This is a genomic window from Nocardia otitidiscaviarum NBRC 14405, assembly GCF_000308635.1.
GTDB lineage: Bacteria > Actinomycetota > Actinomycetes > Mycobacteriales > Mycobacteriaceae > Nocardia > Nocardia otitidiscaviarum.
The window spans coordinates 1-48,431 of record NZ_BAGD01000038.1 but is presented as its reverse complement, the minus strand read 5'-3'; the positions used below and the strand labels follow the sequence as shown (position 1 = coordinate 48,431).

Sequence of the window (48,431 nt, the reverse complement as noted above, 5' to 3'; positions counted from 1 at the left end):
TGCCCATCGCAGCGCGCAAATCGGCGGCGGTATCACCGTCCTGACTTTCCCCCTCCGGAATCATGCATTCATTCTACCGCGAATTCTCTTGCCGCAGAACAGTAATAGTCATGTGATATCAGAATCTTCAGATGCTTACTCCTATCTTCGAAGCGGCAAGCACAAGGGATTTCGGCGATCCTCAGCTGCCATTCCGGCACATGAGGGATGATTCCGACGTCGGCGACGATGTCGAAACGTGCCGCAGGATCCCGAATTTCGCAAACTGCCAACCCGAACAGATTCACGTTCGGTCCCGCAGGAGAATTCGGCGTAGACGGCGATAGGTGGGTGCCATTGCACGCAAGCATCGAAGGGTTGATCGACGAACCTCCGTTGAGCACCTTCGAACCCGTGACCGAGATTCGCGGCCTGGCCGACACCTGGTGGCGAGGATCGGACTCGCTTATCGCGATCTATACCGGAGTGGGACGCCTGGCAGCGGCTCGCCGAACTCGCCGTCGGCTACGACGACCTCACCGACGAGGCCGCCCACCGGGCACCCACGCAACCCAGCCGTCAAGTAACGCCGCAGGTGGGAGGCCGATAGATCGGTACACGGCCGGAATCCACCACGGCTCTCCCTCGCTCGTGGGGGGCACGATGTCATATCCCCGAGAACATCCGCCGCCGCGACCAGCACGGCACGGCGCGGTGCCGACTGTGGTCGTCGTCGTGGTCGGTATCGCCGCGGCGGTGTGGGTGGTCGTGTTCGGTGCGACGCTTGCCGTCCTGCTCGATGGCGTCGACCGGTACGAGTCCACGACGCCTCGGTACACGGAGTACTCGCAGGTGATTCCTACCGCGTCGAGCGGGCCGGACTCGGAGCGTTCACCGGTGGCAGCGCCGCCAGTGGTCGCCGCGCCGCCGTCCGCGACCGCACCACCCGCCACCCCGACCCGGCCACCGACCACCGCCGAGACGCCACCGATCGCGCCAGCTGCACCGGTGCCGCAGGCCGTTCCGCCGGAACCTCAAACCGCACCGCCCGCAGCGGGTTCCGGCTGTCACCCCTCCTACGACCCCTGCCTGCCGATCGTCAGCGATGTGGACTGCGCCGGTGGGAGCGGCAACGGGCCGGTGTACACACCGGGACCCGTGCGGGTCATCGGGCCGGACGAGTACGGGCTCGATCGCGACCGCGACGGGGTGGGCTGCGAATAGCACGGAGGGGTAGACGAGCCGCCGCTCGACGAGTCGCGTTCAGGACCAGACGTCGAGCGGGATATGTCCCACCGCGATGCCGCTGCGGGGGTCGAGCAGCCGGCCCATGCGTTTGAGGGCGCTGAGGGTGTAGGAGCGTTCGGTGATGCGCAGGGTCGGAAAGTGGTGCAGGAGGCGGGATTCCAAAGCGATCGGCTCCTGGGGGGTGCGTAGCCAGGCGATCAGCAGAACATTGCTGTCGTCGTCGGCGGTCACCACGCAGAGCCGGATCTCCGGCCACTCGGGTAACGCCGCACCGAGGGCGTCCAGGTCGGTGGCCGGGATGCGCGCGCGGAGATTGGTGTTCACCCGCCAGCCCGCGGCCTGCTGGGCGAAATCGCAGCGGAAGATCAGGCGGCCGGAGCGGCTCATCTCCGAAATGCGGCGGCGCACCGTTGCGTCGCTGAGACCCGTGTCGGCGGCCAGTTCGACCGCGCTGCGGCGGGCGTCGGCGCCTAGGGCGAGCACCAGTTCCCGATCGCCACGGCGGCGGCGCGGCGCTCCCGGGGCGCGCTCGTCGCCCTCGGTCAGCAGCGCCTCCTGCGTCGGGTCCAGGGCGCGGGGACGCCAGTGGCTGCCGTCGGAGTACTGGTGCACGGCAACGGCCAGGCGGGCCTCCTCGATGCCGGGGTGCTCGGCCAGCCAGCGGACCCGGAAGTCGTCCAGGGCGGCGGGTGATTCGGCCGCGACCGACAGTTGCAGGTCGTAGCGCCCGCTGGTCCGGTCGACCGCGAACACGCAGCCGTACGTGCTGGACCGGGCGGAGACCTCGGCGACCGTATCGGGGCGACATCGCAGGCGCACGTAGCCGACCGTGGCGAACTCCGGCGCATACGCGGTCGTCCAGGCCAGGCCGGCATCGGTGAGGTGCTGCCAGCGGCGGGCCGCCGTGGTGGCGTCGATGCCGAGGGACGCGCCGATCAGGGACCAGGGTGCCCGCGGGCTGATCTGCAGCGCGTTCACCAGGTCCAAGTCGCGCTCGCCGAACTCGACTGCGGCGTCGAAACCCTGCGCGGGGGTGTTACCGATGTCGGATTCCGGCGTTTCCGATGTGCTGTAGAACACATGACCCATTGTGACAGCACCGCCACGCCAAGAGGAGGAACCACGGGTTTGCTGCGTACCACTCGAATCACGGTGTTGCTGTTGTCGGCAGCTTGGATCGCCGACTACATCGACCGCATCGTCATCAACTTCGCGCTGCCCGCGATCGGCGACGACCTGAACCTCGACCACACCCAGCTGGGCATGGTGGTGTCGGTGTTCTTCCTCGCCTACGCGGGCATGCAGATTCCCGCCGGGTTGCTGGCCGACCGTTACGGCGCGCTCACGATGGGCACCATCGGCCTGCTCGCCTGGTCGGTCTTCACCGGACTGACCGCGGTGGCCTGGTCGTTCTCCACACTGCTCGCCATGCGTTTCCTGTTCGGGCTGGTGCAGGGCGTCTTTCCCCCGGCGGCGCTGAAGGCCCTGTCGGAACGCAGCCTGCCCGAGCAGCGCACCACCGCCAGCGGCTGGACCAATGCCTCCAACGCGGTCGGCACCCTGCTGGCCGCCCTGGTGGCCGCGATCCTGCTGCCCACCGTGGGCTGGCGCATCATGTTCGCCCTCATCTCGCTGTTGGGCGTCGCGGTACTGCTGGCGTGGCGACGCTGGATGCCCGACCCGCTGCCGGAGGCGGTGGCCGCACCCGATGCCCGACCCGTGCGCGACTACCGGTTGCGACGGCTGGTCATGCGCTCACCGGCGCTGCTGGGCTTCGCGGTGATCTTCTTCGGCTACGACGCGATCGTGTGGGGGCTGAGTGCGTGGATGCCCACCTATCTGCACGACGAGTACGGCGTCTCGACCAGCACGGCCGCGTTGATCGGACTGCCCGCCACGGTTTTCGCGGCGGTGGGAACGGTGGCGGGCGCGCGGCTGTCGGACCGCATCGACGGGCGGCCCCGGCACATAGTGGTACCGGCCATGATCGTCACCGCCGCGCTGGCCGTGGCCCTGCCGTACGCCGGATCGGTACTCGTCTTCGTGATCGCGGCGACGGTGCTGGGCACGGTGGCGTCGCTGTGCTACATGCCCGCCTTCGCGGTCCCGCTGCGGGCACTGCCCACCGAACTGCTGGGCTCGGCCACGGCGGTGATCATCTTCGGCGGCCAGCTCGCCGGAGTCGTCACTCCCCTGCTGTTCGGCGCGGTCACCGACCACGTCTCGTACACCGCGGCCTTCGCCACGCTGACCCTCGGACCGGTGCTGGCCATCGCGGCGGCGGCCGTCGTGCCGCAGACCGCCGATGCCTTCCGCGCCCTGCTGCCGCAACCACCCGCTCCCGAGCCGAAGGAGACCCTCGCATGACCATCACCCCGGACCAATTGCCGCACAACGGTTTCCCCATGCCGGACGGGACGGTCGATCCGCACTGGCAGCAGGTGTACCGGCACCTGCACGCACATCCGGAACTGTCCGGGGTGGAATTCGACACCGCCCGGCTGGTCGCCGACGAGCTGCGTGCCCTGCCCGGCTGGGAGGTGAGCGAGGGCATCGGCGGCACCGGCGTGGTCGGCGTGCTGCACGGCGGACCCGGCCCGGTGATCTGGCTGCGCGCCGATATGGACGCGCTACCCGTACAGGAGGACACCGGACTGGACTACATGTCCCGGAACCCCGGTGTGATGCACGCCTGCGGGCACGACATGCACGTCACCGCCCTGCTCGCCGCCTGCGCACGGCTCGCCGCCGAACCCTTCGCCGGCACCGTGGTGGCCATCTTCCAGCCCGCCGAGGAGACCGGCGGCGGGGCGCGCGCCATGCTCGACGACGGCCTGCTGGAGCGGGTGCCGCGACCGCGAATCTGCTTGGGCCAGCACGTGAGTCCGCTGCCCGCGGGGCTCATCGCCAGCAAGGGCGGCCCCATCATGGCCGCCTCGGATTCGGTGCGCATCGTGCTCAGCGGCAAGGGCGGTCACGGGTCCACACCGCACCTGGCCGTGGACCCGGTGTCCATGGCGGCGTCGCTGGTGCTGCGCCTGCAATCGTTGACCGCGCGACAGACGGCCCGGCCGTCGTCGCCGGTGCTCACGGTGGGCGCGCTGCACGCGGGAACCCGGCCCAACATCATTCCCGAGACCGCCGAAATGCTGTTGACGCTACGCACTTTCAGCGACAGCGCCCGGCAGCTGATGCTGGACGGGATCGAGCGGCTCGCCCGGGCCGAGGTGGAGGCCGCCGGTGCGCCGGAAGCGCCGCGGATCGAGTGCTACGACCGCTTCCCGGTCACGGTCAACACCCCCGCCGACACCGATCGCGTGCTCGCCGCGTTCACCGCCGCCGGGCTCCCCGCGCTCACGCTGCCGCACCCGCAGACCGGCAGCGAGGACTTCGGCGTACTCGGTACCGCAGCCGAATGCCCCTCGGTGTTCTGGCATATCGGCGGATACCCCCTGGACCGATTCTCCGAGGAGGACCGGGCGGTCATGCTCGCCGACCACACCCTGCCCGCGAACATCCCCGCCAATCACTCGCCGCACTTCGCGCCCGATCCGGAACAGACCCTGCCCGCGGCCACCGCCGCGATGGTCACCGCCGCGCGCACCGAACTCGCCGTCAAGGCGTAACCCCCGGCCGTCCCTGCCGGACGGCATGCACCACCCATGATGAGGAACAACAGATGAGTATTCGTCGAGCAGCCCTGACCACGGCCCTCCTGGCCGCGAGCGTCGTCACCGGCACCGCGACCGCCACGGCGGCACCGGAGCCCGCCGCCGAACCGGTTTCCTTCCGCGCCAACCTGATCGGCGACACCGTGGTCACCACCCTCGACCACGGGTCCTTCGCCCTGGCCGCGGATACCCGGTCGGTCACGATCAGCGATACCGCCGGACGCCCGCTCCAGGTGGTCCCGCTGTCGTTCACCCTCGACGGCCAACGGCTGCCGCTGCGGCAGCAGATCACCGCCGACGGCCGCACCCTGCGGCTGACCCCGGAACTCGACGGCCTCGACCGGACGGCGCTGCGACCGGTGGCCTCACCGCTGGAAAACCAGCTCGCCATGAACGATCTCATCAACGCCGTCAGCCTGGGCACCTCGGTCGGCAGCCTGATCGGCACCGCGATCGGCGCGGTCGCGGGCGTCGGCGTGGGCATCGCGCTGGCCGGTGCCTCCTGCCTGGTGTTGAGCCTGGGCTGTGTGGTGGCGGTGCTGCCCATCGTCAGCATGGTCGCCGCGGCCGGCGGGATCGCCGGTCTCATCCTCGGCGGCGGTCCCAGCGCGGCGGCGGCGGCCTTCGACTACTGGACCACGCTCAACGCGGCTCCGGGCGAGAGCAGGTACGCCCCGCACCTGCCGGGCGTCCAGGCACCCGCGAACTGAGTGGACGGAGACCGATGATGCGCATTCGCACAACAGCTTTCGCCGCGATCGTGACCGCCGGGGCGGTGGGCGCGGCGGCCACACCCGCCGCCGCCGACCCACCGACGGCGCACTACAGCTCCGTCGTCGCCGACGGCTCCGTCACCACCACCCTGGACGGCGCGACGTTCGCGCTCACCGCGGACGGGCGGACGGTGCTCGCCCACGACCCGACGGGACACGAGGTCCTGCGCCTGCCACTGGCGTTCGAACTCGACGGTGCAGTGCACCCGATCCGGCACCGCATCGACGATGCGGGACGCACGCTGGTGCTCACCCCGGACCGCGGACCGCGCCCGATCGCCTCACCCATGGAAAACCAACTGGCACTGGGTGAATGGGCCGGAAACATGACCAAGGGCGCACTGGTCGGCACCCTCGGCGGGTTCGTGCTGGGCGCGCTGGTGGGCGCCGCGCTCGGCCTCGGCTCATGCCTGGTGGTCGGTCCGGGCTGCCTGGCGACCACACCGGCGGCGATCATGGCCTTCGCCGCCGGCGGCGGCCTGCTCGGCACCCTGGCGGTGGGCGGCGTGGCCCTGGCCGACGGTCTGTGGAAATACATCACCACCCTCCAGGCCGCACCGGGTGAGAGCGCGTACGCCGATGACGACGGCCTGCTCGACCCCAACGGCACCGGCGTCCCCGACGCCAACCTGCGCCTGCCGCCGCTGCCGTTCAAGGCGTTGATGAGCGGTTCCGCGGGGCGCTGACAGGGCCGGACGCGGCCTGCCCCGGCTTCTTCGGGCTGTTGTTCGATCAGCCCGTGTGTTGCACTGGAAGGAACTCGACGGGAGGCGGAGTCATGGACTCAATCCTGTACTGGAATTCCATTGCGCTGGAAGCTAATCGAGTAAGTCACAGTAATGGGGCCGGGGAACAGACCGGGCCGCCGCTCAGCGCACGCGCGTTGGCGATGGTGCATCTGGCCATGCACGACGGGTACATCGGCGCACTGGGTGCGGGCACGAAATATTGCCCGTACCTGCCGGATTCGGCACCGGCCCCACCGGGCGCGGCCGCGGACGCGGCGGTGGCCGGAGCGGCGCATCGAACGCTGACATCCTTGTACCCGAGCCAGACACGAGCGTTCGACGAGGCGCTGGCGTACCCGGGGCTCAGCGGTCCCGGCGTCGACGAGGGGTTGAAGTACGGCCGCCTGATCGCCGAACGAATTCTCGACGACCGCTCGGACGATCCCGGGGTCGGTGACGAGGGCTATCGGCCCGCACCCGAGCGCTATCGGCACCGCCCGGACCCGTTCAATCCGGACCAGGGTTTCCACGGGCCGTTCTACGGTGCGCGCTCGAAACTGTTCGCCGCGACCCGCCGCCACCAGATCGATCCACCGCACCGCGGTGACGACGTATATCTCGAATCGCAGCGAATCGTGCGGGCCACCGGCGTAGCGCCCGAACTGCTGAGCACCATCCCGCAATTCCTCATCGACGGTCTGCCGCCCGACCGGCGTCGCCGCGGGCCTCACCTTCATCTCCGACGAGCTGAACGGCGTGACCACGGACAACACCGGCGCGGTCCGCCCCCGCCACGTCCGCACCTTCCCCGACGGCCTCCACCAGATGATCGTCGAGAACGGCCGCAGCCGAATCTGGTTGGGCGTCCACTGGGAATTCGACTTCGCCCCGAGACCCCTCGGCATAGGCGGCCTACCCCTGGGGCTGGCGATCGCCAACGACATCTTCGACACCGGCATGCGGAAGTCCACGGTCGGCCCGCGCTGACACCCATTCCTTCGGCGTGACTATCGGAAGTCGAGCACGCGCTATCGCTGCTGCTCGAGCAGGCACAGCGACAGACCATGTCCGGGCAGCGGGGCCGCTCTTACAGGAACAGCACGGGTACCGGCACACTCCAGAACGGGCTCGACCCGACCGATATTGAGTACCGTGAGCTGCGAGAAGAGTAGCAGTCGGTGATCATCCTCCCAGCGGCGGACAGGTCTCGGTGACGTATCGACGCGCGGCGTCAATCGACCGGATCCGGCCAGCGCCGCGATCTCCCGCATCCCGGCCCGATCCGCTTCCACGATCATGAACCGCGCCCGCAACCCCAGCGGATCGGCTACCTCGGACAGCCCCGCCTCCACGGGCGAGGCGAGCGAGACGACAATGCCGCCCGCGCGCAGGGTGCGCAGCGACCGCGGGCCGTATTCACCGCCGATGGTGTCGGCGGCGCTGGAGATGGCGCGCGATATCGCGCCGGGACGTCGAAGGTGAACGGATCGTTGAAGGCTTCCGCGTCGAAGTTCGCCGACCGATACGCCATGACCACGGTGTGGCCCAGCCGATGTTGTCATCCGCCGCGGTGCGCAGTACATCCGGACTTCTGGCCGTAATCGGCGAAAGTGTTGCGGGGGTGGCGTTTCAGTGACTAGCTTTGCGAGAACCGCTGGCGGTTAGCCAGACCTGTGAGTAGGCGAGAATTCGGTGATCGGCAGCAGTTTCCTCCGCAAGATCTCAGCACGGTGGCGGCGGACCGTCAGCGTCCGGACCAGAGTGCTGGTCATTGTGCTCATTCCGAGTATCGCGTTGCTCGCGATCGGGATAGGCGGATCCGCCTATCTGGTGCAGAGCGGGCGGGAGGCCAACCGGTTCGCCGAACTGGCGCGCGGCACCTCCGGGCCGTCGATCATGATGATCGAGGCGTTCCAGGAGGAGCGCCGGCTCTCGCTGTTGTTCCTGGCCGGAGACGACTCGGCCGGATTCGCCTTGCCGGCGGCGCGCAAGCAGTCCGATGCGGGGTACGCGGCGGTGGTGGCCCAGGCCAATGCGCTGTCGGAGCTGCGGCCCGATCTGAAGGACGGGTTCTTCCGGGTCGGTGTCGGCCAGAAGGTGCCGGCCCTGCGGGCCGCGATCGACGCGCGCGATTCCGGCCGCGGAGGCGTTCACCGCGTACAGCATGGCGGTCGCCGCCATCATCAACGGCTGGCTGATCTCGGCGGACGTCGCACCCGATTCCCATATCGCGGTCGAACTGTACAAGTCGGTGCATGCGTTGCGGGCCGCCGAATCCATCTCGCGGACCAGTGGTTTGGGCTCGCTGATGATGCTCACCGGGGAGCTGTCGCCGGAGCTGCTGGTGGAATTGACCGGATACATCGGCGACGGACGCGGCGAGGTCGCCTACATCGGGTCGGTGCTGCAGGGGGCGCACCTGGACCAATGGAAGGCGATCACCGCCAGCACCGAATGGCAGCGGCTGCGCGCCATGGAGGACGCGATCATCCAGCGAGGCCCGGTCACCGCGGCCGGCGACAGCGGTCGTTCTTCCGGTGAATCCGCCGATCCGCTACCGCTGACGCTGACCGAATGGCAGCAGGTCGCTGGCACGGTCCGGCGCGATCTGCTCAACCTGTGGGAAAACCAAAGTGTCGACGCGCATTTCGAGGCGACCGAACAAGGCAATCGGCTCGAGCGGAACTCGCTGTCAGCCGGAGCGGGCGTACTCTCGCTCGCGCTACTGGCCTTCCTCGGCGCGCTGGTGCTCGCCAACAAGTTCATCGCGCGCCTGCGCCGGCTACGCCGGGACACCCTGGAACTGGCCGATGAACGATTGCCGGACACCATCCGCCGACTCTCGGCCGGCGAGGAATTCGACCAGGACGCCGACCGATTGGATTTCGGGTCCGACGAGATCGGCCACGTCGCCGACGCTTTCAACCGCGCACACCGGGCGGCGGTGAACGCGGCGGTGGCCGAGGCCAAGACCCGCGCGGGCGTGAACGCGGTGTTCGTGAAGATCGCCCACCGGTCCCAGGGCGTGGTGCACCGCCAGCTGGCCCTGCTCGACAAGGCCGAGCGGGAGGAACCGGAACCGGACCGGCTGAAACTGCTGTTCCAGCTCGACCACTTGGCGACCCGGGCCCGGCGCAACTCCGAGAACCTCATCGTGCTCGGCGGGGAACAGCCGGGACGCAAGTGGCGCAACCCGGTGCCGCTGATCGACGTGGTTCGCGGTGCGGGCGCGGAATCGCTGGACTACACCAGAATTCATGTCCGAAAGCTGCCGGAGACACAGATCGTCGGACCCGCCGTCACCGATATCATCCACCTGCTGGCGGAACTGGCCGACAATGCCACCACGTTCTCCCCACCGGAGTCGCCCGTCGAGATCACCGGTGCTCTGGTCGGCAAGGGAATCGCCATCGAGATCTCCGATCAGGGCCTCGGTATGACCGAGGAGGATATGGCCGCCCGCAACGCGCTGCTGGCACAGCCACCGGATTTCAGCGTCGCGACCCTGGCCGGAGATATCCGGCTCGGCTTGTTCGTGGTCGCGAAACTGGCGGCCCGCCACCGTATTACGGTGCGGCTCACGGAGTCCGTCTATGGCGGCGTGAAGGCCATCGTGCTGATCCCGAACGCGCTCACGACCTCCGCTCCGGATACGGGCGCTGCCGATCCTGTTCGGGAGCAGCGAATTCCGGCGCAGCCCGAGTACTCATGAACGACTCACCGGATTCGTGGTACGACGAGGAAGCCGGGCCGGTGGTGCGGCTCTACGCGGTAACGCGTGGCCGATCCGAGACCCGCCGCACCGATGTGGACATGGTCACCCGAGTGGTGGCTTCCAGCCTCGGCAGGCTGCGCCGCCACGAACCCGAATACGCCGCCATCGTGGAGTTGACGCGATCGCCGCTCTCGGTGGCCGAGATCGCCGCCCGGCTGCACCTGCCGATCACCGCGACCAAAATCCTGGTCGGAGATCTCATCGGTGACGGCGTCCTCGACTTCCGCGCTCCCGCCGTCGGCCCGGGTTCCGCCGACGACCTCACCGTGCTCCGTGCGGTCCTGAAAGGGATTCAGGCCCTGTAACAGTCGGCGGCAGCTATCTCGGCGGCTGGGACCAGCCGAAGGTGAGTTCCACCGCGCGCTTCCAATTGCCGTACTCGGCCTTCACGTGTTCGGGATCCGCCTGCGGCTGCCATTCGGCCGCGCGATGCCAGTTGCGGCGCAGCACCTCGAGGTCGGCCCAGTAGCCGACGGCCAGCCCGGCGGCGTAGGCGACGCCCAGGGAGACGGTCTCGATGACCATGGGGCGCTTGACCGGAACGTCGAGGACATCGGCCACGAACTGCATGAGCAGGTGGTCGGTGGTCATGCCGCCGTCCACCTTGAGCGCGGTCGCCTGGAGCCCGGAGTCGGCGTTCATGGCGTCGACCACCTCGCGGGTCTGCCACGCGGTGGCCTCGAGCACGGCCCGGGCCAGGTGCCCCTTGGTGACATAGGAGGTGAGCCCGACGATGATGCCGCGGGCCTCGCTGCGCCAGTGCGGCGCGAACAGGCCGGAGAAGGCGGGCACGATATAGCAGCCGCCGTTGTCGTCGACGGTGCGGGCGAGCGTCTCGATTTCCGGTGCGCTGGAAATCAATCCGAGCCCGTCGCGGAACCACTGGACCAGTGACCCGGTGACGGCGATGGAGCCTTCCAGCGCGTACATGGCCGGCGCGTCGCCGATGCGGTAGCCGACGGTGGTGAGTAGTCCATGAGTGGACCGGACCGGCGACCGGCCGGTGTTCATGAGTAGGAAACCGCCGGTGCCATAGGTGCATTTGGTGTCCCCGCGGGAGAAACAGGTCTGCCCGAACAGCGCCGCCTGCTGATCGCCGAGCGCGGCGGCGATGGTGATGCCGGGCACCACGCGGCGCGTGACGCCGTAGACCTCGCTGGAGGAGCGGATCTCCGGCAGCATGGCCGGGGGAATATCGAAGAAGGACAACAACTCCCGGTCCCACTCCAGGTTCTCGAGATTCATCAGCAGGGTCCGGCTGGCATTGGTGACGTCGGTGAGGTGGATGCCGCCGTCGACGCCGCCGGTCAGATTCCAGATCAGCCAGGTCTCCATGGTGCCGAACAGGACATCGCCGCGTTCGGCGCGGGCCCGCAATCCGGGGACGGAGTCGAGCAGCCAGCGCAGCTTGGGCGCGGAGAAGTAGGTGCCCAGCGGCAGCCCGCTCAGCTCGGGCACGCGGTGGGCGTCGGTCCGATCGCTCAGCGATCGCACCAGATCCGCGGTGCGGACGTCCTGCCACACGATGGCCTTGCCCACCGGATGCCCGGTGTGGCGGTCCCAGACGACGCTGGTCTCGCGCTGATTGGTAATGCCGAGCGCGACAATCTGCTCGCGGGCGATGCTCGCATCGCGCAGGGCGCGGGGAATGATGCGATCGACATTGCGCCAGATCTCCATTGCATCCTGTTCGACCCAGCCGGGCTTGGGAAAGTAGTGCTGGTGTTCGCGCTGCGCCACCGAGACCAGCCGACCGGCTGGGTCGAACACTATGCAGCGGGTCGAGGTCGTTCCCTGATCGATGGCCATCACATAGCGCTGCGTCATTGGGCGCGCCTTTCTGCGGGTAGAGCGAATTGGGGCCCTCGCGCCCCGGGATTTACTTGTTCTCGACCAGATCTCGCGACACCGCGCGGGCAGCGTCACGCACGTAGCCGAGCAGCGCCGGGTCCGGTCCCCGGCCGGTCGGGAAGATCCGTTCGGCGGCGCCGGAGATGCCGATCGCACCGACCACCAGGCCGCCGTGCGAGCGGATCGAGGCGGCGATGCTCGCCTCGCCGGGCTCGAGTTCGCCGTACTCGCCGGCCCACGCGTTGTCCCTGACATCCGCCAGCGATTTGGCGAGCAGCGCCGGTTGGATCACGGTGCGGCGGGTGAGCGACTCGAGCTTCCCGGCGCGGATGCGGGCCGCCAGATCACTGTCGTAGGCGAGCAGGATCTTGCCGAGCGCGGTGGCGTGCAGCGGCAGCAGCGCGCCCACATCGAGGGTCTGCGGGGTGTCGTCCGGCCGGAAGACATGGTGCGCCACGAGAACACGGTCCTGGGACACCACACCGATCCGGACGGCCTCACCGCTGCGCGCGGCGAGAGCGTCGGCCCAGTTGATCGCCCGGGAACGCAGTTCATTGGCGTCCAGGTGACCGGCGCCCGAGTACCGCAGTGCCGTACCGAGCCGGTACTTCCCGCCGCCGCGATCCTGTTCGACGAAGCCGATGGCCTGCAGCGTCCGCAGAATGCCGTGCGCGGTCCCCTTGGCGAGCTCGAGCGAGCTGGCGATATCACCGACACCCAGACCGCCTGAACTGCGGGCGAGCAATTGCAGCATCGCGCCCGCACGCTCGATCGATTGCACCGGGCCCGGCATAGCGGACAACGTATTCCATCGAACGCAGTCCGACAATGTCGAACGCCGAACCGCCGCGTGCCCACGGTCGGCGCCCCATCATGACCTGCGCCTTCTTAATTGTGATCTAGGTCATAGCACCTTTCGGCAGCGTAACGCGCAGATTCGACGGAATCGAGCGTTCGACATTGTCGAACCGACCGGATTGAATGTGTGTCACGTCACCGTAGAGTTCTGCGCACTTTCGGGGTCCGGGCAACGTGGTCCGGGACCACCCCACGGACGATTGGAGCAATCGTGGGTCTCGCAGAGGTTTTCGTCAGCGAGGTGTTCGGCACGGGAGTGCTGATACTGCTCGGCGGCGGAGTCGTGGCCAATGTCCTGCTGGCGAAGTCCAAGGGCGCCGACGGTGGCTGGCTGCTGATCAATTTCGGATGGGGATTCGCCGTGATGGCGGGCGTCTACGTCGCCTTCAAGTCCGGCGCGCACCTCAATCCCGCGGTGACACTGGGGATTCTGAGCAGCGGGGCCCAGGAGTACGCCCCGGGCGTCGCCATCTCGTTCGGATCGACGGTGGCCTATGTGGCCGGGCAGCTCCTCGGCGCGTTCCTCGGCGCCTGTCTGGTATTCGTGGCGTACAAGCAGCATTTCGACGCCGAGACCGACGACGGCAAGAAGCTGGCCGTCTTCTCGACCGGCCCGGCCATCCGCAGCTACGGCTGGAATCTCGCCACCGAGGCGATCGGCACCTTCATCCTGGTCCTGGTGGTGCTCTCGTTCGGGAAGACGCCCTCCGGTCTCGGCCCACTCGCGGTCGCGCTGCTGGTGGTCGGTATCGGCGCCTCGCTCGGCGGCCCGACGGGCTACGCCATCAACCCGGCCCGCGACCTCGGCCCGCGCATCGCGCACGCGGTGCTGCCGCTGCGGCGCACCGCCCCGGAGCCGGTCCACGCGCACTCCGCGAGCCTGGGCGCGGCCGCCCGACCGGCGCCCGAACCCACGGCCGGATCCAGTGACTGGGCCTACTCCTGGGTCCCGGTCGTCGGCCCGCTGATCGGCGGCGTGCTGGCCGGGCTCGTCTCGCAGCTCATCTTCTGATCGAATCACGCGCAGCACCAAACAGTTTCGCCGAAGGAGAAATCCCCATGTCACGATATGTCGCAGCGATCGACCAGGGCACCACCTCGACCCGCGCCATGATCTTCGACCACGCGGGCACGGTCATCGCCGTCGACCAGCGCGAGCACAGCCAGATCTTCCCGCGCGCGGGCTGGGTGGAACACGATCCGGCCGAGGTCTGGGAGAACACCCGCGCGGTGGTCGCGGGCGCACTGGCCAAGGGTGATCTCACCGCCGCCGATATCGCCGCGGTCGGCATCACCAACCAGCGCGAGACCACTGTGGTCTGGGATCGCGCCACCGGGGAGCCGGTCTACAACGCGATCGTGTGGCAGGATACCCGCACCGACCGCATCGCCGAGGAGCTGGGCCAGCTCGGCGGCGGACAGGAACGGTACCGGGAAAAGACCGGATTGCCGCTGGCGACGTACTTCTCCGGACCGAAGATCAAGTGGATTCTGGACAATGTCGAAGGCGCCCGGGAGCGCGCGGAGGCGGGCGAACTGGCCTTCGGCAATATGGACACCTGGATCCTGTGGAATATGACCGGCGGTACGGACGGTGGCGTGCACGCCACCGATCCGACCAATGCCTCGCGCACGCTGCTGATGGATCTGGAGACGCTGCAATGGGATTCGGAGATCGCGGCGGAGATGGGCGTGCCGCTGTCACTGCTCCCCGAAATCCGTTCGTCCTCGGAGGTGTACGGCACGGTGCGCGCCCGCGGCGCGCTGGCCGGCGTGCCCATCGCCGGCATTCTCGGCGACCAGCAGGCCGCCACCTTCGGCCAGGCCTGCCTGACGCCCGGCGAAGCCAAGAACACCTACGGCACCGGTAATTTCGTGCTGCTCAATACCGGAAACGACAAGGTGCTCTCCAACAATGGCCTGCTGACCACGGTCTGCTACCAGCTCGGCGACGCCAAACCGGTGTACGCGCTGGAGGGGGCCATCGCGGTGACCGGTTCGCTGGTGCAGTGGCTGCGCGACAACCTCGGCATGATCGGTTCGGCGGCCGAGATCGAGGAGCACGCGCGGACCGTCGAGGACAATGGCGGCGCGTACTTCGTGCCCGCTTTCTCCGGGCTGTTCGCGCCCTACTGGCGCTCCGATGCCCGCGGCGCGATCGTCGGGCTGACGCGCTTCGTCAGCAAGGGTCATCTCGCGCGGGCCGTCCTGGAGGCCACCGCCTTCCAGACCCGCGAGGTCATCGACGCCATGAACGCCGACTCCGGTGTCGCGCTCACCTCGCTCAAGGTGGACGGCGGCATGGTCGTCAACGAACTGCTCATGCAGTTCCAGGCCGACATCCTGGGAGTCGAGGTCATTCGCCCGGTCGTCGCGGAGACCACCGCGCTCGGCGCGGCCTACGCCGCCGGTCTCGCCGTCGGATTCTGGGAGAGCGAGGACGCCATCCGGACGAACTGGGCCGAGGACAAGCGCTGGCAGCCCGCCCTGGACGAGACCCGCCGGGAAGCCGAGTACCGCAACTGGAAGAAAGCCGTCACCAAGACCTTCGATTGGGTCGAGGACTGACCTTCCGCCCCTAATCCACCCGGCTACCAAGGAGAAACAGCAATGCCCACCCCACGTCTCGGCCCGGACTGTCGCATGTCCGCGTTGCGGAAGCTCGCCGACGCCGCCCGGCTGGCCGCCGGGGAACCGTCCCCGGCCTGAGCAACGGACGAGGACGCGTCCGGCACATACGAAAACGGCCCGGAACCTGAAAGTTCCGGGCCGCTTCGTTAGTAGCGGGGACAGGATTTGAACCTGCGACCTCTGGGTTATGAGCCCAGCGAGCTACCGAGCTGCTCCACCCCGCGTCGGTGGGTACTACGCTACCCAGTACTCGGGGGTAGTACCTAATCCGCTGGCGGGAGCGGGTTTTGCGGTGGTGAAGGTGGAGTCAGCGGCTGTCGCCCAGGAGGGCCGGGGCGGCGCGCCAGGCGCGGGCCAGGCCGAATTCGGCGACGCCGCGGATCAGGTCGCGGAAGGTCGCGTCGGTGGCGCCGTCGGTTCGGGCCAGTTCCGCGTGCAGGCGTAGGGATTCGTCCAGGGTTTGGTAGAAGATGTCCACGACCAGGCAGGTGAGGGCGCGCTCGCGGATGCTGAGGTGGGGGCGGGCCCAGCGTTGGGCGAACTGGTCCTCGGTGAAGGCGGCCAGGCCGGGGTCCAGGCGTTCGAGGTCGCGGACCGTGCGGGCCAGTGCGTCGGACGGCGGTGTCGGGGCGACCGGGTCGGTGTCCTTCGCCGCGGGCAGGCCCAGGTCGGTCAGGCGCTGGAAGGCCGAGACCACGATGGGGTAGCCCACGTAGGGGGCCAGATGGCGGAAGAGTTCCCGGACGGCTTCCGGGTCGACCTCATTGGTCAGGGCCATACCGATGTGCATGGCCAGCGGCTGATCCAGATGCGGGTGACACAGGTCGGCGGTCAGGCAGATGAACGCCTTCTCGCGCACGGTCAGATTCGGCAGGCCCCACAGGCTGTGGCCCGCGCCGACGGCGAGTTGGGCGAAGACGGGATCGAGGTCGGTCAGAGCGTCGGCTCCGGCGAGCTGGGTCATGGCGGGAACTCCGTTCAGGACAGGCCGAGCGCGCGCAGGCGCAGGGCATCGAGGGTGCGTTGGGGCAGCACCCGGCCGAGGGTGCCCATCAGGCGGGACTTCTTGCCGACCGGATACCGGACGCGGGGCCTGCGGGCGGTCACCGCGTGCAGGATGGCCTGGGCGACCACGTCCGGGCTGGAACCGGCCCGCTCCTCACGCAGCGAGGCGGCGGTCATGGATCGGTACGCCGCGCCGTAGAGTCGCCGCCCCTCCTCGCCGATCGCGGCCAGCCGCGGGTCGACCTCGTCCTCCAACTTGTCCACGGCGGCGGTGTGGATGGAGCCGGGTTCGATCAGGACCGCGGTCACGCCGTACGGCGCGACCTCCATCCGCAGGGCGTCATTGAGCGAACGGATGGCGTGCTTGGACGAGCACAGCGGCCCGCCGAAGGGCAGCGTGATCCAGCTGCCCACCGAGCCCACCGTGACCACTCGACCGCGCGTAGCCCGCAGCTTGGGCAGCATGGCCTGGGTGACCGCCACCTGACCGAACACATTCACCTCGTACTGAAGTCGCAACGCGTCGAGGGATACGAACTCCAGCGGCCCGGTGACACCGATGCCCGCATTGTTGACCAGGGCGTCCAGCCGGCCGATGCGTTCGGCGGCGTCGGCGATCTGCCCGGCATCGGTGACATCCAGCAGCAGCGGGGTGACGGTGGGACCGAGTGCTTCGCCGTCGGCCTCCTTGCGCACACCGGCGTAGACGGTGCAGCCCTCGCGGGCCAACAGCAGCGCGGTGGTGCGGCCGATTCCGGTCGAAGCGCCGGTCACCAGCACGGTTTTCGATGGTGTCGGGGGCTCGGGTGGTCTGGTCATGGCGGAACCGTAGGACGAGTGCCGGGGCGGCCGCGTCCGTCGAATGACCGATCCGCATCCGGCGCGCATCGGTCGTCGGCGCCCGCCCCGACGAACCATGGGCGGACCAGATGCCCGCGGCCTGCGGGTACGGGTTCGTCCCCCACCGGTAGCAGCGGCCGCCCGCTGACGCCTCCTGGGAGACCGGCGGCATCGAAATCCCGGTGCGCCCGGAATTCCCTCGACAACAGGGGAAGTCACGACGGGCGGCATGCTTGTCCGGCGCTACGGAGTATCAGTCGACCGACGGAAGCGAGCACCGGTACGTACGGAGTACCGTCCGCGACCATGGAGCTGGTCAACGATCACATGGCGCTGAAAGCTCGGGCGCTGCCGAGGACCGACGACAAATTTCCGGTGCTCGCGGGAGAGGTCGGCGACCGGCGATCAAAGCCAATGGCATTGCCGCGCAACCGATCATCTACCGCAAGGTGTGACGTCCTCAGCTCAGCTCCGGGAACCTGCTCAGCTCGGCGCGCGAGGAGACCCCCAACTTGGGAAACGCCTTGTACAGGTGGGAGGCGACGGTGCGGGGACTCAGGAACAGTTGAGCGCCGATCTCGCGATTCGACGCCCCGGTGACGGCCAACCGCACCACCTGCTGTTCCTGCGGGGTGAGCGCGCCCAGCGGGTCGCCGATACCGGTCCCGGGGACGGTGACGCCGGTGGCGCGCAGTTCGGCGGACGCCCGGGCGGACCAGGGTGCGGCGCCGAGCCGGTCGAATGTTTCCAGGGCGATCCGAAGATGAGTGCGCGCCTCGGCGCGGCGGCGATCGCGGCGCAGCCACTCCCCGTAGACCAGGCGGGTACGCGCCTCGTCGAAGGGCTGCCGCTCCCGGGCGTGCAGCACCAGCGCCCGCTCGTACAGCGCGCCCGCGGCGTCGTCGGGGGCCAGCAGCGCGCGAACCCGGTGCAGCACCGCGAGCGGGCCGACCCGCCCGGCGGACCGCACCCACTCCGCGTAGCGGGCGAGCCGATCGTGGGAGCGCGCCGGATCACCCACCCGGACCGCGGCCTCGACGTAATCCGGCCAGGAGTACCGCCACAGGAACGCATGGCGGGTGGGGCCCGACATCGCCCGGTCCACTCGGTCGAGCATGGATTCGAAACGACCCGACCCCAGATCCAGCATGCCCCGCGCGGATTCGACCCAGCAGGCGGCGGGCATCCACTGCGTCGGGTCGGCGTCTCGGATCGCCTGCTCCGCCAGCGCCTCGCACTCCGCCTCGTCGCCCGCCACCGCGGACAGCCAGGCGTGCGCACCCGCCAGATAGCCACGCCACATGGGCTGACCGACGTCGGCGGCCAGGGCCAGCCCCGCGGCCGCGGTGGCCCGCGCGGACCGGTGGCGGCCGTCGAGCAGCTGCGCCAGTGTGAGGAGCAGCATGGCCTGCGGCATTCGCCCCAGCCGGCCCTCCGCCCGGCACTCCTCGACGAGCTCGGTCGCACCCTCGAGCATGGCGCCGAAATCGGCGCGGGCGAGACTCTGGAAGGTGATGAGGAAGCGCAGCTCGTTCGGCACGGTCTCGTCCAGGCCGGCTACGGGATAGGTCAGCGTGGTCACGTCGTCGCCCTCCAGAATGAGGCGGAAGGCGAGGTTGATGGTTCGCACCACCGCCGACAGGCCGTCGCCGTCCGGGCACAGTTCCTCGGTGCGGCGGGCCAGGGTGAGCTGGTCCGGGTGGGCGGCGCTGGCCCAGGTGTAGTAGCCGGCCATGCTGAGCAGCGACAGTCTGGTGGTGAGGTCGTCGGCGGCCGCAACGGCCTGGTGGAGCAGCCGCACGGCGTGCAGCGGACGGCCCGCCTCGACCTCCAATTTCGCTTGTACGTAGGCGAGTTCGGCCCGGACCGCACCCTGCGGCGGGATGGCGTCGGCTCGCTGCCGCGCCTTCTCCACGAGTTCGGCCGCCCGTTGCCACATGCCCGCTTCGATCGCGGCGGCGGCCGCGGCGGTGCCGCGGCGCACCGCGTGGCCGACGTCGGCGGACAGTTCGGCGGCGCGTGCGTAGGCCGCCGACACCGCCGCCTGCCCACCGCGCCGCCGAGCCCGCAGCGCGAGACCCTCCAGTCGTTCGGCCACGTCCTCGTCGGGTTGCAGCGTGACGGCGGCCAGGTGCCAGGCGCGCCGGTCGTCGTCGGATGCCTCGGCCAGCGCCCGGTGTGCGGCCATTCCGGCGGCGACATCGCAAGCCAGCAGCACCGCGGTGCGCACCAGTGGGTGATGGAACGCGACGCCGTCCGGACCCACCCGCACCAGTCCCGCGTGCTCCGCGGCGGCGAAGTCGGCCAGGGTGGCGCCGAGCAGACCGACGGCGCGCTCGAGCAGTCGGAGTTCGTCGTGGTTGCCCAGGGTCGCGACCAGCAGGCAGCAGCGGGTGGCCGGGGGCAGCCGCGCGATCCGGTCGCGGAAACCGAGCAGCACCCGATCGGTCACCGCGGTCGCCGTGCCGAGCGAGAACGACATCGGAACCGACGCGCCCCGGCGCTGCGCGGGCGTCAGCATGCGTGGAATCTCGATGAGCGCCAGCGGGTTTCCCTCGGTCTCGGCCAGGACCTGGGCCCGGACCGCCGGCGGCAGGTCGGCCGCCCGCTCGGCGAGCAGCGCCCGCGCCGCCTCCTCGTCCAACCTGCCCACCCGCAGCTCCGGCAGCCCGCTCGCGGGAAAACCGTCGGCACGGGCGGCGAACAGCATCGTGACGGGTTCGGCGTGCAGGCGGCGCGCGGCGAACAGCAGCGCGTCCGCCGACTCACCGTCCAGCCATTGGGCATCGTCGATCAGGCACACCACCGGACTGGACGCCGACAGTTCCACCAGCAGTTCGAGCGTCGCGAGACCAACCAGGAAGCGATCGCCCGAGACGGCGTCCTCCAGGCCGAACGCGGCGCGCAGCGCGTGCGCCTGCTGCCGCGGCAATGCGTCGACCCGATCGAGGATAGGACGGAGCAGCAGATGCAGCGCGGAGAAGGGCAGATCGGCCTCCGACTCGGCTCCGGCCACCCGCAGCACCCGCGCCCGCACTCGCGCGGCGGCGGTCTCCAGCAGTGCCGACTTCCCGATACCCGCCTCGCCGCGCACGATCAGTGCACCGCCCTCACCGTGCAGAGTTTCCGACAGCACCGACAACTCCACCTGCCGCCCGTACAGCATCACTCTCCAAACAGTTGGCCGCCACGTGGATAACGGAAGGTATCACCGGTCGTCGCGGCGCGCCGGGCAGTGCGCGGCTGGGCGGTGGGTCAGCGGGCGGTGGGCGTGAGTTCGCGGACCACGTTCACGCTCAGGAAGTCCGGCGCCTTGATCACGTACCGGAGCATGAAGCGAATGAAGGCGGGCATGTCGGCGGCCGTGGGATCGCGGTAGACGTGCGGATTGTCGACCTCGTAGGTGCGCCGCCGCGTCTCGAGCTGGAAGTGTCCGGCCGCGATCACATTTCGCACCCAATCGGATTCGGGACCGTAGGTCAGCGCGATCACGAAGCCACCGTCGCGGCGGAACGCCCACAGCGGAGTGCGGAAGACCTTGCCGGATTTGCGTCCGCGATGCACCACCACCGCCCATCCGGGCGCCCACGGCGCGATGAACTTGGTGACGCGATTGAGCCCGGCCTTGTTGACGCGAGCGACCCAGCGTGGAGCAGGCATCTCGGAAACTCCTCACTTGTGGAATTATCTGGCCCCAGACTACCGCCGCCACACGCCAGAAGTCAACGCTTGTAGAATTCCTGACACCATGCCCCCGATCGGACGCAGACCAGGAAAAACCGATACCCGCGAGGTGCTGCTGGCCACGGCCCGCCGCCGCTTCGCCGCCACCGGCTACGAGCGGACCAGCGTTCGCGAGATCGCGGCCGAGGCGGGCGTCGACCCGGGCCTGATCCGCCATTACTTCGGCAGCAAGGCCGAACTCTTCCGCGCCACCATGGGGTGGCCGTTCCAACCCGCCGATATCGCGGCGCGCATCGTCGACGGCGACCCGGAACAGCTCGGAGAACGCCTGACCCGCGTCTTCTTCGAGATCTGGGACAACCCCGACACCCGGGCCCCACTGCTCGCGATCCTGCGCGGAGCCGCCACCCACGACGAGTCCGCGACACTCGTCCGCCAGTTCATCCAGGGCCGCGTCTACTCCGAAATCGCCTCCGCCCTACCGTTTCCCGACGCGGAACTGCGCATCGACCTGGCCATGGCGCACCTCGTAGGCGTCGCCTACCTCCGCTACATCCTGCGGGTGGAACCGGTGGCCTCCGAACCGCGCGAGGGCCTCGTCACCCGCATCGCCCCCGCGGTCTCGCTACACCTCGGCGACGGCCCGAGTACCGACACTCCCGCCTGAGGGCGACAGCCGCCGACCAACGGCCCGAGACGCGCCCACTCGGCTTCCCTCGAATGGGAAGGCACGTCCAACTCCTGTGACACACTCAATAACGTACCGCTGCATAGCGGCACGGTGTTTAGAGGGAAGTTATCTCGGGTTGTCGCCGCCGACGACGGCGACCCGTTACACACGTCGTGCCACCGCCGTGACGAATACGCGCTGTCGGGTATCTGCCTCGGGTGCCCGGAGTCGCGCTGAAAGGGTCTTGATGTCTGCGAACACAATAGGTTTCGCGTTACTCCTCATCGGAGTGATGATGTTGGTTTCCAAGATCATCCGCGTGAAATGGCGATTGGCGCAGAAGCTGTTCATTCCGAGTTCGATCATCGGCGGTGTGCTCGCGCTGCTGATCGGCCCCGATGTGCTCGGTCGGATCGCTTCGGCGGTGGGTTTCGACGGGATGGCCGATGCCGGCCTGTTCACCACGGAGATCCTCGACGTATGGAGCAGTCTGCCGGGGTTGCTCATCTCACTGGTATTCGCCGGTCTGTTCATGGGGCACCGCCTGCCGTCGCCGAAGGAGGCCCTGAACATCGCCGGGCCGCAGATCTCTTTCGGTATGACCATCGCCAGCGGCCAGTACGTCGTCGGCCTGCTGCTGGCGATACTGGTGCTGGTCCCGCTGTTCGATGTGCCCGTCTGGACGGGCACGCTGATCGAGATCGGCTTCGAAGGCGGGCACGGCACCGCCGCCGGGATGGCCGACACCTTCGCCGAATTCGGCTTCGCGGAGGCACAGGACCTCGCCCTCGGCATGGCCACCATCGGCATCCTCTCCGGGATCATCGTTGGTATCGCCCTGATCAACTGGGGTGTGCGCCGCAACAAGACGCAGATCCTGCACAGCGATGCCTCGCCCTCGGTGGCCGAACAGGCCGGGATCGTGGAGAAGGAGCGCCGCCGCGCCGCGGGCACGCTGACCGTGCAGCCGTCGTCCATCGAAACGCTCACCCTGCACTTCGGTCTGCTGGCCATGGGTGTGTTGATCGGCTGGCTGTTGCTCACCGGCATCCAGTGGGTGGAATCGAAGCTGTGGGCCGACAGTTTCGAGCTGTTCTCCTATGTCCCGCTGTTCCCGATCGCCATGGTCGGCGGCATCATCGTCCAGCTGGCCATCCAGGCCTTCGATCGCGACGAGATCGTCGATCAGCAGCTGATCGAACGGCTGCAGGGCTTCTCGCTCGACGTCCTGGTGATCGCGGCGCTCGGCACCCTGTCACTGTCGGCCATCGCGTCGAATATCGGACCGTTCCTGCTACTGGCCGGCGCGGGCCTGGCCTGGACGGTGGGCGCCTTCATCTTCCTGGCACCGCGGATGCTGCCGAACTTCTGGTTCGAGCGCGGCATCGCCGACACCGGCCAGGCCCTGGGTGTCACCTCCACCGGACTCATCCTGCTCCGCGTGGTCGACCCCAACCTGGAGACACCCGCCTACTCCGCCTTCGGTTACAAGCAACTCCTGCTGGAACCGTTCTTCGGCGGCGGACTGGTCACGGCCGGCGTCATTCCGATCATCGCCAACTTCGGTGTGGGTTGGGTACTCGGCCCGATGCTGGTGCTGCTCGTGGCATCGCTGTCGATCGGCATGCTGTACTTCGGGCGACAGCGAACGCCCGCGCCGACGGTGGCCACGGATCAGGTCACGACCGGCTGATTCGGTACGGACAGGGCGCTGAGCCGGGACTACCCGCTCGGCGCCCTCGTCGTATGCCCGGTGCTCGCCGCGGGCGTTCGGCGCGGGCGGATCCGGATCACGTCACCTGAATTCCACGCTGAGCGAGCCACCGTTGCGGATCCACGGCCGAACCGTTCTGCCGTACCTCGAAGTGCAGGTGCGGACCGGTGGACCGGCCCTCATTACCCATCCGGGCGATCTGCTGTCCGGCGCTGACCTGCTGCCCGGGCTGGACGGAGTAGCTGTCGACATGGCCGTAGATCGTCTCGGTACCGTCCGAGTGCCGGATCTTCACCCATTGGCCGAACCCGCTCGCCGGTCCGGCGGCCACCACCACTCCGTCGGCAGCGGCGAGGATCGGGGTGCCGATCGCGTTGGCGATATCGACACCGTTGTGGTGCTTGCCCCATCGAGGACCGTATCCGGAGGTGAAGGTACCTCGGGCGGGCAGCGCGAAACGGCCGCTGCCCGCGCTGCCACCGACACCGGTATGGCTGGACGGATTCTGTCCGGCGAGGTTGTAGAGGTACTGGTTGGTGAGTTGGTTGATGTGGGCGGCGGTCTGTGCGGAGTTGCCCTGACCGGTGCCGACGATCTGATGGGCGTACTGAAGCGCGCGAGTGAGGATCTGGTGGGCTTTACGCTGTCCCGCCGGGGTGTAGGTGTCCGGGCCCAGGGTGGCCAGCGCGACATTCGTCTCGCGGATGAGATGCCGGAGCTGGGCGCGGTCGACGGTATTGGCCCCGGCGAGGTTGGTGATGTAGTTGGCGAGCCGGTTGTCGAGATTGGTGAACGCGGTGGCGGCGTGCCGTTGGAACAGGGAGGCGGCGGTGTGGCCGGCGGCGGTCGCGCCGGTGCCACCGGTCTTGCCGGTGGCCGCGTCGAGGCCGGTGGTGGGTGCGGCGGCGGCTTCGCGCGCGCCGTAGAGGGCGGCCAGCACCTTCAGGATTCGCAGGGCTCGCTCGGCCTGCGGAGACAATCCGACGGTGACGGGTTCATCGTCGGGGCCGGTGACCGTGGTGTCGGATATCCCGCTACCGCTACCGGTGCCGGAGTCGGTCGTGTGCGGGCTGGTCGCGCTCGCGGTGGGGGTTTGCGGCGTGGACAGGGCCTGCGACAGGGCGGGTAGCAGCTGCGCCAACGCGTCCTCGATACCGGACCGATCGGCATCGGCCGCATCGCTGTCGGCGTCGCTATCGGCCTCGCTGTCTCGGTCGAGCCCCGGGCTCGACCGCTCGCGGGGCATGCCGAGCCCCTCGGGGAGCGGCGTCCCGGCTACCGACACCGAGGTATCCGGTCCGGTCACCGCGGCCACGGGGACGATCGCACCGGGCTGCGCCACAACCGCGTTCGGGAGCGACGCCGGACCAGCCACCGGCGTCACCGCCGACGGTGTTGCGGCCGAAGTGCCCGGGTTCGGCCCGGACGTCGACGCGGGCGCGGTGGGTGCCGAGGTGGGCGCGGTGGTTCCTCCGGGGTGATTTCGCCTGGGCGTCCACGGCGTCGCCGTTACCTGTCCCGCACCGTCGTCCTCATCGAAGCCCACCGACAGCGAAGAGTCCGGCACATCCGCGGTCTCGTCGACGAGCTCGGCACCGGCCCCCGGTTCGGTACTCACGGTCATCACTCCCCCGCCCCGTCCGAAGCCACCGCCCACATGGCCATCCGATGCCTCCTCGACCCGCTCGGGGAACCGTCCGACAACCATCCTGACCACCCGCGCCGCCACACGAACCACCACCGCTGGGAACACCCGGGCGACCGGGCCGGAGCGGGTCCGGGTGACAGCTCCGAGCCGCTACGCTACCGACCGAGAGCACGGTCGAATCCCGTTCGCGCGGAGGTCTTTTCGCTACCCGTGAATCCGAACCGAGGGATACGGGGGAATCCCGACAGCCGTCGCGGCACGGCGCGGTCGCGGCCTGCGGCCGCCCTCAGTAGTCCCACGGACCCGGTCCCTCATCGGGGTGTCCGTGGCCGAGGACCGAAATCCGGTGTGCCGTATGGTCGGCCAATGCGCGATTCCGCTCGGTGGGCGCCCCGTAGTACCGTGCGACCGCCGCGCTGTGCGCCTCGGCCGCCTCGGTACCGATGACGTGCCGGGTCGCGGCGCCGACCGACCGCCACCGGTCCGCCGGGATGACGGAGCGCAGCGCCCCCGGGGTGTCCCAGTGGCGGCGTACGAGATCGACGAATGCCGAGTCGACCTCCGCGTCGACTCGCGGCCCCGGCGCATCCCGGGCGAGCTTGCGCGCCGCGACCTGGGCCCGCGCGGCGAAGGCCAGATGCTCACGCAGGTCCCGCTCCGGTCCGACCGGATGGTTGTGCACCGATTCCCAGGCGGCCAGGGCCTGTCGCACCCGGTTCGGCACATAGGTGTTCTGCGACATCGACGCGTTCTGCACGGCGATGGCACGGTCGGCGTGCAACGCGTCGTCCGGACGCACTCCGATGGTGGCGAGCGCGCCGTTGAGTTCCGCCTTGGGGATTCCGGAATCCATGAGCGAGTCGATGACCTCGGCGACGGCCAGCGGCGTGTCCACACCGCCGTGCTTCTCGGCGCGATAGCGCGCCGCGCGCTCCCAGGAGTCGCGGTTCGCCTTCGCCCATCGCTGCCGGTGCAACGACAGCGAGCTGTATTCCGCGAAGTCGAGTACCGCGCTCCGACGTCGGCGCGCATAGGGCGACAACGGATTCCGCGTCTTGCCCAACAGCCACGCGGTGGCCGGCGACTTGTTGACCGTGGATACGGCGGCCAGGCCGACGAGCAGACCCGCCCCCGATGACAGCGAATTCGCCGCGCGCACGGCGCCCATGCCGAGAGCCGCCGGGTCGGACGAACCGGCACCGGCCGGGGCGCCACCCTGCGCTGTCAGCGCGACCCGATTCGCTATCCATGCGGCGCCGCGATCCAGGCCCCGCTTCAATCTCCGTAGCTGCCAGATCGCCACGATCTCGACGACCCCACCGATGGTGAGGACGGCGAGCACCTGGTCCCCGGCCAGTCGGAACAGATTCCCGAGAAACAGCACATAGACACCGAGGAAAACGGTGTAGACGACCATGCGCGCGGCGGCCACTCCGATATCGACGATATTGCGAACCAGGAAGGTCTGCGTCGGCCCGTAGACGAATCCTCCGGCCGCGAAGCCGAAGATCGCCATGAACCCCTGATACACCGCGTCCAGCGCGGACCGGATGATCTGCAAGCCCAGATAGGCCGCGAACGCCAGCAGCGACGTGCCGAAGACGAGCAGCGACAACCCGGTACCCAGCTGGGCCGCTCCGGGATTCTCGATGGCCGCGTGCGCGGTGGTATCCCCGCAGTCCCGGAGCCCGTCGGCGACGTCGGACACCTCACCGGACCGGATTCCGGCGGACCAGGCCGCCCGGCAGCTGTGGCGTCCGTCCACGACGTGCCCGAAGTTCCACACCTGCACCGGCCGCCGCGCGAAGTTGTCCGCCAGGTCGCCCTGCACCGCCGCTACCAGCCCACTCGGCTGCGGGTTGCCGTCGCCGTTGAGCCCCGCCGCGACCGACAACCCGATATCGCGCCCGTGTACCAGCAGTCCGTCGGAGGACAGCACCGCCGCGAGCGGTTCGGCGAGGAAGAGCGGGCCGAGCACAGCGACGGCGAGCATGGCGACCGTCTGCGCGGTGGCCCTGGCCCGATACCCGCGCACGAGCTGCCAGGCCGCCACCACCGCCCCGATCGTGGCGGCGGTGAGCAGCACGATCGGAGTCGCCAGCTGTGCGGCAACACCATCCGCGACACCGATCAGTGCGTCGGCGAAGAGATCGAGCCACCGAAAACTGAGGACATATCCGATAAGCCAGATCGCCGTGGTGACGATCACCATGTATCCGGCGAATTCCAGGGTGATCAGCAGTGCCCACATCCCGCCGCCGGGATTGAGCAAGGAGCCGTGATCGGTGGCGAAATGGTACTCCGACAGCGGCACTCCGGAAGTGTCCCGGATATCCATCCAGCCGAGTCCGCCGTTCACCACGGCGCTGGGCGTCGCAGTGCCCGGTTGTGCGGTCGCGACGGTTCCCAAAGCGCCCGGGACCAGCACCAACAGGACGAAGCAGGACGTTATCCAGGCCGCGCGACGCCGCGATGGCTTTTCGCGAATCCATCGCCGAATATCCGGCGCAATGTACACGTGGATAACGTACCGACGGACAGCGATCGATTACAGGATCGCCCTTTTGTCGATCAGGCGAACAATCAGTGAATTCGAAGCGAGGAATTCAACCGTTATTCACGGATCGTATGTTTGTCGCGTTCACCCCGTCAGGAACCGCTTCCCATATCGAGTACCCGCTTGACCCGAACGTCGCCGGCGCGCGGGAGCCCCTGCCGCACGAAGCCACCGGCCGACGGATCGCCGGTGACGATCTGACCGTCGCCCACGACGACGCCGACCCGAGTCGGCGCGTTGTCCCGGTACTCCCAGAACACCAGATCGCCCGCCGAGGCCGCGGACGGATCGACGCGCTGCCCGCATACCCCCTGTCCGGCGATCGTGGTCGGCAGCACCGGTGCGCAGCCGGGCCGGTCGGCGTTCGGGGTGGGCGCTGCCACCAATACACACGTACCGGTGGTGGTGGCGGCCAACGCGGCCGAGTAGACGACGGACCGGGACAGATCCGCTGGCCCGGACGCGCCGTCGTCCCCTTCCGTCCACCGCCTTCCCTCCTGCGTCATCGCGAGCTGCCCGGCGCATGCCCCGGCGGGGCCGGTATTGGGTGTCCGCAAGGCGGGGAGCTGGTAGGGGGCCGAGCGCATGGCCTCGACGCAGTCCCGTTGCCACTGGGAGACTTCGGTGTCGTCGGGGTCCACGGTGATGGCGGCGTACGGATTCGTCGAGGGCCGTGCGGTGAGGGCCGCCGCGCTGGTCGGGGGCGCGGTGGAGGTCACCGGCGTCTCGGTGAGCGAGGGGTCCGGCCCCAGCGCGGTATCGCACTGATAGTGCAGGTCCGCCGAGGCCGATTGGCCAGCCGTTCCGATCACGAGACTCAGCAGGATCAGGACCCCGGCGATCATCAGCCCGAACAGGATCATCACCAGGATCGGAAAAGGAACCATGGCGACGAGGAACATGAGTCGACGCCGATCGGTCGATGCCATGTCACGAATCCCACGGATCGAGACCGGCATCCGGATCCAAGTGATCCAGATTGGAGATGCGCCGGGCGATCTGGTCGACCGCCACCCGATTCTCCTCGACGGGGTTGTTGTAATAACGCAGGACGGCGTCCCGGTGCTGGTTCGCCAGCTCGGACCCGATGTGATGGCGGGTGTTCGCGCCGACCTGGTTCCATCGCGCCGGCGAGATGGCCGCCTGCAGGGCCGCCGCCGAATCCCAGTTCGCCCGTACGTCGTTCACGAAAGCCCAGTCGATATCGGATTGGCCGCCGATGAAATGCGGTACCCGCGAATGCCTGGCGAAGTTGGTCGCGGCGACATGCGCCTGCGCCACGAACGCCCGGTGTTCGCGCAGGCTGCGCCCCGGTTCGATCGGGTGGTTGTTCACCGACTCCCATGCCGCCAATGCCTTCTGCAGCGGTGCGAATCCGTACGGGTTCTGCGACTTCGACGCGTTCATGACCGCGACGGCGCGGTCGACGTGCAGGGCGTCCATCGGATCCACGGCCTTGCCGTTGTACCGGAGCTCGGCCAGCGCGCCGTTGAGCTCCGCCTTGGGAATGCCGGAGTCGTACAGGCCGTCGATGATATTGGCCACCTTCAACGGATCGTCCACGCCGCCCGCCTTCTGCGCGCGTCGCTCCGCCGCCCGCAGCCACGATTCCCGGTTGTGCAGCAACCACTTCTGCCGGTGCAGCAGCCATGGCGTGTATTCCATCCGGGCGAGCTCGGCGCGCTGGCGCTGGCGGGCGTACGGCGCCAGCGGATTCAGGGTGCGACCGAACAGCCACTCGGTCGCCGGCGAGCCGCTGATCGTCGACAGCGCCGCGAAACCGGCCAAGGCACCCAGGCCACCGCCCGCCGCACCCGCTGCGACAGCCTCACCCATTCCCAGTGCCCGGCCTCCGCCACCGCCACCGCCGCCGCCCCCTCCTCCGGAGCCCTGGCCCTGGGTCGCGAGCGCGAAGCGGTTCGCCACCCAGTCGTTGCCCTTGCGCAGATTCTTGCTCAACCGGCGCAGCTGACTGAAGGCCACGAGTTCGACGATGGCCCCGATCACGAACACCGCCATCACCTGTCCCCTGGCTTGATCGAACACATTGGCCAGGAACAGCACATAGACACCGAGAAAGATGGTGAACACGGCCATCTGCGCCGCCGCCATCACGGAGTGGACGAGATTCCGGATCAGGAAGGTCTGTGTCGGGCCGTACACGAATCCGCCCGCGGCGAACCCGAAAATGGCCATGAATCCGTGATAGATGGTGTCGAGCGCCGACTTGATCACCTTGAGGCCCAGGTACACGGCGAACAGCAGCAGGACAGTCCCGCAGATCAGCAGCAGCAGCCCGGTGCCGATCTGCCCGGCGCTCGGATTGTCCGCCGCCGCACGGGCGTAGGTGTCGTTGCACGCCTCCAGCCCCTCCTTCACCTGCCCCGAGTCCCCGGCCCGCATCCCCGAGGTCCATTGCGCGCGACAGGACATCCGATCGTCGATCACATGCCCGAAGTTCCACACCTGGAGCGGCTTCCGGGCGAAGCTGTCGGCGAGATCACCCTGCATCGTCTGCACCAGCACGCCCGGATTCGGGTTGAGGTGGCCGTTCAGTCCCGCCGCCACCGAGATGCCGATGTCGCGGCCTTTGGCGAGCAAGCCGTCCGACGCCAGCACATCCGCAAGCGGCTCCGCGAGGAACAGCGGCCCGAACACGCCGACCGCCAGCATCGTCACCACCTGCATCGTCGCCTTGGCGTGGTAGCCGCGGACGATGAAATAGCCGACGAAGAACGCACCGATGGTCGCCGCGGTGACCAGCAGGATGGGGGTGGCGATCTGGCCGGTCAGGGCGTCGGCCACCCCGGTCAGGGCCTGGGCGAACATATCGAGCCAGCCGAAGCCCAGCGCGTAGCCGATCAGCCAGATGGCGGTGGTCACCAGCACCATGTAGCCCGCGAACTCGAGTTCCAGGACCAGCGCCAGCGCGGTCTTGCCCGGTTCGAGCACGCTGCCGTGGTCGGTGACGAAACGGTAGTCCGAGAGCAGCACACCATCCGAGTCGCGCACATCCATCCAGCTCAGACCGCTGTTGGCGGTTCCCTGGGCCAGGGTGTCCGATTGGGCGACGGCCACCGCGCCGAGTATGGCGGGCAGCACGAGCGTCACGAAGGCCACGAACAGCGCCCACGCTGTCCGGCGACGCCACGGCGAACCGGCCAGCCAACCGCGGAACCGCCGGGCGACCGCGCGGGGTCGCCAGCGCTCGCTATCCCAGAAGGTCAACTCCCAGGCCATATCCCGACGCCGGCGGGTACTCATCGCGCGTCCCGGCGCTCCAGCGACGCGGACTGGCCGGACGCCGTCGGTGTGCTGGTGATGGCCTCGGCCCGGTCGCCGCGGGCGGGCCCGAGTATCTTGCCCCGGCCGATCCGGCTCAGCGCGTCGCGCATGAACATCTCACCGCGCCGTTCCGGGGGAACCTGCCGACCCTGGCCGACCGGCGGAGACGTCTCCTCCCGCAGGATCTGCAGCAGGAACGGCGCCTCGTCGAGGTCGACACCGAGCCATTCCAGGCTGTTGCGAGCGAGGGTCTCGTCCCGTTGCCGGAAGACGAAGCGGTTCGGGATCAGATTGTGCGCCGCGCCCTGGAAGTCGGTGGCCGGGTCGTGCGAGGCCAATCCGATGGCGGCCAGATGCTTACGTCCGTCGCGGCTGAAGTCCGAGGTGACCGCGGCGCCCACCTGCGTCTGGGTGAAGTGGTGGGCCTCGTCCCCGACCAGGAGGCCGAATCTGCCGTTGTCGGTCAGGAACGCCTCCCGCGCGGCGACCCCGACGAGCTCGTAGAGCGCGGTACCGAGCCGCTTGGTCAGCGGCAGCCGGTGATACAGATGCGGTGTGGTGAGTTCCTCGGCGGTGGGCAGGGCCAGGCCGTGACTTCGTACGACCGTCGCCGCCGCGGTCAGCCGCAGCGGTTTCAGCGTCGGATCGAACAGCACCGGAACCCGATCGGCGACGGCGCCGAGGCGGGCCGCCAGATCCGCGTACTCCGGACCCGAACCCGGCTCGTCCCGCAGCCGGTGCGCCGCCCGCACCAGATCCAGCATGGAGTGGATGCCGTGCTCGGCGCGCCCCTTCTCGGTGAGCATATTGCTGACGACCGCACCGGCGCTCGCCGTCGGCGACAGGTCGAGCATCGGCAGCAGTGAGTCGAGCGCTCGCTCACCCGCTACCCGGGCGTCGAAGAGCCGCAACGGATCCAGCGACACCGTCGGGTTGGTCAGGTCGATCACCACCGCGTCGTCGATGGCGGCGGCGAAATGCGCCCACTCCCCGACCTGACTGCGGTCGATGGCCAGGAACTGGCCACCCATGTCGTGAACGAGCACCGCCATCAGCTTGAGGAAGAACGACTTGCCCGAACCGAGTTCCCCGGTCACCGCGAACGACGCGGACAGGTCGTGCAGCGCCGCCTCCATGATGCCGAAGTGGATGGGCTCGTATTGCCCGGACAGCAGGTTGATCCCGATCACCGGGCCGCTGTCGTCACCGATGTCGCTGGAGGTGAACGGGACGAAACCCGCCCACATGTCGGAGGGGACGATGTGGGCGAAATCCTCGTAGGCCCGGCGCACGGGACTGCCGGGAATCAGCATCGACCACAGATCCACCTGCGCGCCCACCGGCGCCGTCAGTTCGACCTGAAACCGCTTGTAGCGGCGCTTGAGTGCGTTGACCGCATCGAGTGTCGCCTCCCGCGAGGGACCGCCGACCGCGATGACGGTCGTGAACGACACCTCCGACTCGCCGCCGTTCACCTCGAAGTGTTGGTTGTACTCGTTGAGCAGCTGTGCCTTCGACATCAGGGTGTTCTGGGCGAAGGAGACCTCGGTGTCGCGCTGTTCCATCTGTTCGCCGAGCCGTCGGAGGCCGAGCTCGTTGCTCTGCAATACCTCGTCGGCGGATCTGGTGGACACCCGCATGCCCCAGTCGACGGTCACGTCACCGAGGCCGTCGAGCATGGCGAGGAATTCGCTGCCGCCCGGAAAGGTCATGCCGCCGTAGGGAAAAGAGCGCGGTGTCAGCACCGACTGATAGGACGGGCGGTCGGCGCTGTCCGGCTGCACCACCTTGATCACCGGGGTGAACGACGGCCGGAACCGGCGGGTGTTGTCGGCCTGCGCCCCCTCGTCCAGTGCGGCAGAACGGAATACCGCCGCGGTGGCGTCCTCGAGCACCCCGACCCGGGTGGGCGCGGCCGGATCCCCGACCGCGCCGCGGGACAGGTAGTGCTCCCACAGCCACTGGAACAGTGCGGCCGGGACCGGGGTCGGCCGGAAGTCGCTGCCGATCCGGGACAGGATCTTGCTCGCCTCCTCGTCGTAGGTGGCCAGGTCGGTCCGCGAGACGGCGGCGACATCGACGGAGCTGTTGCCACGCCACAATCCGGCCAGCGACGATATCCCGGTCGACGTGGAGCCCACCGGGATGGACAGCAGATAGATCCGGGTCTGCGGCACGATCGCCTGGATGCGCTCGTAGGAGGCGACGACCTCCGCGGCGTAGTCCTCGCACTCGTCGAGGTCGACGCCCTCGACCATCTTCCGCAGCACATCGAGGGTCTCGAGCCGGGCCTGGATGCCGAGCAGCAGCGACCCATTGGGCACATTCGTGATCAGGGCGTGGTGCGCCAGCTTCACGTCGTATTTGTCGCGCGGCGAGCGCAGGCCGTATCCGAGCGGCTCGATGAAGTAGGTCGCCGTGACCAGGCCGGCGTGAGTGAACTGCAGGTTCCCGCGGATCGCCGCGGTCGGCTGGATATCGCGCCCGGACGCCATCATTGTTCGTTCCGAGGTTCATCCCGGGTCGGATCGGCGGTCCGCCCGGCGGCCAGTTCGAGTATTCCGCTCGCCAGCGCGCGGGCCGGCGGCTCCGGTCGCGGTACCCCGTCGAGGTCGGGCAGGATGACGACGACGGAGTCCTCGATGTACACGGAGTAGCGGGCCGAGTCCGGACTGACCGGCATTCCGGAGGCGGACACCGGTTTCCGGATCAGGATCAGCCGACCGAACCACAGCACCCGGGAGGTCAGCCGCACCCCGGTGTCCGGCACCAGACCGAGTGCGAACACCACGATCACGGTGAGTACCAGGCCGAGGATGAAGACCACCGCGGGATTGCCCGGAATCGACATGGCGGCGATCGAGGTGACGAGCATGAGCGCGACGCCCGCGGCGACCTGCGGCAGCGTATACGGCCCGAAGGGGATCTTCTGCCCGTTCTGTGCCTTGCCGATCACGGTGGGCACGCGCTTGATCGGCGTGAAGACGCGGATGACATCGGCCATCAGTATCCTCCGACGGGCCGATCGGGAATGACGGTACCGACCTCGGCACGCGAATAGTTGATGAGCGTGGGCAGTACCCAGATCAGGACTCCGGCCAGGATCGCCGAGCCGGCGACGGCCAGGACCTTCCCCGGCGAGAGGCGCTCCTTGACGGCTTCGCTGATCAGCACACCGATACCTACGATCGCGATCAGGATGAGGCCGGCCCAGCGAACGAACAGCAATATGCCGTACAGCATATTGGTGAGACTGCTACCCATGGTCGCTCCCGTCAGTTCTGCGTCGCCGGCGGTACGGTGACCGACGGCGACGGCGCGGTGGTCGACGCCGAACTCCGCGGCGTGTTCGGGGCCACGCCGCCGGCTACGACGGTGATCGGATCCGGCAGTGCCGGAATGGAATCGATGGTCTGCACCTGCCACTGCTCCTCGACGCGCACCATCGTCAGCGGATAGTCCAGCGGCGCCAGGGTGTCGCCACCGACCGCCGGGGTCACCGTCGCCAGCACGCGCGCGCTCGATCCTGTTGTGCCGCAACCGGAGTCCTGTGCGGACACCGAGACCGACTCGAGTTCGGAGAACGGCGCGGGTCGCAGCGCGGTGATATCGGAGTCGTGGCTGGTGTATCGGGTCACGTCGCCGGACCCGGTGAGGAAGACGTCGAGGAAGCCGGTCGCGACGTGGGCGAGCGGGGACTCCTCACCGCAGGGCGAGGAGTACACCGTGAGCAGATCCTGCCCTTCGGCGGGTGGCGCGACCAGCCACGGCCGCGAAAGGGCGCGCAGCCGGCCGTGATTCACCGCGACTCCCACGCGGTAGTACTGCGGCATCGGAGCGGCGGAGGTCTGTTTCCCGCCCGTGGTCCTCGTCGCGGTCTCGGGACGGACCGATACCGTCACCGACCAGATCTCGATCGGCGTCGAAGCTCTGGTCCGCCGCACGGACACCACGGCGGGATCGGAGACCTGACGAGCGGTAGCGGGCAGCGCGATCGAATCGCCGCCCCCGATGAAATGGGCGATCCGGTCCTGGTCCCCGGCCGTCGCGCCCAGATAGGCGACCACGAATTCCTGTGCGAAGGATCCGGCCAGTTGGGCATTGCCCACGATCGACACCGTCGTATCGTCCGACGGGCCGGGCGGCGCTTCGGAGAACAGACTCAGGATCGCGTGCCCGCCGCCGAGTATCGCGAGCCCGGCCAGCACGGTGAAGATCACGTTGTCGCGACGGCGTCGGGCGATCATGCGGCGTAGCAACGCATCCCCCGAATCCACCCGCGCGTCCGCTACTTTCCTCACCTGTCAGAGCGTAATGAGGCACCGAAGTCCGAGCCGCGGCGTTGTTCCCACCGCTGGGGAGCCGTTTACGACGCCCGGTCGAACCGGTCCCGCCTGGAGAGGTGCCGGCGCAACTGTTCGTCGTATCCGAGCGGCTCGGGTATTCGGCACGGCCCGGCTCGGCTCGACGGACTCTCACAGTGGTCATCGGCCAGACGTAGCTCACCGATCACAAGCTGGCTGCGGGAGTAGCCGGGATACGGATAGAGCCGCAACCGCGTCGGAAGGTAGTTACCGGAGTAGCCGAGCGTGCAAACGATCACCTCCGCGCTTTCCCCGGCTAGGATGTTGTCCCGTACGGCGGCCAGTCGATCGCGGTCGTCGGGATGGAACACATCCACGGGGCGATACAGATACTCCCACCGCACCCAGGGCGCCGGATCCGTCAACCAGTGCGAGATCGAGGTGTGCTCGAGCTGTACGACGGCGAGGTGAGTTCCGGCCCGCCGGTGCGCTTCCCGTAGGCCGACCTGTTCCAACGTCGGCCAGGCCGGCTGCGTCGACTGCTCCCTGATGTCCTCGATGAGCAGCCACGCGCCCCGATCCCGGGGGCGAGCCGCGACGCGCCAACGCCCCAGCGGGCCGGCGGACCGGCCGGCCAGGGGGCCGATGTCCACGTCGAATTGCAGTTTGTCCTCGGGACCCGGGTCGTACAGAAGATCGAGCACCTCACCGTGGCGATCGAACGCGGCGGCCCGATGGAACAGCTCCGCGACGGACATCGTGGGCACATGTTCGTCGGCCGACACACCACGCAGGGCGGTCATCGCAGGGGGCTGGTGGACCGTCTGGCTGTCGAGGTCCCAGACCGCGCCCACCGCCGGGGGCGGCGGGGTGACCGCGGCGGCGGGACCGATCCACAACTGCACCGCATGCACTCCGCCGGTGGGTCCGAGCACCGGCCGGGCCCGAACCAGGTGCTGTCCGGCGGCCGTCGGCACCTCCAGATCCGCCTGCTCCGCCTGCCGCCGGGCGGCCTGGACGACGTCGATGATTCCGCGAGTGGTGATGCTGTCGTACACGGCAGGCGTTCTGGTGAGCACTCGCTGGAGCACGCGGCGCACGCTCGCGAAAGCCCGCTGCTCGCCGCCCACGGTCGCGACCGACATGGTGTCGGGAGTCAATGTCTCCACCGTCACCCACGGTATCGCCCGACCTGATTCCGTCATCGGTTCCTCAGTTGCCTTATTGCTCGCTCTATTGCTGTCTGGTCGCCTGACACCGGTACCGCACTGTGTGAACCTACCTGATGGCCCGATAGCCAGCGGCGCGTGGAAAAGAGACAGTTACCAAGCTGAAATATGCCAGGCTGAAACATGCATTGCCGCCACGGTCGCGCGCCGCCATGGTCGCCCGCCGCAGTGAAACAACGATTGTCGAGCCCATAGTCTCCGGGGCAACAGCCCACCGAGCCGGAATGTTCCCGAATCCACTCGTTTTCAGCGGCCGCCGATGCCGTCTAGACGTCATGGGTTGAACCTAGAACACGTGTCCGATCGCGATCAGCGGAACCGAAGCTTTCAAGTCCGAACATCACACAGCGCAACCCTCCCGCACACCGATCCGGGTCACGTGACGTCCGGCACCAGGGGTTCGCAGCTCCTTGCCACCGGCTGACACGCAGGTGTAGCGTACCTTATTGTACCGCTGTTTAGCGGTACATCATCTAGGTAATCTCACGCGATCCACACAAGTCAGGAGCTCACACCGTGTCGAGCCATCGGGAAGGCGTGCGTTGACCATGCGGCCCACGCAACGCCGATCAGCAACTACTACGAACTCCGAACCCGAACTGCCCACGCGCACCGCACTTCCCGATTCCCCCGGTGGTGATCCGACGTCGCTGCAGATGGCGTACTTCCGTCAAGTGCGTTCCGGTGCCGCACTATCCGGTCCCGGTGAATCCGAACGCATCTTCCGTCGGCACCTGGCCCTCGCCGCCACCCGGACCACCGGAACCGCGACCACCCGCGTGTATCACCCGGACGAGGCGAACGGCATCGGACCTGCCGTGCAGGTGGTCAATTCCGATATGCCCCTGCTGGTCGAGTCGCTGGTCTCGACGCTGCGGCGGCTCGGCGCCACCGTCACCGATGTCATCCATCCGATCTTCGAGGTGGTTCGCGATCCGAGCGGCCGGCTGCTCTCGCTGGCACCATACGAGGGCGACAGCACGGCGACGCAGCCCGTCGGTGGGACGACCCGAGAGTCCTGGATACACATCCAGCTGAGCGCCGCGACCGACAACGGCGTACTGGCGACGATCGCGGCCGTCCTGCCGCCCCTGCTCGCCGACCTGCGCCAGATCGCGGACAGCACCGTCGCCATGCAGCGCAGGCAGTCCTTCCTCGCCGATCAACTGCACTCGGATGCTCCCCCGTACAGCGGGGCCGACCCCGTGGAGGCCCGCGAGTGCGCGCGGCTGTTGCGCTGGCTCGCCGACGACCGCTTCGTACTGCTCGGCTACGCCCGATACGCCGTCCCCGAGAGTGCGGGCCCCGAAGCTCCCGCCACCATGCGACCGGTCTCGGGCACCGGGCTCGGCATACTCGGCGCCGGATCGGCGACCAAAATCGATGTCCCCACCCCCGGACCGGATCGTGGCCTGCTGCGGCTGGCTCCGGGGGCGATCGAATCAGCGGCGCCGGGCTGGATCAATCCCTATCTCATCGGCATCGCCGAATACGACACCGACGGCCGGGTGGTGGGCGAGCAGCTGTTCGTCGGGACCTTCACCATTTCCGCGCTGCACGAGAACATACTCGACATTCCGGTGATCGAACACCGGGTGCGCCAGGTCGTCGAATGGGCCGGGTTCGAACTCAATTCGTTCTCCGGCCGATCGATGCTGGAGGTGATGCAGTCCTTCCCACGCGTGGAACTGTTCTCCTCGGACACCCGGCGACTGTTCGACACCACGTCCGCGGTGCTCACCCTCGGCCAGCGACGACAGGTACGGCTGTTTCTGCGGCCCGATCCGCGCGGTAGGACGGTGTCGTGCCTGGTCTATCTGCCGATGGACCGATACAACACGGCCGTGCGCCAGCGGATGCAGCAGATTCTGCTGTCCGAATTCGGCGGCGACCATATCGCGTACTCCGCGCGAGCCACCGAATCCGAGCTCGTCAACATCTATTTCACGGTGCACCGCGGCAAGTACGCGGCACCCGCGGACCTCTCCGAGGCGCGACGGCAGCACCTCCAGGATCTGCTCTTCGCCACCACCCACACCTGGGCCGATCGGCTGGTTGCCGAGGCGGCGGCCACGGCCGCCGTGGACTCCAGAACCGCCAAGCGGTACGCCGACAGCTTCCCCGACGGCTACAAGGAGAGCTTCACCCCGAGTCATGCGCTGGCCGATATCCAGCGGCTCGAGGAGCTCGGCGACAACGCGATCGATATGCACCTGTCCCGGGCGGCCGACGCCGCGGTCGACGACTGGCAGTTCGCGCTCTACGTCAGCGGCGCGGGCGTATCGCTGAGCCGAGTGCTGCCGATCCTGCACAGCCTCGGCGTCGACGTGCACGACGAGCGGCCCTATCCGATCGAACTGCCGGACTCCCAGCCGCGCTGGATCTACCGGTTCAACCTGCACGCACCGCGAGAACTGCTGGACACCGCCCTGGACGGCGCCATCGACGCCGCACTCACCGCCACCGACGCCCTGTCCGCGGCGGTCACCGATGCCCAGCGACGCTTCCCCGAGGCATTCGCGGCCATGTGGTACGGCCGCGCCGACACCGACGGGCTGAACGAACTGGTCCTGCGTGCCGGACTGCACTGGCATGAGGTGGCCGTCCTGCGCGCCTATGCGCGATACCTGCGGCAAGCGGGATTCGCCTACAGCCAGAGCAACATCACGCGGGTGCTGCTGCGGCAGCCCGGCGCGGCGCGGGCCTTCGTCGAACTCTTCGGCGCGCACTTCGACCCCGATCGCAGCGACCCCGCCCGGGCGCAGCGGATCGAATCCGAGTTGCGAGCCCGCATCGACGCCGTCACCAGCCTGGACGCCGACCGGATCCTGCGCGCCTTCCTCGGATTGATCGGTGCGACGCTGCGGACCAACTACTACATGAGCGGGTCACCGGCCACGGTGCGGTCGCAGGCGGCGGTCTCGCGCGACTATCTGGCCTTCAAGTTCACCCCGCGACGCATCGACGAACTGCCGAAACCGAAGCCGCAGTACGAGATCTACGTCTACTCGCCCCGCGTGGAGGGGGTGCATCTGCGCTTCGGCGCGGTCGCCCGCGGCGGCCTGCGCTGGTCGGATCGGCGGGAGGACTTCCGCACCGAGATCCTCGGCCTCGCCAAGGCGCAGGCGGTCAAGAACGCGGTCATCGTTCCGGTCGGAGCGAAAGGTGGCTTCGTGGTGAAGAATCCGCCCGCCGCGACCGGTGACCCGGCCGCGGATCGGCAGGCTCAGCGCGAGGAGGGCGTGGCCTGCTACCGCACCTTCATCTCCGGCCTGCTCGACCTCACCGACAATATCGACAATCGCACCGGCGCGGTCCTGGCGCCCGACCGGGTGGTGCGCCGCGACGGCGACGACACCTATCTCGTGGTGGCCGCCGACAAGGGGACGGCGACCTTCTCCGACGTCGCCAACGAGGTCGCACACCGATACGGCTTCTGGCTCGGCGACGCCTTCGCCTCCGGCGGCTCGGTCGGCTACGACCACAAGGCCATGGGCATCACCGCCAAAGGCGCCTGGGAGAGCGTGAAGCGGCACTTCCGCGAGCTCGACATCGACGTCCAGACCGAGCCGTTCACCGTAGCCGGCATCGGCGACATGAGCGGCGACGTCTTCGGCAACGGAATGCTGCTCTCCGAACACATCCGGCTCGTCGCGGCCTTCGACCACCGGCACATCTTCCTCGACCCGAACCCCGATGCCGCCCGCTCGTTCGCCGAGCGCAAGCGGATGTTCGCCCTGCCCCGCTCGTCCTGGGCCGACTACGACGCCGAGCTGATCAGCGCGGGCGGCGGAGTGTGGGACCGCACCGCCAAGAGCATCCCGATCAGTCCGCAGGCGCGTACCGCCCTCGGATTGGACGACAGCGTCACCGAGCTGTCACCGCCGGAGGTGGTGCGCGCGATCCTGCTGGCACCGGTCGATCTGCTGTGGAACGGCGGTATCGGCACCTACATCAAGGCCGCCGACGAGACCGACGCCGATGTCGGCGACAAATCCAACGACGCCGTGCGGGTGAACGGAAACGAGTTGCGGGCGAAGGTGATCGGCGAGGGCGGCAACCTGGGCGCCACCGCACGGGGCCGGATCGAGTTCTGCCGATCGGGCGGCCGGATGAACACCGACGCCCTCGACAACTCCGCGGGTGTGGACTGCTCCGACCATGAGGTCAACATCAAGATTCTGCTGGATCGCGTGGTCGCCGCCGGCGAACTCGACGCCGGTGACCGTGATCGGCTGCTCGCCTCCATGACCGAGGAGGTGTCCGATCTCGTCCTGGGCGACAATATCGCGCAGAACTTCCTGATGGGCCTCTCCCGCGCGGACGCGGCGGAAACGCTGGACCTGCACCGCCGCACGATCCAGGCGCTGGAGTCCGGCCACGGCCTGGACCGCGAACTCGAAGCCCTGCCCTCGGATGCCGAACTGGCCCGCCGCGGCGCCGAAGGGCGCGGCCTGACCTCGCCCGAACTCGCGACCCTGATGGCCCAGGTGAAACTCGCCGTGAAGGCCGATCTGCTGGCCGGGTCGCTGCCGGACGACGCGATGTTCGCGGATCGGCTGCACACCTACTTCCCGGCACCGCTACGCCAACGCTTCGGCCGAGCCATCGACGCGCATCCGCTGCGCCGGCAGATCGTGGCCACCGTGCTGGCCAACGAGGTCGTCGACTTCGGCGGAATCACCTACCCGTTCCGGCAATCCGAGGAGGCGGGCGCCGACACCGCCGACGCGGTGCGGGCCTTCGGGGTCGCGGCGCGGATCTTCGATCTGCACGAGCTGTGGGATCGCATTCGTTCCACCGAGATGCCGACGGCGGCCCGGGACGCGCTGGAGATGGAGACCAAACGGACGCTGGACCGCGCCTCCCGGTGGCTGCTCGGCAATCGGCCGCAGCCGCTCGACATCACCGCGGAGATCGACCGGTACGCGCCGGGGGTCCGCGCGCTCGCCGCCACGGTGCCCGGGCGGCTCGGCGCCGACCACCGTGCCGACCTCACCTCACGCGCCCGAACGGCCATCGACCTGGGGGCGCCCGCGGAGTTGGCCGACGAGGTGGGCCGGCTGATCTATCTGTTCCCGCTGCTGGACGTCATCGATATCGCGGAGATCACCCACCGGGACCGCTCCGAGGTGGCCGAAATCCATTACGTGCTCGACGATCATCTGAAGATCGAACAGCTCCTCAACGAGGTGCGTCGTCTGGAACGAGCCGGCCGCTGGTCCTCGCTGGCCCGGCTGGCCGTTTCCGACGACATCTACGCGGCCCTGCGTTCGCTGACCATCACGGTCCTCGACCTCACCGGACCGGACGAGTCCGCGGCGGAGAAGATCGCCCACTGGGAATCGACGCACCGCTCCAGGATCGCCCGGGCGCGGGCCATGTTGGACGAGATCCACACCGGACCCGGCCACGATCTCGCGACCCTCTCGGTGGCGGCTCGACAGATCAGGAGTATGGCCAGCGGGCCGGCCGAATTCGAGCGTCGGACCTGACCGCGGCCGCCGGTGCCGTGTTCGGACACGGCACCGGCGGCTGTGGTGGTATCGGAAGTCGGCTATTCGCCGTCCGAACAGCGAATCACGCTGCGGCCGAGCACGATCTGCCGCTGAATTCCGCCCCGGGGCGTCCTCGACACGGTCCGTGCCGTGGTCAGCGGTTCGCCGGAACCCTTCTTGCACACCGTCTGCGTACGAACGATTCTGGTGGGACGTTGGCGATCGACCGGCGCGATGCGGTGCCGATCCAGATTCGGGATGACCTTTCCGGAGTTGTCGTAGCCGACTCCCGCCCAGATCATGGCCCGTGGCCCTTCGCCGGCTTCGACCAGGGCGGTCGCCATCCGCTGACACTGGACGAACAGCGGGCACGCGTGGCAGGCCGCTACGGCTTGGCGCCAGGCGTCCGGCGTACCGGTGTCCAGGTCCCAGCCGTCGGGATGCTGAGCGCACGGTGGACGCGGTATCGATTTGTTCTCCGCGTGGGTATCTCGGTCCAGTGAACGGTTCTGCGTAACAGTCATGGCAAGTCTCCGGGTACGCCGGGGAGCATCGGGCGATGCCTGCCCCGTAGCGCGCGAGTAAGCGCAAGTCCTCCATCAGGGCTGCTCAACAGTCCCCGGAAACCAGCTGCGGATGAGCTGTTCGTGAACAGTAGCCCAACGCCGAGCTGCCGAGCAACCCTTAGCGTCCCGCCATTTGACGGCACATTGGCTAGTGTACCTCTATCCAATGTGGTTTCCTTGTCTTATGACGACGGAGTCCGAATTCACCATCGATGCACTGGCCCGCGCTGCCCACACCACCGTGCGCAGCGTGCGCGTCTACCATGAGCGCGGTCTGCTACCGGCCCCGCAGGTCCGCGGCCGGATCGGCTACTACCGACCGGAGCATCTGGTCCGGCTGCAGACCATCGGCCAGCTGCTGCGCAAGGGAATGAAACTGACCGGCATCAAAGAGCTCCTCGACGCCTGGGATCGCGGCGAAGGACTCGATGAGGTCCTCCAGGTACGGAGCAATGCCCTCGCGGGCGGCACCGCATACCGCCGATCCACCGACGACGACAGCCGATTGGCGACAACGCTGCAACAGCTGCGCACGACCGGCGAGACCGGACCGGATGTCAGCGCGCTACAGGCCACCCACCCCAAACTGCACGCCCTGGCAGCCGGGCTGATCGACGCCGGACTTCCCGCCGACGAGATATTCCGGCCGCTCATCCGCCTGCATGCCGATTGCAGCCGGGTCGCCGCCCGGCAGGCCGAGATCGTCCGCCGACTCGCCGAACACCGGACGGCATCCGTCGACGCCGACGGGGAAGGACAGGAGCAGGCCGTGGAGCACGCCCGGCAACTGGCGATCGCGGCCACCGCGGAACTGGTCGCTCGATCGCTGCATGAGCGTTTGGAAGGCCAAATCCCTTCCTACCAAGGCTCATTGGAACACGACAAGCATTGAATCGCTGACGCCGGCCCGAGCCGCGAACCAGGTGCGGCAGGGTCGGCGTCACCGAATACTGTGACACCGAACCGGATTACACGGCGACAGTGGATCAGACCGAGACGCTGGTCGTCATGGCACCCGCGATGCTGTTCGCGTTGGCGATGCGCTTCGCACGCGCCGAACCGTCGCTGCGCTCGTAGTACTGGTCGAATACCGCGGCAGCCTCACCGGGTGTCCGCGCATTCCGAAGATGCGCGTAGGCAGCCGATTCCTTGTTCTGGAGCTCATGCGAGATGTAATCGATCTGGATACGCCAATCGGTGACCGAACCGCCGCGCGCGGCCGCGAATCGCTCGAGACCCTCCAGCCGGTCGCCTCGCCACTGCGCCAAGCCCAGGGATGCCTCACCCGCGTTCCAGGCATCGGTGCGAAAGCCCGACTCCGCCTGGAGATTACCCAGGATGCCCGCCGCCTGCGCCGGTGTGAAGCCGTTGTCGAGCAGCCGCTGATACATCTCGTCCACCCGGGCGCGCTGCCCTTCGGGAATCGCCTCGGCGCTCACCGTCTGCATGAATCCCCCACCGCCGGAATCATTTCCGGCGGGAGCATAGCCGCCGTAGCCGCCGGTATTCATCATCATCGGTGGTGTCGGCGCCCCGTAGGTCGGCGACGAATAGGTGATTCGCTCCGCCTCTTCCGCGACTCCGTCGGACGCCGACTCGATGATGTCGGAGACGGCGTCGACGGTCCGCAGAATGGCGCTCAGGAGCCGAGCCTCGGCCGCCACCGACAGACGCTCCTCGCCCGGGGCGGGTCCTTCGGCGGCGAGGGTCGACTTCAGTCCGTCCACCTCGTGATCGATATCGGACATCGCCGAACTGGTCTTGGTGGAGGTCGCGTAGGCGGACGTGTCCACTTCCCTGTTCTGCCGGTGCAGTTCGGCCGCGATCGCGTCGATCTCGTCTTGGTTCGCCGCATAATCGTCCGCCATGACCGACTGGTTCCCGGAATCGTCGACCAGTCCCCGCTCCGCCAACTTCTCCACCAGATCCGGCGCCTGCGCCCCCGCCCCGGACCCGAACAGGTCCACCGAGAGCTGGATGGCCCGCTCAGCGGCGTCGATCACCGAATCGAGCCCCGCGGACCCACCGCGCGGATGCGGCAGCTCGACGGTCCAGTCTCGATAGTGCGCCACCCCGTCCTGGCCGTTCACCACCATGTCGGCACCCGACTCTCGGATCCGGACGAGCCCGTGGCCGGCGCGCGCACGATCATCAGCATGCTCAGCTCCTCGATCGACTCATCGGCACAGTCGGTGCCACCATCCGGCCCGACTCCTCCGACCGTTCCAGTCTCATGCATCCCCGGAGCTGGGAAGTTCTCAGTGCACCCGATACCACTTGAACGGCTCGTTCGCGGTCGGGCCGTAGCGCTGGATCTGGTCGAAGAGCCAGCTGGCCGGTTCGACTATCGCCTCGCGGTCGCGGTCGTTGACGTATGCCATCGCGATGCCGACGAAAGCCGCGTGGCCGTCGGAGGTTTGGCGGTATACGACACCGCCCGAGTCGCCGTGTTCGAACCAGAGGTCCCGGGTGGTGTAGATGACGCCGTCCTCGACCTTGGTGATGGTGCCGCAGTTCCAGCCGGTGGTGGCGCCGATCTTGCAGACCTGCTGGCCGCGGCGCGGGTCCATGTCGATGGAGCTGAGACCGAAGGCGCCCATGGATGCGGACACACCGACACCGTCGTACAGGCGAATCAGCCCGAACCCGAGGGTGAGTCCGCGATCGGGTTGATACGACTCGTACCAGCCGATCGGATTGCCCTCGGCATCGGTGACGACCCCCGGTCGCCGACAGTGCCCGGCCGTGACGGCGTAGCGCGCCTTTCCGACGAATCCGGTCAACCCGACAGTGCATTGGAAGCCGACGACCTTGCCTTCCTCCTCGGTCATGGTCCGAATCGCCAGCCCGGGGTGCACCACGACCGCCGGATCGGTGGCATGCGCGGTCGACGCGGGAAGCAGGGTGCCCGCCGTGCCACACACCGCTGCGGAGACGAATGCCATCACCAGGCGGCGGAGGTGAGCCGGTGGCGACCAACCCAGCGTTGTCGCTCGCGATTCGTGATTCCCGCGGCTGCGCAACGTCGTGTCCGTCCTTCCTCGAACATGCCTTCCTCGAACCCGGCGCGGACTCGATTCCCGCTCGGCACAGTGGAATTCTCCCGGATTCCCAGCGCCGGGAACCCGATCGGAAGTCAGCTCGGAGGGGAGTCCGGGACGCCGCGGCGCCGAATGTCCGTGGTGGCGCGATGGAATGAGCCGCCGATGCTCTGCACATTGCGGAACGGGCAGCGGATCGGGTCGAAGCCCAGGCCGGCCAGCAGGTCGGCGATCTGGTCGTCCTGCGCCTCCACCACCACCCGTTCCCGGTCGATCACCAGGACGTTCATGCGCGCCCCCGCGTCGGCCAGGTACAGCGGCGGCCGCTCCCGAGGCGCCGGGCGCGGTGCCGGAACGAGATCCCATTCGGCGAACATGCAGCGCCGCAGACTGTCCGCGTCGACCCGATCGGGATCGAACAGCAGCGTTCCGGGACGCAACGGCATGATCGTGCGGTCCAACCGCATGGTGTGCGGATCGTCGCTGTCGAGCACATGGATTCGGTAGGTGTCGCCGAGGTGCCTGCGCAGCCAGTCGATACCGGCCCGGTTGGTGACGTGGCTGCGCTGCGCGACGATATCGCGGCCGAAGCGCAGGAAGTCCGTGGCGGCGAAGGCGGGCTGGGTTTCGTTGATCGCCCACCGGGCGTCGGGCGCACCGTCGAGGAGGCGGTCGTGGTCGAGCACCCGCGGCGCCGACACCCACCGCGCGCCCGACTCGTGATAGTGCTGCAGGAGAGGGCGATACGCCAGTACCTCACCGCGCCGAGACCGCCAGGCGATCGGCGCTTCGATGACGGTCGAGCCGACGACGAGGAGCGAGTCACGGGGCAGTGCCGAGGTGTAGCCGTCCAGGCTCGCCGGATCGACCCAGGTGGGGCGCTGGACGACGACACCGGCGTCGGTCAGTACCCGGTCGAGATTGTCCAGCTCGGCCTGCGCCGCGGCGATGATCCGGGCGGGGAACGGACGGACCGTCTCGAACAGCTGCCAGTACCGGCGCGGCATGGTGGCCTCGACCATTCGCCGCGCCTCCACGGGGAAGACGGTACCGACGGCGGCCCCGACGATGATCTCCTCCAACGGATCCCACTCGTTGCGGGACCAGACCCGTGACGACTCGGTCGATGTCTCCGCGGTGGTTCCAGGACCGGCGCCGGTCGCGTCGGTGATTTTCTTGCCACTGTTTGAGTGCACGTTATTGATTGAACCACCATATGTGGTTAAGATGGACATCGGGCGGTGGTTCCCCTCATCATCACCGGCCTCGCCAGCACGGCTGCCGTCCCCGCAGACCGCGGCAGCTGTGCTGGCTCACAACAGGCGCCGCTGCGCTGCCGCTACTGTCCATCCGGCGGTAGTGCGAGCAATCCGGCACCGGTCAGCACCGCCGTATCGCCCAACTGTGAGGGCATCACCCGCAGGCCGGACAGGAATCCGATCCGCGCATGCGCGCCTACCGCCGCACCCAGTGACTTCCAGAGCGCGGGACCTGCCGTCGCGGCCTCGCCGCCGACCACCACGCGGTCGACGTCGAACAGTGCCGCCACCGACGACAGCGCCTGTCCCAGAACGGTTCCCATGCGCTCTACCGCCGCACCGGCAGTGGCGTCACCCGCGCCGGCCGCGGCGATGAGCGCCGCGAAACCGTCCCCCTGCCAGCCGCGCTTCTCGGCCCAGCGCACGGCCGCGGACGTGCTGGCGATGGCCTGCACACATCCCCGGGCGCCACAGTCGCAGAGATCGTCGTAGCCGGACATCACCATATGACCAATATTGCCCGCGTTTCCGGTACGTCCCACCGCCACGAAACCACCGACAACGATGCCGCCGCTGATCCGAGAGGACACCGACACGACCAGTGCGTCCGGAACACCGCGCAGCAGGCCGTGGCGCTGTTCGGCCAGCGCGGCGCACACCCCGTCGAGCGCCATTCCCACGGTGGCCGATGGGAATTGCTTACGCGCGGCCTCGACCAGGCCGAAGCCGACCTGCCATTCCGCGATATCGGGCGGGGCCGCCACCCCGGCGGCCATATCGATCGGCCCGGTGGTGCCGATGCCCAGACTGGTGACATCACCGCCGGCGGCCACCTCGACCAGCAGGTCGCGGCAGCTGTTCCAGGGCGCGCGCGAGGTCACCGGGATCGCCCGGACATCCTGCACCTTCCCGTCCGGTGCCACCCGACCGGCCGCGAACCGGGTCGGGCCGATCTCCAACGCCAGAACCGTCATTGTTTGTGCTCCAATCCAGCTGTTCGCCTGTTCGTCCTCGGTTCATCGGTTCAGGCACGCGGCGCCGAGAGCGCGGCCAGCGTGTTCAGGTCGCCGTTCAGTGTCTCGACGATCTCGTTGATGGCCAGCGCCGTTGCCCGAACCTCCACCCGCAGACCATCGATGTGGTCGGCCGCAAGCTCCGCGTCGGTCGCGACCGCCATCAGCGCGGTGATGTCGAGGCCCACCCCGACCGTGCGCTCGGCGATCTCGGCATTGGTCAATTCGGCCTGGAGTTCCGCCAGATGCGCGCGGTAGGCGGTCAATGCGCTCACCCGAGCGACCAGACCGGTCCACACCCGAGCCAGGGCCGCGTGCGCGTTCTCGGTGGCCTGCCGCGCCGTCGTCGCGGTCGTGGAATCGCCGACGACGTCGGTGAGCGGCCTGGACGCGCACTCCACCCGCAATGCGTGTTGGATGATCGCGTCGAGCTCGGCGTCCAGGTCCAGCCGCAGACGATGCGACATCAGGTAGCCGCTCTGCCAGGCGGGCGAATCGGCGATGCTGTCCCGCAATTCCACGGCGCGCGCGATGAGTTCGGGAACCGGGAACGCCTCGATCGGATCGCCGCGCAGCCCCCGATCATCGCTCGGATCGGGCACAT

37 protein-coding genes, 1 tRNA gene and 2 pseudogenes are annotated in these 48,431 nt (G+C 68.5%); 16 read left to right on the top strand and 24 right to left on the bottom strand.

All coding sequences use genetic code 11. The annotated features are described in order from the left end of the window. Positions 1-642: 642 nt before the first annotated feature. Positions 643-1,203: a hypothetical protein gene (locus ON31_RS38535; protein ID WP_147286971.1), complete on the top strand. Its 561-nt coding sequence runs from the start codon at positions 643-645 to the stop codon at positions 1,201-1,203. A gap of 39 nt (positions 1,204-1,242) precedes the next feature. Here the strand turns inward: ON31_RS38535 and ON31_RS06525 are convergent, their stop codons facing one another. After that, the gene (locus ON31_RS06525; RefSeq protein WP_085996350.1) at positions 1,243-2,307 is read right to left on the bottom strand and encodes an Lrp/AsnC family transcriptional regulator; all 1,065 of its coding nucleotides are present in this window, start codon (positions 2,305-2,307) and stop codon (positions 1,243-1,245) included. A 48-nt stretch (positions 2,308-2,355) separates the two neighbouring features. Between ON31_RS06525 and ON31_RS06520 the strand changes: the two genes are divergently transcribed. The 6 genes and pseudogenes from ON31_RS06520 (at position 2,356) to ON31_RS37770 (ending at position 7,386) form a co-directional block, all read left to right on the top strand. Next, positions 2,356-3,594, top strand: a complete 1,239-nt coding sequence (locus tag ON31_RS06520) for an MFS transporter (RefSeq protein ID WP_051036930.1) — start codon at positions 2,356-2,358, stop codon at positions 3,592-3,594. Next, complete coding sequence (locus tag ON31_RS06515) at positions 3,591-4,853, top strand: amidohydrolase (protein ID WP_169335002.1); 1,263 nt, start codon at positions 3,591-3,593, stop codon at positions 4,851-4,853. Before ON31_RS06520 ends, ON31_RS06515 begins: the two co-directional genes overlap by 4 nt. Before the next feature lie 53 nt (positions 4,854-4,906). After that, positions 4,907-5,608 (top strand): DUF8020 domain-containing protein, encoded by a 702-nt coding sequence (locus tag ON31_RS34530; protein WP_051036929.1) that lies wholly within the window; start codon positions 4,907-4,909, stop codon positions 5,606-5,608. 14 nt (positions 5,609-5,622) lie between these two features. Continuing rightward, positions 5,623-6,357, top strand: coding sequence for a DUF8020 domain-containing protein (locus ON31_RS06505; RefSeq protein ID WP_147286972.1), 735 nt, complete (start codon positions 5,623-5,625; stop codon positions 6,355-6,357). A 92-nt stretch (positions 6,358-6,449) separates the two neighbouring features. Next, a pseudogene (locus tag ON31_RS38530) lies at positions 6,450-6,854 on the top strand (hypothetical protein); the annotation flags it as partial. 301 nt (positions 6,855-7,155) lie between these two features. Then, positions 7,156-7,386 (top strand): hypothetical protein, encoded by a 231-nt coding sequence (locus ON31_RS37770; RefSeq protein ID WP_039810384.1) that lies wholly within the window; start codon positions 7,156-7,158, stop codon positions 7,384-7,386. A 41-nt stretch (positions 7,387-7,427) separates the two neighbouring features. On the opposite strand, the gene ON31_RS36530 is transcribed toward ON31_RS37770, so the two are convergent. After that, on the bottom strand, positions 7,428-7,790 hold the full coding sequence (locus ON31_RS36530) for a hypothetical protein (RefSeq protein WP_373282972.1): 363 nt from the start codon (positions 7,788-7,790) through the stop codon (positions 7,428-7,430). A gap of 505 nt (positions 7,791-8,295) precedes the next feature. Between ON31_RS36530 and ON31_RS38525 the strand changes: the two are divergent. From ON31_RS38525 to ON31_RS06480, 3 genes and pseudogenes are all read left to right on the top strand, one after another. Beyond that, positions 8,296-8,941, top strand: a pseudogene (locus ON31_RS38525) (nitrate- and nitrite sensing domain-containing protein); the annotation flags it as partial. A gap of 204 nt (positions 8,942-9,145) precedes the next feature. Then, on the top strand, positions 9,146-10,111 hold the full coding sequence (locus tag ON31_RS38520) for a sensor histidine kinase (RefSeq protein WP_373282971.1): 966 nt from the start codon (positions 9,146-9,148) through the stop codon (positions 10,109-10,111). Next, on the top strand, positions 10,108-10,479 hold the full coding sequence (locus ON31_RS06480) for a DUF742 domain-containing protein (RefSeq protein ID WP_039810378.1): 372 nt from the start codon (positions 10,108-10,110) through the stop codon (positions 10,477-10,479). Before ON31_RS38520 ends, ON31_RS06480 begins: the two co-directional genes overlap by 4 nt. 13 nt (positions 10,480-10,492) lie before the next feature. Here ON31_RS06480 and glpK (ON31_RS06475) read toward each other — a convergent pair whose 3' ends face one another. Together glpK (ON31_RS06475) and ON31_RS06470 are read right to left on the bottom strand one after the other, a co-directional pair. Further along, positions 10,493-12,001 carry a glycerol kinase GlpK gene (gene glpK / locus ON31_RS06475; protein ID WP_039810375.1) on the bottom strand — a complete coding sequence of 503 codons (1,509 nt, stop codon included), beginning with the start codon at positions 11,999-12,001 and terminating at the stop codon, positions 10,493-10,495. A gap of 52 nt (positions 12,002-12,053) precedes the next feature. After that, the gene (locus tag ON31_RS06470) at positions 12,054-12,818 is read right to left on the bottom strand and encodes an IclR family transcriptional regulator (RefSeq protein WP_039810372.1); all 765 of its coding nucleotides are present in this window, start codon (positions 12,816-12,818) and stop codon (positions 12,054-12,056) included. A 273-nt stretch (positions 12,819-13,091) separates the two neighbouring features. Here ON31_RS06470 and ON31_RS06465 point away from each other — a divergent pair, with 273 nt between their 5' ends. Both ON31_RS06465 and glpK (ON31_RS06460) read left to right on the top strand, forming a co-directional pair. Further along, positions 13,092-13,895, top strand: a complete 804-nt coding sequence (locus tag ON31_RS06465; protein ID WP_440589916.1) for an MIP/aquaporin family protein — start codon at positions 13,092-13,094, stop codon at positions 13,893-13,895. 47 nt (positions 13,896-13,942) lie between these two features. Further along, entirely contained in the window at positions 13,943-15,451 is a 1,509-nt protein-coding gene (gene glpK, locus ON31_RS06460) for a glycerol kinase GlpK (protein ID WP_029931756.1), read from the top strand. A gap of 213 nt (positions 15,452-15,664) precedes the next feature. Here the strand turns inward: glpK (ON31_RS06460) and ON31_RS06455 are convergent. The 5 genes from ON31_RS06455 to ON31_RS06435 form a co-directional block, all read right to left on the bottom strand. Further along, positions 15,665-15,738, bottom strand: a tRNA-Met gene (locus ON31_RS06455). Between the two features lie 83 nt (positions 15,739-15,821). Then, positions 15,822-16,478 carry a carboxymuconolactone decarboxylase family protein gene (locus ON31_RS06450; protein ID WP_039810368.1) on the bottom strand — a complete coding sequence of 219 codons (657 nt, stop codon included), beginning with the start codon at positions 16,476-16,478 and terminating at the stop codon, positions 15,822-15,824. A gap of 14 nt (positions 16,479-16,492) precedes the next feature. Further along, a complete protein-coding gene (locus tag ON31_RS06445; RefSeq protein ID WP_039810402.1) occupies positions 16,493-17,338 on the bottom strand; it encodes an SDR family oxidoreductase in 846 nt (281 codons plus the stop codon). Between the two features lie 481 nt (positions 17,339-17,819). Further along, entirely contained in the window at positions 17,820-20,525 is a 2,706-nt protein-coding gene (locus ON31_RS06440) for a helix-turn-helix transcriptional regulator (protein ID WP_039810365.1), read from the bottom strand. An 89-nt stretch (positions 20,526-20,614) separates the two neighbouring features. Then, on the bottom strand, positions 20,615-21,019 hold the full coding sequence (locus tag ON31_RS06435) for a nitroreductase family deazaflavin-dependent oxidoreductase (RefSeq protein WP_039810363.1): 405 nt from the start codon (positions 21,017-21,019) through the stop codon (positions 20,615-20,617). Between the two features lie 88 nt (positions 21,020-21,107). On the opposite strand from ON31_RS06435, the gene ON31_RS06430 reads away from it, so the two are divergent. Beyond that, a complete protein-coding gene (locus ON31_RS06430; RefSeq protein WP_039810361.1) occupies positions 21,108-21,710 on the top strand; it encodes a TetR/AcrR family transcriptional regulator in 603 nt (200 codons plus the stop codon). Positions 21,711-22,005: 295 nt separating this feature from the next. Then, positions 22,006-23,406 carry a sodium/glutamate symporter gene (locus ON31_RS06425; RefSeq protein WP_228812426.1) on the top strand — a complete coding sequence of 467 codons (1,401 nt, stop codon included), beginning with the start codon at positions 22,006-22,008 and terminating at the stop codon, positions 23,404-23,406. Between the two features lie 97 nt (positions 23,407-23,503). Here the strand turns inward: ON31_RS06425 and ON31_RS38515 are convergent, their stop codons facing one another. From ON31_RS38515 to ON31_RS06380, 9 genes are all read right to left on the bottom strand, one after another. Continuing rightward, complete coding sequence (locus ON31_RS38515) at positions 23,504-24,673, bottom strand: peptidoglycan DD-metalloendopeptidase family protein (protein WP_373282970.1); 1,170 nt, start codon at positions 24,671-24,673, stop codon at positions 23,504-23,506. A gap of 688 nt (positions 24,674-25,361) precedes the next feature. Continuing rightward, complete coding sequence (locus ON31_RS06415; protein ID WP_147286973.1) at positions 25,362-27,593, bottom strand: hypothetical protein; 2,232 nt, start codon at positions 27,591-27,593, stop codon at positions 25,362-25,364. A 131-nt stretch (positions 27,594-27,724) separates the two neighbouring features. Next, a complete protein-coding gene (locus ON31_RS06410) occupies positions 27,725-28,561 on the bottom strand; it encodes an NlpC/P60 family protein (protein ID WP_039810344.1) in 837 nt (278 codons plus the stop codon). A 1-nt stretch (position 28,562) separates the two neighbouring features. Then, complete coding sequence (locus ON31_RS06405; RefSeq protein ID WP_147286974.1) at positions 28,563-30,896, bottom strand: hypothetical protein; 2,334 nt, start codon at positions 30,894-30,896, stop codon at positions 28,563-28,565. Continuing rightward, positions 30,893-33,415, bottom strand: a complete 2,523-nt coding sequence (locus ON31_RS06400; RefSeq protein WP_039810341.1) for an ATP-binding protein — start codon at positions 33,413-33,415, stop codon at positions 30,893-30,895. Before ON31_RS06400 ends, ON31_RS06405 begins: the two co-directional genes overlap by 4 nt. Continuing rightward, positions 33,412-33,921 (bottom strand): hypothetical protein, encoded by a 510-nt coding sequence (locus tag ON31_RS06395; RefSeq protein ID WP_051036925.1) that lies wholly within the window; start codon positions 33,919-33,921, stop codon positions 33,412-33,414. Before ON31_RS06395 ends, ON31_RS06400 begins: the two co-directional genes overlap by 4 nt. Then, on the bottom strand, positions 33,921-34,160 hold the full coding sequence (locus tag ON31_RS06390) for a hypothetical protein (protein ID WP_228807261.1): 240 nt from the start codon (positions 34,158-34,160) through the stop codon (positions 33,921-33,923). Before ON31_RS06390 ends, ON31_RS06395 begins: the two co-directional genes overlap by 1 nt. A 32-nt stretch (positions 34,161-34,192) precedes the next feature. Then, the gene (locus ON31_RS06385) at positions 34,193-35,218 is read right to left on the bottom strand and encodes a conjugal transfer protein (protein WP_255222006.1); all 1,026 of its coding nucleotides are present in this window, start codon (positions 35,216-35,218) and stop codon (positions 34,193-34,195) included. A 65-nt stretch (positions 35,219-35,283) separates the two neighbouring features. Continuing rightward, the gene (locus tag ON31_RS06380) at positions 35,284-36,426 is read right to left on the bottom strand and encodes a GAF domain-containing protein (protein WP_255222005.1); all 1,143 of its coding nucleotides are present in this window, start codon (positions 36,424-36,426) and stop codon (positions 35,284-35,286) included. Positions 36,427-37,106: 680 nt separating this feature from the next. On the opposite strand from ON31_RS06380, the gene ON31_RS06375 reads away from it, so the two are divergent. Continuing rightward, a complete protein-coding gene (locus ON31_RS06375; protein WP_051036924.1) occupies positions 37,107-41,945 on the top strand; it encodes an NAD-glutamate dehydrogenase in 4,839 nt (1,612 codons plus the stop codon). 62 nt (positions 41,946-42,007) lie between these two features. On the opposite strand, the gene ON31_RS36525 is transcribed toward ON31_RS06375, so the two are convergent. Then, entirely contained in the window at positions 42,008-42,472 is a 465-nt protein-coding gene (locus tag ON31_RS36525) for a hypothetical protein (protein WP_147286975.1), read from the bottom strand. Positions 42,473-42,698: 226 nt separating this feature from the next. Here ON31_RS36525 and ON31_RS34515 point away from each other — a divergent pair, with 226 nt between their 5' ends. After that, entirely contained in the window at positions 42,699-43,406 is a 708-nt protein-coding gene (locus ON31_RS34515; RefSeq protein WP_051036923.1) for a MerR family transcriptional regulator, read from the top strand. 94 nt (positions 43,407-43,500) lie between these two features. On the opposite strand, the gene ON31_RS06360 is transcribed toward ON31_RS34515, so the two are convergent. The 5 genes from ON31_RS06360 to ON31_RS06340 form a co-directional block, all read right to left on the bottom strand. Continuing rightward, entirely contained in the window at positions 43,501-44,610 is a 1,110-nt protein-coding gene (locus ON31_RS06360; protein ID WP_039810332.1) for a phage tail tip lysozyme, read from the bottom strand. A 162-nt stretch (positions 44,611-44,772) separates the two neighbouring features. Further along, complete coding sequence (locus tag ON31_RS06355; RefSeq protein WP_039810330.1) at positions 44,773-45,459, bottom strand: chymotrypsin family serine protease; 687 nt, start codon at positions 45,457-45,459, stop codon at positions 44,773-44,775. Positions 45,460-45,650: 191 nt separating this feature from the next. Then, a complete protein-coding gene (locus ON31_RS06350; protein WP_051036922.1) occupies positions 45,651-46,751 on the bottom strand; it encodes a hypothetical protein in 1,101 nt (366 codons plus the stop codon). A 143-nt stretch (positions 46,752-46,894) separates the two neighbouring features. After that, the gene (locus ON31_RS06345; RefSeq protein WP_039810327.1) at positions 46,895-47,788 is read right to left on the bottom strand and encodes an ROK family protein; all 894 of its coding nucleotides are present in this window, start codon (positions 47,786-47,788) and stop codon (positions 46,895-46,897) included. 50 nt (positions 47,789-47,838) lie between these two features. Further along, on the bottom strand, positions 47,839-48,431 hold a 593-nt coding region (locus ON31_RS06340), incomplete at its 5' end, for a hypothetical protein (protein WP_039810324.1).

What these genes read in the sequence shown, in the direction of transcription:
- ON31_RS38535 (WP_147286971.1), top strand. Translation starts at nt 643, where the DNA reads ATGTCATATCCCCGAGAACATCCGCCGCCGCGACCAGCACGGCACGGC.
- ON31_RS06515 (WP_169335002.1), top strand. Translation starts at nt 3,591, where the DNA reads ATGACCATCACCCCGGACCAATTGCCGCACAACGGTTTCCCCATGCCG.
- ON31_RS34530 (WP_051036929.1), top strand. Translation starts at nt 4,907, where the DNA reads ATGAGTATTCGTCGAGCAGCCCTGACCACGGCCCTCCTGGCCGCGAGC.
- ON31_RS06505 (WP_147286972.1), top strand. Translation starts at nt 5,623, where the DNA reads ATGATGCGCATTCGCACAACAGCTTTCGCCGCGATCGTGACCGCCGGG.
- ON31_RS06480 (WP_039810378.1), top strand. Translation starts at nt 10,108, where the DNA reads ATGAACGACTCACCGGATTCGTGGTACGACGAGGAAGCCGGGCCGGTG.
- glpK (WP_039810375.1), bottom strand. Translation starts at nt 12,001, where the DNA reads ATGACGCAGCGCTATGTGATGGCCATCGATCAGGGAACGACCTCGACC.
- ON31_RS06470 (WP_039810372.1), bottom strand. Translation starts at nt 12,818, where the DNA reads ATGCCGGGCCCGGTGCAATCGATCGAGCGTGCGGGCGCGATGCTGCAA.
- glpK (WP_029931756.1), top strand. Translation starts at nt 13,943, where the DNA reads ATGTCACGATATGTCGCAGCGATCGACCAGGGCACCACCTCGACCCGC.
- ON31_RS06450 (WP_039810368.1), bottom strand. Translation starts at nt 16,478, where the DNA reads ATGACCCAGCTCGCCGGAGCCGACGCTCTGACCGACCTCGATCCCGTC.
- ON31_RS06445 (WP_039810402.1), bottom strand. Translation starts at nt 17,338, where the DNA reads ATGACCAGACCACCCGAGCCCCCGACACCATCGAAAACCGTGCTGGTG.
- ON31_RS06440 (WP_039810365.1), bottom strand. Translation starts at nt 20,525, where the DNA reads ATGCTGTACGGGCGGCAGGTGGAGTTGTCGGTGCTGTCGGAAACTCTG.
- ON31_RS06435 (WP_039810363.1), bottom strand. Translation starts at nt 21,019, where the DNA reads ATGCCTGCTCCACGCTGGGTCGCTCGCGTCAACAAGGCCGGGCTCAAT.
- ON31_RS06430 (WP_039810361.1), top strand. Translation starts at nt 21,108, where the DNA reads ATGCCCCCGATCGGACGCAGACCAGGAAAAACCGATACCCGCGAGGTG.
- ON31_RS06425 (WP_228812426.1), top strand. Translation starts at nt 22,006, where the DNA reads ATGATGTTGGTTTCCAAGATCATCCGCGTGAAATGGCGATTGGCGCAG.
- ON31_RS38515 (WP_373282970.1), bottom strand. Translation starts at nt 24,673, where the DNA reads ATGCCCCGCGAGCGGTCGAGCCCGGGGCTCGACCGAGACAGCGAGGCC.
- ON31_RS06410 (WP_039810344.1), bottom strand. Translation starts at nt 28,561, where the DNA reads ATGGCATCGACCGATCGGCGTCGACTCATGTTCCTCGTCGCCATGGTT.
- ON31_RS06405 (WP_147286974.1), bottom strand. Translation starts at nt 30,896, where the DNA reads ATGAGTACCCGCCGGCGTCGGGATATGGCCTGGGAGTTGACCTTCTGG.
- ON31_RS06400 (WP_039810341.1), bottom strand. Translation starts at nt 33,415, where the DNA reads ATGATGGCGTCCGGGCGCGATATCCAGCCGACCGCGGCGATCCGCGGG.
- ON31_RS06395 (WP_051036925.1), bottom strand. Translation starts at nt 33,921, where the DNA reads ATGGCCGATGTCATCCGCGTCTTCACGCCGATCAAGCGCGTGCCCACC.
- ON31_RS06390 (WP_228807261.1), bottom strand. Translation starts at nt 34,160, where the DNA reads ATGCTGTACGGCATATTGCTGTTCGTTCGCTGGGCCGGCCTCATCCTG.
- ON31_RS06380 (WP_255222005.1), bottom strand. Translation starts at nt 36,426, where the DNA reads ATGACGGAATCAGGTCGGGCGATACCGTGGGTGACGGTGGAGACATTG.
- ON31_RS06375 (WP_051036924.1), top strand. Translation starts at nt 37,107, where the DNA reads ATGGCGTACTTCCGTCAAGTGCGTTCCGGTGCCGCACTATCCGGTCCC.
- ON31_RS36525 (WP_147286975.1), bottom strand. Translation starts at nt 42,472, where the DNA reads ATGACTGTTACGCAGAACCGTTCACTGGACCGAGATACCCACGCGGAG.
- ON31_RS34515 (WP_051036923.1), top strand. Translation starts at nt 42,699, where the DNA reads ATGACGACGGAGTCCGAATTCACCATCGATGCACTGGCCCGCGCTGCC.
- ON31_RS06360 (WP_039810332.1), bottom strand. Translation starts at nt 44,610, where the DNA reads ATGGTGGTGAACGGCCAGGACGGGGTGGCGCACTATCGAGACTGGACC.
- ON31_RS06355 (WP_039810330.1), bottom strand. Translation starts at nt 45,459, where the DNA reads ATGGCATTCGTCTCCGCAGCGGTGTGTGGCACGGCGGGCACCCTGCTT.
- ON31_RS06345 (WP_039810327.1), bottom strand. Translation starts at nt 47,788, where the DNA reads ATGACGGTTCTGGCGTTGGAGATCGGCCCGACCCGGTTCGCGGCCGGT.